The organism is Burkholderia arboris (assembly GCF_902499125.1).
Classification (GTDB): domain Bacteria; phylum Pseudomonadota; class Gammaproteobacteria; order Burkholderiales; family Burkholderiaceae; genus Burkholderia; species Burkholderia arboris.
In genome coordinates, this window is the sequence record NZ_CABVPX010000004.1 from 288,358 (window position 1) to 342,520 (window position 54,163).

51 protein-coding genes (1 of these 51 cut by a window edge) are annotated in these 54,163 nt (G+C 69.4%); 25 read left to right on the plus strand and 26 right to left on the minus strand.

Translation table 11 applies throughout. The features are described 5' to 3' along the window. The 3 genes from BLA15945_RS07340 to BLA15945_RS07350 form a co-directional block, all read right to left on the minus strand. A protein-coding gene (locus BLA15945_RS07340; RefSeq protein WP_174991915.1) for an NAD(P)/FAD-dependent oxidoreductase crosses the window boundary here: on the minus strand, nt 1-811 show its 5' portion. 605 nt of this gene lie to the left of the window's left edge; only the first 811 of its 1,416 coding nucleotides appear in the window; the start codon lies at nt 809-811; its stop codon lies off the left edge, out of view. Nucleotides 812-1,225: 414 nt separating this feature from the next. Beyond that, entirely contained in the window at nt 1,226-2,530 is a 1,305-nt protein-coding gene (locus BLA15945_RS07345) for an MFS transporter (protein WP_174991916.1), read from the minus strand. A gap of 119 nt (nt 2,531-2,649) precedes the next feature. Beyond that, nucleotides 2,650-4,305 carry a GMC family oxidoreductase gene (locus BLA15945_RS07350; RefSeq protein ID WP_174991917.1) on the minus strand — a complete coding sequence of 552 codons (1,656 nt, stop codon included), beginning with the start codon at nt 4,303-4,305 and terminating at the stop codon, nt 2,650-2,652. A 187-nt stretch (nt 4,306-4,492) separates the two neighbouring features. On the opposite strand from BLA15945_RS07350, the gene BLA15945_RS07355 reads away from it, so the two are divergent. Then, the gene (locus BLA15945_RS07355; protein ID WP_174991918.1) at nt 4,493-5,317 is read left to right on the plus strand and encodes an IclR family transcriptional regulator; all 825 of its coding nucleotides are present in this window, start codon (nt 4,493-4,495) and stop codon (nt 5,315-5,317) included. 23 nt (nt 5,318-5,340) lie between these two features. Here the strand turns inward: BLA15945_RS07355 and BLA15945_RS07360 are convergent, their stop codons facing one another. Together BLA15945_RS07360 and BLA15945_RS07365 are read right to left on the minus strand one after the other, a co-directional pair. After that, nucleotides 5,341-5,664, minus strand: coding sequence for a hypothetical protein (locus BLA15945_RS07360; RefSeq protein ID WP_059237129.1), 324 nt, complete (start codon nt 5,662-5,664; stop codon nt 5,341-5,343). Between the two features lie 202 nt (nt 5,665-5,866). Continuing rightward, nucleotides 5,867-6,490: an FMN-dependent NADH-azoreductase gene (locus BLA15945_RS07365; protein ID WP_174991919.1), complete on the minus strand. Its 624-nt coding sequence runs from the start codon at nt 6,488-6,490 to the stop codon at nt 5,867-5,869. An 82-nt stretch (nt 6,491-6,572) separates the two neighbouring features. Here BLA15945_RS07365 and BLA15945_RS07370 point away from each other — a divergent pair, with 82 nt between their 5' ends. Next, a complete protein-coding gene (locus tag BLA15945_RS07370; protein WP_059237131.1) occupies nt 6,573-6,941 on the plus strand; it encodes an ArsR/SmtB family transcription factor in 369 nt (122 codons plus the stop codon). Further along, complete coding sequence (locus tag BLA15945_RS07375) at nt 6,938-7,396, plus strand: SRPBCC family protein (protein ID WP_174991920.1); 459 nt, start codon at nt 6,938-6,940, stop codon at nt 7,394-7,396. Before BLA15945_RS07370 ends, BLA15945_RS07375 begins: the two co-directional genes overlap by 4 nt. Before the next feature lie 30 nt (nt 7,397-7,426). Here BLA15945_RS07375 and BLA15945_RS07380 read toward each other — a convergent pair whose 3' ends face one another. The 3 genes from BLA15945_RS07380 to BLA15945_RS07390 are packed head-to-tail and all read right to left on the minus strand — an operon-like array spanning nt 7,427 to nt 10,098. Further along, nucleotides 7,427-8,449, minus strand: coding sequence for a DUF2891 domain-containing protein (locus tag BLA15945_RS07380; protein ID WP_059237133.1), 1,023 nt, complete (start codon nt 8,447-8,449; stop codon nt 7,427-7,429). A gap of 12 nt (nt 8,450-8,461) precedes the next feature. Further along, complete coding sequence (locus BLA15945_RS07385) at nt 8,462-9,412, minus strand: DUF979 domain-containing protein (protein WP_174991921.1); 951 nt, start codon at nt 9,410-9,412, stop codon at nt 8,462-8,464. Then, complete coding sequence (locus BLA15945_RS07390; RefSeq protein ID WP_174991922.1) at nt 9,409-10,098, minus strand: DUF969 domain-containing protein; 690 nt, start codon at nt 10,096-10,098, stop codon at nt 9,409-9,411. Before BLA15945_RS07390 ends, BLA15945_RS07385 begins: the two co-directional genes overlap by 4 nt. A 336-nt stretch (nt 10,099-10,434) precedes the next feature. On the opposite strand from BLA15945_RS07390, the gene BLA15945_RS07395 reads away from it, so the two are divergent. Continuing rightward, complete coding sequence (locus tag BLA15945_RS07395; protein ID WP_027782734.1) at nt 10,435-10,659, plus strand: hypothetical protein; 225 nt, start codon at nt 10,435-10,437, stop codon at nt 10,657-10,659. A gap of 48 nt (nt 10,660-10,707) precedes the next feature. On the opposite strand, the gene BLA15945_RS07400 is transcribed toward BLA15945_RS07395, so the two are convergent. Together BLA15945_RS07400 and BLA15945_RS07405 are read right to left on the minus strand one after the other, a co-directional pair. Beyond that, nucleotides 10,708-11,136 (minus strand): hypothetical protein, encoded by a 429-nt coding sequence (locus BLA15945_RS07400; protein ID WP_174991923.1) that lies wholly within the window; start codon nt 11,134-11,136, stop codon nt 10,708-10,710. Between the two features lie 8 nt (nt 11,137-11,144). Further along, nucleotides 11,145-11,675: a DUF4946 domain-containing protein gene (locus tag BLA15945_RS07405; protein WP_174991924.1), complete on the minus strand. Its 531-nt coding sequence runs from the start codon at nt 11,673-11,675 to the stop codon at nt 11,145-11,147. A gap of 391 nt (nt 11,676-12,066) precedes the next feature. Between BLA15945_RS07405 and cheB the strand changes: the two genes are divergently transcribed. Both cheB and BLA15945_RS07415 read left to right on the plus strand, forming a co-directional pair. Continuing rightward, the gene (cheB, locus tag BLA15945_RS07410) at nt 12,067-13,071 is read left to right on the plus strand and encodes a chemotaxis response regulator protein-glutamate methylesterase (RefSeq protein ID WP_174991925.1); all 1,005 of its coding nucleotides are present in this window, start codon (nt 12,067-12,069) and stop codon (nt 13,069-13,071) included. A gap of 67 nt (nt 13,072-13,138) precedes the next feature. Beyond that, on the plus strand, nt 13,139-14,203 hold the full coding sequence (locus BLA15945_RS07415) for a diguanylate cyclase (protein ID WP_059237138.1): 1,065 nt from the start codon (nt 13,139-13,141) through the stop codon (nt 14,201-14,203). 15 nt (nt 14,204-14,218) lie between these two features. Here BLA15945_RS07415 and BLA15945_RS07420 read toward each other — a convergent pair whose 3' ends face one another. Together BLA15945_RS07420 and BLA15945_RS07425 are read right to left on the minus strand one after the other, a co-directional pair. Continuing rightward, nucleotides 14,219-16,465, minus strand: coding sequence for a putative bifunctional diguanylate cyclase/phosphodiesterase (locus BLA15945_RS07420; protein ID WP_174991926.1), 2,247 nt, complete (start codon nt 16,463-16,465; stop codon nt 14,219-14,221). 325 nt (nt 16,466-16,790) lie between these two features. Further along, the gene (locus tag BLA15945_RS07425) at nt 16,791-17,807 is read right to left on the minus strand and encodes a LysR substrate-binding domain-containing protein (RefSeq protein ID WP_059240755.1); all 1,017 of its coding nucleotides are present in this window, start codon (nt 17,805-17,807) and stop codon (nt 16,791-16,793) included. A gap of 134 nt (nt 17,808-17,941) precedes the next feature. Between BLA15945_RS07425 and BLA15945_RS07430 the strand changes: the two genes are divergently transcribed. After that, a complete protein-coding gene (locus BLA15945_RS07430; protein ID WP_174991927.1) occupies nt 17,942-19,801 on the plus strand; it encodes a sulfatase-like hydrolase/transferase in 1,860 nt (619 codons plus the stop codon). Between the two features lie 49 nt (nt 19,802-19,850). Here BLA15945_RS07430 and BLA15945_RS07435 read toward each other — a convergent pair whose 3' ends face one another. Beyond that, a complete protein-coding gene (locus BLA15945_RS07435; protein WP_174991928.1) occupies nt 19,851-20,744 on the minus strand; it encodes a LysR substrate-binding domain-containing protein in 894 nt (297 codons plus the stop codon). Nucleotides 20,745-21,045: 301 nt separating this feature from the next. Between BLA15945_RS07435 and BLA15945_RS07440 the strand changes: the two genes are divergently transcribed. Beyond that, nucleotides 21,046-21,684 carry a hydrolase gene (locus tag BLA15945_RS07440; protein ID WP_059237141.1) on the plus strand — a complete coding sequence of 213 codons (639 nt, stop codon included), beginning with the start codon at nt 21,046-21,048 and terminating at the stop codon, nt 21,682-21,684. Between the two features lie 207 nt (nt 21,685-21,891). Next, entirely contained in the window at nt 21,892-22,614 is a 723-nt protein-coding gene (locus BLA15945_RS07445) for a haloacid dehalogenase type II (protein ID WP_059237142.1), read from the plus strand. Here BLA15945_RS07445 and BLA15945_RS07450 read toward each other — a convergent pair. From BLA15945_RS07450 to BLA15945_RS07460, 3 genes are all read right to left on the minus strand, one after another. Beyond that, nucleotides 22,568-23,101, minus strand: coding sequence for an SRPBCC family protein (locus BLA15945_RS07450; protein WP_059237143.1), 534 nt, complete (start codon nt 23,099-23,101; stop codon nt 22,568-22,570). The genes BLA15945_RS07445 and BLA15945_RS07450 overlap by 47 nt on opposite strands. A 59-nt stretch (nt 23,102-23,160) precedes the next feature. After that, nucleotides 23,161-23,952: a uracil permease gene (locus tag BLA15945_RS07455; RefSeq protein WP_174991929.1), complete on the minus strand. Its 792-nt coding sequence runs from the start codon at nt 23,950-23,952 to the stop codon at nt 23,161-23,163. Between the two features lie 94 nt (nt 23,953-24,046). Beyond that, nucleotides 24,047-25,006 (minus strand): LysR family transcriptional regulator, encoded by a 960-nt coding sequence (locus BLA15945_RS07460; RefSeq protein WP_059237145.1) that lies wholly within the window; start codon nt 25,004-25,006, stop codon nt 24,047-24,049. A gap of 157 nt (nt 25,007-25,163) precedes the next feature. Here BLA15945_RS07460 and BLA15945_RS07465 point away from each other — a divergent pair, with 157 nt between their 5' ends. From BLA15945_RS07465 to mmsB, 3 genes are all read left to right on the plus strand, one after another. Then, nucleotides 25,164-26,483, plus strand: a complete 1,320-nt coding sequence (locus tag BLA15945_RS07465; protein ID WP_174991930.1) for an MFS transporter — start codon at nt 25,164-25,166, stop codon at nt 26,481-26,483. A gap of 112 nt (nt 26,484-26,595) precedes the next feature. After that, entirely contained in the window at nt 26,596-28,122 is a 1,527-nt protein-coding gene (locus BLA15945_RS07470; protein WP_174991931.1) for a CoA-acylating methylmalonate-semialdehyde dehydrogenase, read from the plus strand. 14 nt (nt 28,123-28,136) lie between these two features. Further along, the gene (gene mmsB / locus BLA15945_RS07475) at nt 28,137-29,027 is read left to right on the plus strand and encodes a 3-hydroxyisobutyrate dehydrogenase (RefSeq protein WP_174991932.1); all 891 of its coding nucleotides are present in this window, start codon (nt 28,137-28,139) and stop codon (nt 29,025-29,027) included. A 133-nt stretch (nt 29,028-29,160) separates the two neighbouring features. On the opposite strand, the gene BLA15945_RS07480 is transcribed toward mmsB, so the two are convergent. The 4 genes from BLA15945_RS07480 to BLA15945_RS07495 form a co-directional block, all read right to left on the minus strand. Next, nucleotides 29,161-29,493, minus strand: coding sequence for a hypothetical protein (locus BLA15945_RS07480; protein WP_059237149.1), 333 nt, complete (start codon nt 29,491-29,493; stop codon nt 29,161-29,163). Nucleotides 29,494-29,720: 227 nt separating this feature from the next. Continuing rightward, complete coding sequence (locus BLA15945_RS07485) at nt 29,721-32,114, minus strand: c-type cytochrome (RefSeq protein ID WP_174991933.1); 2,394 nt, start codon at nt 32,112-32,114, stop codon at nt 29,721-29,723. Further along, the gene (locus BLA15945_RS07490) at nt 32,104-32,607 is read right to left on the minus strand and encodes a (2Fe-2S)-binding protein (RefSeq protein ID WP_174991934.1); all 504 of its coding nucleotides are present in this window, start codon (nt 32,605-32,607) and stop codon (nt 32,104-32,106) included. Before BLA15945_RS07490 ends, BLA15945_RS07485 begins: the two co-directional genes overlap by 11 nt. A gap of 174 nt (nt 32,608-32,781) precedes the next feature. Next, a complete protein-coding gene (locus tag BLA15945_RS07495; RefSeq protein WP_174991935.1) occupies nt 32,782-33,939 on the minus strand; it encodes an FAD-dependent monooxygenase in 1,158 nt (385 codons plus the stop codon). Nucleotides 33,940-34,237: 298 nt separating this feature from the next. Here BLA15945_RS07495 and BLA15945_RS07500 point away from each other — a divergent pair, with 298 nt between their 5' ends. The 5 genes from BLA15945_RS07500 to BLA15945_RS07520 all read left to right on the plus strand — a co-directional run bounded on the left by BLA15945_RS07500 (nt 34,238) and on the right by BLA15945_RS07520 (nt 40,050). Further along, nucleotides 34,238-34,990, plus strand: a complete 753-nt coding sequence (locus BLA15945_RS07500; protein ID WP_059237153.1) for a maleate cis-trans isomerase family protein — start codon at nt 34,238-34,240, stop codon at nt 34,988-34,990. 27 nt (nt 34,991-35,017) lie between these two features. Beyond that, nucleotides 35,018-35,848: an alpha/beta fold hydrolase gene (locus BLA15945_RS07505; protein WP_059237154.1), complete on the plus strand. Its 831-nt coding sequence runs from the start codon at nt 35,018-35,020 to the stop codon at nt 35,846-35,848. A 49-nt stretch (nt 35,849-35,897) separates the two neighbouring features. After that, nucleotides 35,898-36,938: a M29 family metallopeptidase gene (locus BLA15945_RS07510; RefSeq protein WP_059237155.1), complete on the plus strand. Its 1,041-nt coding sequence runs from the start codon at nt 35,898-35,900 to the stop codon at nt 36,936-36,938. A gap of 19 nt (nt 36,939-36,957) precedes the next feature. Next, nucleotides 36,958-37,611 carry an isochorismatase family protein gene (locus BLA15945_RS07515; protein WP_174991936.1) on the plus strand — a complete coding sequence of 218 codons (654 nt, stop codon included), beginning with the start codon at nt 36,958-36,960 and terminating at the stop codon, nt 37,609-37,611. Between the two features lie 153 nt (nt 37,612-37,764). Next, complete coding sequence (locus BLA15945_RS07520; RefSeq protein WP_174991937.1) at nt 37,765-40,050, plus strand: xanthine dehydrogenase family protein molybdopterin-binding subunit; 2,286 nt, start codon at nt 37,765-37,767, stop codon at nt 40,048-40,050. A gap of 23 nt (nt 40,051-40,073) precedes the next feature. Here the strand turns inward: BLA15945_RS07520 and BLA15945_RS07525 are convergent, their stop codons facing one another. Further along, nucleotides 40,074-40,520: a MarR family winged helix-turn-helix transcriptional regulator gene (locus BLA15945_RS07525; RefSeq protein ID WP_174991938.1), complete on the minus strand. Its 447-nt coding sequence runs from the start codon at nt 40,518-40,520 to the stop codon at nt 40,074-40,076. A gap of 535 nt (nt 40,521-41,055) precedes the next feature. Between BLA15945_RS07525 and BLA15945_RS07530 the strand changes: the two genes are divergently transcribed. Together BLA15945_RS07530 and BLA15945_RS07535 are read left to right on the plus strand one after the other, a co-directional pair. Further along, on the plus strand, nt 41,056-42,363 hold the full coding sequence (locus BLA15945_RS07530; RefSeq protein ID WP_059237159.1) for an MFS transporter: 1,308 nt from the start codon (nt 41,056-41,058) through the stop codon (nt 42,361-42,363). 276 nt (nt 42,364-42,639) lie between these two features. Continuing rightward, nucleotides 42,640-43,404 carry a DUF4397 domain-containing protein gene (locus tag BLA15945_RS07535; protein ID WP_059237160.1) on the plus strand — a complete coding sequence of 255 codons (765 nt, stop codon included), beginning with the start codon at nt 42,640-42,642 and terminating at the stop codon, nt 43,402-43,404. Nucleotides 43,405-43,468: 64 nt separating this feature from the next. On the opposite strand, the gene BLA15945_RS07540 is transcribed toward BLA15945_RS07535, so the two are convergent. Further along, on the minus strand, nt 43,469-43,963 hold the full coding sequence (locus BLA15945_RS07540; protein ID WP_174991939.1) for a DUF3005 domain-containing protein: 495 nt from the start codon (nt 43,961-43,963) through the stop codon (nt 43,469-43,471). Between the two features lie 187 nt (nt 43,964-44,150). Next, on the minus strand, nt 44,151-44,423 hold the full coding sequence (locus tag BLA15945_RS07545; protein WP_155627205.1) for a hypothetical protein: 273 nt from the start codon (nt 44,421-44,423) through the stop codon (nt 44,151-44,153). 232 nt (nt 44,424-44,655) lie between these two features. On the opposite strand from BLA15945_RS07545, the gene BLA15945_RS07550 reads away from it, so the two are divergent. From BLA15945_RS07550 to BLA15945_RS07560, 3 genes are all read left to right on the plus strand, one after another. Continuing rightward, nucleotides 44,656-46,206: an NCS1 family nucleobase:cation symporter-1 gene (locus BLA15945_RS07550; RefSeq protein ID WP_174991940.1), complete on the plus strand. Its 1,551-nt coding sequence runs from the start codon at nt 44,656-44,658 to the stop codon at nt 46,204-46,206. Between the two features lie 24 nt (nt 46,207-46,230). Further along, the gene (locus BLA15945_RS07555; protein ID WP_048025762.1) at nt 46,231-46,959 is read left to right on the plus strand and encodes an aspartate/glutamate racemase family protein; all 729 of its coding nucleotides are present in this window, start codon (nt 46,231-46,233) and stop codon (nt 46,957-46,959) included. Nucleotides 46,960-47,020: 61 nt separating this feature from the next. Continuing rightward, a complete protein-coding gene (locus BLA15945_RS07560) occupies nt 47,021-48,196 on the plus strand; it encodes a LysR family transcriptional regulator (protein ID WP_174991941.1) in 1,176 nt (391 codons plus the stop codon). A 60-nt stretch (nt 48,197-48,256) separates the two neighbouring features. Here the strand turns inward: BLA15945_RS07560 and BLA15945_RS07565 are convergent, their stop codons facing one another. Further along, nucleotides 48,257-49,198, minus strand: coding sequence for an AEC family transporter (locus BLA15945_RS07565; protein ID WP_059237163.1), 942 nt, complete (start codon nt 49,196-49,198; stop codon nt 48,257-48,259). 107 nt (nt 49,199-49,305) lie between these two features. After that, nucleotides 49,306-50,877 (minus strand): MFS transporter, encoded by a 1,572-nt coding sequence (locus tag BLA15945_RS07570; protein ID WP_174991942.1) that lies wholly within the window; start codon nt 50,875-50,877, stop codon nt 49,306-49,308. A gap of 100 nt (nt 50,878-50,977) precedes the next feature. Here BLA15945_RS07570 and BLA15945_RS07575 point away from each other — a divergent pair, with 100 nt between their 5' ends. Further along, nucleotides 50,978-51,856, plus strand: a complete 879-nt coding sequence (locus BLA15945_RS07575) for a LysR family transcriptional regulator (RefSeq protein ID WP_059237165.1) — start codon at nt 50,978-50,980, stop codon at nt 51,854-51,856. Nucleotides 51,857-52,032: 176 nt separating this feature from the next. Next, nucleotides 52,033-53,019, plus strand: coding sequence for an ABC transporter substrate-binding protein (locus BLA15945_RS07580; protein WP_174991943.1), 987 nt, complete (start codon nt 52,033-52,035; stop codon nt 53,017-53,019). 22 nt (nt 53,020-53,041) lie between these two features. On the opposite strand, the gene BLA15945_RS07585 is transcribed toward BLA15945_RS07580, so the two are convergent. Further along, entirely contained in the window at nt 53,042-53,416 is a 375-nt protein-coding gene (locus BLA15945_RS07585) for a phage protein NinX family protein (protein WP_059237166.1), read from the minus strand. 317 nt (nt 53,417-53,733) lie between these two features. Between BLA15945_RS07585 and BLA15945_RS07590 the strand changes: the two genes are divergently transcribed. Continuing rightward, on the plus strand, nt 53,734-54,163 hold a 430-nt coding region (locus tag BLA15945_RS07590), incomplete at its 3' end, for a glycosyltransferase family 2 protein (protein ID WP_174991949.1).

A 54,163-nucleotide genomic window follows, 5' to 3' on the forward strand; every position in this document is an offset into this window, starting at 1 on the left:
CCGCACGGGCCCGCACGACGCCGCCCGGCGTACGCAGATGATGGACGCCGTCGATCGTCTCGAAACCGAGCACCGGGCTGCTCGTATGCACCTTCGCGCCGGCTTCGCGGGCGAGCCGCAGGTAGCCGAATGCGAGCTTCAGCGCATGGATGCCGATGCCTTCCGGCTCGTGCAGCGCGCCGGCCGCCTCGTGGTCGTCGATGAATTCGCGGCGGAACGTCTCCGCGCTCAGCAGTTCGGACGGATAGCCGAACACGTCCTTCCACACCTTCGCCTCGGCCGCGAGCTTCGCCATGATGCGCGGGCGATGCGCGATCAGGAAATGGCCGCCCGGCTGCGGTTCGCAGTCGATTTCCGACACGAGCGACTTGAAGTGCTCGAAGCCCTCGAGGATCTCGTCGTGCATCTTCAGCGCAACGTCCTTGCCCCAGCGTTCGATCCACTGCGAGCGCGACAGCCGGCCCGACGCGTTCTGCCCCTGCCCGCCGTTGCGGCTGCTGCAGCCCCAGCTCGTGCGGTTGGCCTCGAGCACGACGGCCTTGATGCCGTGATCCCGCGCGAGGCACAGCGCGGTTGCGAGGCCCGTGTAGCCGGCGCCGATGATCGCGACGTCGACATCGAGATCGCGCGTGACGGGGCCGTCGTCGGGCGGCGGGGTGCCGGCCGTCGCGACCCAGTAGGTCGGCGCGTACTGCTTGCCGCACCCGGGGCCCGGCGACACGAGCGGATCGTAGGTCGGGTCGTAACGCGTATCGTTCGGCCGGGCGCCGGCAAAGCCGCTCGCGGTGCCTTCGATGGAACGGGTCGACATGATCAGCCCTCCGACACGGGCGTGCCTGTTGCGCCGCAACGGGCGCGCGAGGCGATTGGACTGACTGATGCGGGGCGCGTGCCCGCCGCGCGGGCGAATGCTGCCGACTGCCTGTAGGTCATGCCTGTCTCCTGATCGTGCTCTTCGGGTCGATCGTGTGCAGATGCTTCAATGCGGCGATCTGTCGAGGCAAGTGTAGGCAGGCCGATTTTTCGCAGGTAGGTCCAGTGGACCGCATTCGCTTGGACCAGCGTGCGGGGCCCGCGGGCGGACCAGCGCGGCGGGCAATACGAACCAACGCGGGGCGACCGGCTGCGGGCGACCGGCGGCGAACGGCAGCGCGGCGCGCGGAGCCGCTGGCGACCGGTTCGCCGATACGACCCCGCGCGCCGCCCCGCCCCGCCCAGCGCAACGTCACGTCGCGCGCACCGCGACGCCGGTCAGGTTGCCGCGTTTCTCGATCGCCCGCGCGGACACGATCGACAGGAGTGCAGACAACATCACGTAAACCCCGACGAGCCAGGGCGCGCCGCCGTTCACGCGCAGCAGCGCGGTTGCAACGATCGGCGTGAGGCCGCTCGCGAAGATGCCCGACACCTGGTAGACGAACGAAATGCCCGTGTAACGCACGTTCGCGTCGAACAGCTCCGCGAACAGCGCGGCTTCCGGCCCATACGCCATCGCATAGAAGATCCCGAACGGGATCACCAGCGCGAGCCACACGGCGGGCAGGTTCGTCGACTGCGTCTGCAGCAGCCAGAACGCGGGCAGCACCGACAACCCGCACAGCGTCGCGCCCCACCGGTACACGCGCGCACGGCCCAGCCGGTCCGACAGGCCGCCGAACACCGGGATGAACACGCACATCACGACGGCCGCGCTCATCACGCCGAGCAGCGCGTCGCCGCGCGAGATCGACAGGTTGCGCGTCATGTAGCCGATCGAGAACACCGCGAACACGTTGAAGAACACGCCGTCGATGTAACGCGCCCCCATCCCGAGCAGGATCGCCTGCCGGTAGTTGGCGAGCAGCTCGACGACCGGCAGCTTCGTGTCGCGCCGCTGACGCTTGAGCGCGACGAACTCGGGCGTATCGGCCACCCGCGTGCGGATGTAGAAGCCGACCGCCACGAGCAGCAGCGACGCCGCGAACGCGACGCGCCAGCCCCACGCGAGGAACGCGGCGTCCGGCAGCACGCGCGACAGCAGCGCGACGACGCCGGCCGCAAGGCACAGCCCGATCGCAAGGCCGATCTGCGGCAGGCTCGCATACAGCCCGCGCCGGTGCGGCGGCGCATATTCGTACGCCATCAGCACCGCGCCGCCCCACTCGCCGCCCAGGCCGATGCCCTGCAGCACGCGCAGCGTCAGCAGCAGCACCGGCGCCCACATGCCGATCTGCGCGTAGGTCGGCAGGAACGCGACGCCGGCCGTCGACACGCCCATGATCAGCATCGTCAGGATCAGCGCGGACTTGCGCCCGACGCGATCGCCGAGATGGCCGAACAGCAGGCCGCCGAGCGGCCGCGTGACGAAGCCGACCGCGAACGTCGCATACGCGAGCATCGTCGACACGAACGCGTCGTCCGCCGGAAAGTACTGTTTGTCGAACACGATGCCGGCGACCACGCCGTACAGGAAAAAGTCGTACCACTCGACGGTCGCGCCGATCACGCTGGCCGCGGCCACGCGTCGGACGACCCGGGAATCGATTGCCATGCGAGCTTCTCCAGGTAAGGATGCGCCGCAACCTGCCCCGGCGCCGTGCCGGCGGGGGCATCGATGAGCGCGCGGCGGCCGTCCGGGCGCAGGAGCACGGGCCGCGCGGGCGCCCTGTCCTACGCGACTGCCTCGGCGGCCGGCGCGACGCTGCGGCCGCGATCGGCCTCGCGCGCGTCCTCGAGAATCATGTCGGACGCCTTCTCGGCGACCATCACGATCGGCACGTTGGTATTGCCCGATACGAGCGTCGGCATGATCGAGCAGTCGACCACGCGCAGCCCGCGCGTGCCGTACACGCGCAACCGCTCGTCGACGACCGCGAGCGGATCGCTCGCGACACCCATTTTCGCCGTGCCGGACGGATGGAAGATCGTCTGGCCGTATTCGCGGCAGAACTCGAGCAGTTCGTCGTCGGTCCGCGCGTCGGCGCCGGGCCGCACCTCGCGCTTCATCAGCGGCGCCATCGGCTCGGTGGCCGCGACGCGGCGCGCGAAGCGCACGCCGGCCACCGTCGTGCGGCGGTCGCGCTCGGTATCGAGATAATTCGGCTGGATCGACGGCGCGTCGCGCGCATCGTCGCTGATGATCCGTACGGTGCCGCGCGATTCGGGCCGCAACTGGCAGATCGAATACGTGCAGCCCGGAAACGGATGCACGCTGCCGCCGGCCGAATCGGCCGACAGCGTCGAGAAATGGAACTGGATGTCGGGCGTCGCCGATTCGTCCGGCAATGCGCGGCAGAACATGCCGCCCTGGTTGATGCCGATCGCGAGCGGGCCGCCGCGGAACAGCGCCCATTGCAGCCCCATCTTCGCGCGGCCGACCCACGAATGCAGCGCGTCGTTGGTCGTGATCGGCTTCGTCACCTCGTAGATCAATCGCACCTGCAGATGATCCTGCAGGTTCTCGCCGACGCCCTTGCGATCGGCAACGACCGGAATCCCGTGCCGGTCCAGCAGCGCGGCCGGCCCGACGCCCGACACCTGCAGCAGCTGCGGCGACTGCAGCGCCCCGGCCGCGAGGATCACCTCGCGCAGCGCCCGCACCTCGTGCACCTTGCCGTGCTGCACGTAGCGCACGCCGGACGCCTGCGCGCCGTCGAACAGCACCTTCAGCGCCTGCGCATCGGTTTCGATGTGCAGGTTCGGCCGCCCGCGCGCGGGCTTCAGGTACGCGACGGCCGTCGAGCAGCGCAGCCCGTTGCGCGTCGTGAGCTGGTAGTAGCCGACGCCCTCCTGGTCGCCCGTGTTGAAATCGTCGACCGTGCGCACGCCGAGCCGGTTCGACGCGGCGACGAACGCATCGACGAGTTCATGGCGCTGCCGGATCGCCGACGCCCACAGCGGGCCGCCGGTGCCGCGCGTCGGCCCGTCGCCGAGCGTGTTGTGTTCGAGCCGCCGGAAGTACGGCAGGCACTCGCGCCAGCTCCAGCCGCGGTTGCCGAGCGCGGCCCAGTGATCGTAGTCCTGCTGCTGCCCGCGCACGTAGATCAGCCCGTTGATCGAGCTGCTGCCGCCGAGCGTGCGGCCGCGCGGCCAGTACAGGCGGCGGTTGTGCATGTTCGGGTCGGGATCGGTATGGAAGCCCCAGTTGTAGATCGGGTGGAACATCGTCTTGCCATAGCCGATCGGCACATGGATCCACATGTAGTTGTCGGCGGGGCCGGCCTCCAGCAGGCACACCGTGTGGCGGCCGCCGTCGGACAGCCGGTTGGCGAGGACGCAACCGGCCGATCCCGCGCCGACCACGACATAGTCGAAGCTGCGTGTCATTCCGTGTCTCCGTTCCGGGTATGAGAAAAATCCGGTATGTTTCGTCCAAATTTATGGAGCACACGAAGCGCGTACAAGCCGATTTATTGTCCGCGCCGTGAATGTGGTACAAAAACCGCTCAATTCGTTTCATTTCTGCCGGACACGACCATCCCGGGACGCACGCCGATCCCGACGGAGGAGACACATGCGCGACACCGCCCCCGCGCCGCCCGATGGCGCGCCCGCCGACGACGCACGCGTGCTGCGTGCGCTCGCCGTGCTCGAAGCACTGGCCTCGGCCGGGCAGCCCTACACGCTGTCGCAGCTCGCCGCGCGGCTGCACATCCCGAAGGCGACGCTGCTGCGGCTGGTCGAATCGCTCGAAACGCGCGGCTACGTGATCCACATGCCCGACTCGCGCGGCCACGACCGCGGCATCGCGCTCGGGCCGCGCGCCGCGCAGTTCGCGCTCGCGGCACTGTCGAACAACACGTTCACGCGTGGCTGCCGGTCGGTGCTGCGCGCGCTCGTCGACGTGCTCGGCGAGACCTGCAACCTCACCGCGCTCGACGGCGACACGGTGCTGTACGTCGAACGCGTCGAGACGACCGAGCCGCTGCGGCTCGAGATGCGGCCCGGCATGCGCGTGCCGCTGCATTGCACGGCGAGCGGCAAGCTGTTCCTGTCGCAGATGAATGCGCTGGAGCGCAACGCGATGCTGGCGCGGCTCACGCTGAAGAAGATGACCTACCGGACGCTGACCGATGCGCAGTTGCTCGCGGCCGAGCTCGACCGGCTCGCCGCGCGTGGCGTCGGAATCGACAACGAGGAATTCGTGCGCGGAATGGTGGCCGTCGCGGTGCCGGTGAAGGATGCCGCGAGCGGCCGCGTGCTCGCGGCGCTCGCCGTGCATGCGCCGACCGCGCGTGCGACGCTCAACGACCTGCTGGAGAACGTGCCGAAGATGCGCGACGCGGCCACGCGGCTCGCGCCGCTGCTGCATGGGGCCGACGGCGTGCCGCCGGGCTGAGGCGGCCGCACGCGCTCACCGCTTCATGCGAGGTGGTAGCGCAGCCAGAAGGTTTCGCGGCACGCGTTGTCGAATGTCAGCCGCGACGGGCTGATCGGCTGCGCATCGGGATGATGGAGCACGTCGTAGTCGATCCAGCATTCGGCGCACAGCAGGTCGGACGGCGCGCGGTCCTGCTCGACCGAGCGGCGCACGATCGCGCCGTTGTCGAAACGGTATTCGGTTTCGTCGCGCGTGACCTCGACCTCGTCGTCGGTCCAGCGGTCGTGCGACGTCGCGTGCGACACGATCTGCACCGGCCCGGCGAGCCCGTGGATCGCGGCGACGTAGGAAATGAGCTTGTCCATGGCGAGGCGGCGAACTGGCGGATGGCCGTATCGCGCAACGCATGCGGCGCGAAACGGCCCGAGCGGCGAGTATAGCCGCGCGCCGAAGACCTTGCCGCCGACGGGGTTTCGCGCGCTGCGCGCCCGGCGCGAACGTCGCGCGCCAGCGCTCGCCCGTGCCGTCGCCGGCCACGTGCGCGAGTGCGCGCGAGATGCCGGTCGACTACGCGAACAACGCGTGCACCGCGTCGAGGTGCGGCGCGAGAAACGCCGCGCTATCGGTCTTGCCGGTGAACACGTCCGCTGCCCCGTCCGCCATCACGAAACGCATGTCCGTGACGCCCAGATAACCGAACAGCGTTCGCAGCCACGGCTCGAGGAAATTGCGCTGCGCCCGCTCCGCGGCCGGCCCGTAGAGCCCTCCCGCCGCGATCACGAAGGTCGCACGTCGCCCGCCGAGCAACCCGCGCGGCCCGGACGACGTCGTTTCGATCGTCTCCCCTTGCCTGACGATGTGATCGAGCCAGAGCTTGAAGTGCGCGGACGGCCCCCAGTTGTGCATCGGCACGCCGATCACGTATTCGTCGGCGTCGCGCAGCTCGGTCGTGAACGTCGTCGACAATGCCAGCATCTCGTTTTGCTGCCCGGTACGCAGGTCCGGCGGCGTGAAGTTCGCCGCGATCCACGCCGCGTCGATCGGCGGCATCGCAATGCGACACAGATCCCGTTCCACGACGCGCCCGCCGGGATGCGCGCGCAGCCAGTTACGCGCATACGCCTGCGTCAGTTGGCGCGAAACGGACGCATCGCCCATTGGGCTCGAATCGATTTGCAATAACTTGAACATCGGAATTCTCCGGTTGAAAGCGATCCGATGTTATTCAACCCAAAGGTTGACTGTCAACCTTTGGGTTGAATATAATGCCGCCATGAGTCTCTCCACGAATCCACACGATCGTTCGCCCGACAGGCTGGACGCCATCTTCAGCGCGCTTGCCGATCCGACCCGGCGGTCGATACTCGGACGGCTGCGCGACGGCAGCCTGACCGTGGGCGAGTTGGCGGCGCCGTACGGCGTGAGCCTCAATGCGATCTCCAAGCACGTCAAGACGCTCGAGAAGGCGGGGCTGATCCGCCGCGAAATCCGGGGGCGCGAGCACGCGTGCCAGCTCGACGCGGCAAATCTCAAGGAAGTCCAGCAGTGGCTCGACCATTACGCCGAGTTCTGGGGCGAGCGGCTCGACGCGCTCGACCGGCATCTCGCCGCCAAGCGAAAACAGAAGCCGCCCCAGTCATGAGCGGTCATGCGATCACGGTCCGCAAGCTGCTTCATGCGTCGCGCGACGACGTGTTCGACGCATGGCTGGACGCGGACGGCCTGTGCGCGTGGATGCTGCCCGGCACGATGAAGCATTGCGACGCGATGCTGGAGCCGCGCGTCGGCGGACGCTTTCACATCGTCATGCGCTCGTCGCGCATCGAGTACACACACTCCGGCGAATACCGGGTGCTGGAGCGCCCGTCGAAGCTGGTATTCACGTGGCAGTCCTCCTACATGAACCAGCAGGAAACGCTCGTCACGATCGATCTGTTCGACCGCGACGGCCTGTGCGAACTCGTGCTGACGCATGAGCGCGTACCGTCCGAGCTTGCGCCCAAAGGCGTCTCGATCGGCTGGCGGCAAATGCTGGACAAACTCGACGTGTCGCTACAGTCGCCGGGCGACGACACGATTGCGCGGCCGCGGACCTGAACCGCCGGGCCGCGGCCCTTCCCGCCCGCGCTACGCGTCGAGCGCGAGCAGCGCGAACGTCGCGAGCCAGTGCTCGCCCATGTAGTCGCCGGCCACGTGCGCGAGCGCGCTCGCGAGGTGCCGGTCGGCCGCGTCGAGCAGCTTCGCGCGTCGTGCATCGCCTTCCGGCAGCGCGCCGGCCAGTGCGCGCTGGCACCACGCGCGGCTCAGGTTCAGCCCGTCGAGGTGCGCGATCTTGCCGTCGCTGCGATCGCTGACCGTCGCCGGTTCGAACAGCGTTGCCGGCTCGCCGCGCGCGAGGTCGGGCAGGAAGCGCGCGAACCAGCCGTCGAATTCGGCTGCCGGCAGCACGCGTCGCATCAGCTCGGCTTCCATCAGCGCGGGCGACAGGAATTCGTCGCCCGACGGCTCCCACGCCTGGCACGCGACGTCGTTCAGGTGCCAGCGCTTCGCGGTATCGACGATCAGCGCCGCGAGCCCGTCGCGCTGCGTATCGCGTGCGAAATCGAGCGTGAGCGCCAGCGCGAACGCGGTGTTGAAGTGCGTCCCTACGCGCAGCGGATACGTCGCTTTCGGCAGGAAGGTCTCGAAGCGCGACACGAACAGGTCGGTGAGCGGCGCCATCGTCTTCGCCCAGCGCGCGGCCTGCGGCAGCGCGCCCTTCAGCGCGAGCCGCTCGAGCTGCGCGGATAGCGCGAGCAGCCACGCCCAGCCGTATGGCCGCTCGAAGCCGCTGTTGTGCGGCAGCGCGAGATACGCGCGTTCGCCGGCGACGTTCGCGTCGGTGAAATGCGCATCGACGGTCGCGACGATGCGCTCGGCCTCCGGCAATGCCGGGTAGCGCTCGAGCACGCTCAGCACGAGCCAGTAGCCGTGCACGCACGAGTGCCAGTCGTAGCTGCCGTAGAAGATCGGGTGCAGCGCGCGCGGCCCCTGCACGTCGTGCGGCCCTTCGAGTGAATGCGTGAGCTTGTTCGGATATTCGCGGGTCAGGTGCGCGAGCGCGAGCGACGCGAATGTCGAGGCGAGTTCGGGGGTAAGTCGGTCGGTCATGTGGGCATCTCGTCAGAAGCGGAATACGAACGCAAACATCAGCAGCGTGTTCACCGCGAGCAGCAGCACGGCTGTCGGCCACTGCGCCTTGATCACGCCGTTCTTGTCCTTCAGTTCGAGCAGCGCCGCCGGCACGATGTTGAAGTTCGCGGCCATCGGCGTCATCAGCGTACCGCAGAAGCCGCTCAGCATCCCGATCGCGCCGACGATCGCCGGGTTGCCGTGGAACTGGTGGACGATCAGCGGCAGGCCGATGCCAGCCGTCATCACGGGAAATGCGGCGAAGCCGTTGCCCATGATCATCGTGAACAGCGCCATGCCGATGGTGTACGCCGCCACCACCGCGAACGGCGAATCGATCGGCACCCATTCCCTCACGAGCCCCGACACCACGCCGCCGACGCCCGCGACCGCGAACAGCGCACCGAGCGCCGCGAGCATCTGCGGCAGGATCGCGGCCCAGCCGACCGCGTCCATCGTGTGGCGCGCTTCCTTCACCGCATGCACGGGCGAATCGCGCAGCATCGCGAGCGCGACCACGAACGCGACGATCGTGCCGAGCACGAGCGAGATCAGCGTCACGCTCTTCGCTTCGACGAACGGGACGTGCTTGAGTGCGAACGTGCCGATCAGCGTGACGACCGGAATCAGCAGCGCGGGCAGGAACAGCCGGTTGCCGAAACGCTGCGCGAACGTCTCGCGCCGTGCGGCCGCCGCTTCACCGGCCTCGTCGGACTTGCCGCGCCCGAGCTTGCCGGAGCCGGCGATCACCGCCAGCGCGATCGCGAGGCAGCCCGTCACGAAATGCGGCAGCAGCGCGCCGAACAGGAACGTGACCGCATAGATCGCCCAGAACGCGAAATTGACGACCCGGCGCGGGTTCGTGCGGTCCGTCAGGTTGAAGCACGCGAACGCGGCGAACATCAGCCCCGCGAGCGTGTACAGCGATTCGAGGCCGATCATCGCGCGCCCCCCTGCTTCACCAGGCCGAAGCCGCGCGTCAGCCGGCGGTCGAGCAGCGCGAGGCGCGTGCAGTGGATCAGCAGCGCGGCGATCGCGGTCGGGATCGCCCACACCGACAGCTGCAGCGGCTCGATCGAGATCCCGTTCTGTTCGAGAAAACCCTTGATCAGCAGGATCGACTGGATCGCGATGAAGATGTCCTCGCCGAAGAACACGGCGACGTTGTCGACGCCCGACGCATGCGCGCGGATCTGCTGGCGGACCGACTCCGGCAGCTCGCCGTGCCGGCTGACGGCCGCGGCTTCGGCCATCGGCGCGATCAGCGGCCGCACCATCTGCGCGTGGCCGCCGAGCGACGTCAGGCCGAGCGCGGCCGTGGCCTGGCGCAGCACGAAGTACAGCATCAGCACGCGGCCCGTGGTCGCCGCCTGCACGCGCGAGATCATCCGCTTCGCCTGCTCCTTGAGCCCGTTGCGCTCGAGCAGCGCGATCACCGGCAGCGTCAGCCAGATCAGCCCCATGTAGCGGTTTTCGGTGAATGCCTTGCCGAACGCACTGACGATGTCGACAAGATTCAGCCCGCCCGCGAGCCCCGTCGCGAGCCCCGCGATCGTGACCACCAGCAGCGCATTGAAGCGCAGCGCGAAACCGATCACGACGATCGGCACCCCAATCAGCACCAGCATTTCCCCTCCTTGTGTCGGATGCGCGCCACCCAGGCAACGCGCTGCCGGCCCGGTTTCGACCGGGCTCGGACGGCGAAATCTAACACGAGACTTTATCGATAAAAAGTCGACAATTTGCCGGATCGGGTAAACGTTGAAGCGTGCAAGCACCGTGCCGGGGCCATGTGTCGGCCGTGTTTCATTGGACGAATCGATGGCGGGCCAGCCATCGCGGGCACGTTGGCCGCCGGTCGTGACACCGCGCAGCGGGGAAGCCTGCAACGGGCCGCCGCGCATGGCGGAGCCGGGGTGCGCCGACTACACTGGAAAGCATCGGCAACGGACGGGAGAGCCGCCATGATTGACGTATTCCAGACCATCGGCAGCCGCGCGTTCTCCGCTCATCTGGCGAAGGACGGGATGGTGACGCTGATGGAACAACGCCATGAAGTCGACCGCGTGACGCTCGCGACCGCCTATGCCGCGCTCGTCGAGGAGGCCGAGCAGGAAGGCGACCTGCGCGACGCGACGGTCGAAGGGATGATGCGCGCGCTGATCCAGGGCTACGCGCGCAGCCATTGACGACGCGGCCGCGCAGCCGCTGCGCGGCCCGATGCCCGGTACGGCCCGCTACGCGGCCGGCGTGCCGGCGCCCATGCCGAACCACCGGCCCTCGCGCAGTTGCCGGTAATCGGCCTGCGTGAAGATCCTCAGCAGGTTCGCCACTGCGCCGTTGCTGGCGCGGTCGCATTCCGTCATGAAAGCTTCGACCTCGTCGCGGCCGGCAAACAGGATCGTGCTGAAGTAGCGTTCGCGCTGCGCGTCGGACAGGTTCGTCGCGCTCAGCTGGTACGGATGATGAAGCGCCGCGAACAGGAAGTAGTAGCGTTCGGCATCGTCGCTCAGCACGCGCAGCGCATCGGAATCGACCGGGAAATCGCGGTGGAACGATGCATGCCCGCTCTCGATGTCGATCCTGTACAGCAACCGGCCGTCCCGCTCGATCACGATCGGCGCGTACGGGTCGCGGCTGAGCCGCAGGGTGTCGGGTGGCGTCATGGCGTCCGTCATTGCACGGTCAAATCCGCGCGCATCGCGTCGAATTCCGGCTTGTGCGCGTCGAAACCCGCGGCGGGCGCCGTATAGGACAGCCCGTACACGGTCGTCTCGCTCATCGTCGCGACGAGGATCTGCCGGATCGCCGTGCCGTCCGCACGATGCATGTCGCAGGTCGTCGCGAGCCCCGGGCGGCCGCCCAGCGGCGCCTGCCCGGCCGCCGTGCATTGCGTCGTCCAGCCGCGACTCCGGTAGCCGTCGACGATCACGTGCTGCATCGTGTCGAATTCGCGGTCGAGGCCGGCCGCACCGTGATCGGTCCGCACGATCTGCATCAACGAAATCATGGCCTCGGCCGCGCCCGTCGCGTCGCGCTTCAGCGCGACCGCATTCGAGCCGGGCAGCGTCTTGCCCGCGCGGGTCGTCAGCGCGGGGCCGGCCGCCACCTCCCAGCCCGACGGCCAGGGGACGGCGGCGGGCGTTTCCGCAACCGCCGCGGCGGACGCGATGCACAGCCACGCGGCCATTGCCCGCAAGGGCATTTGAAAACGTGATGTCTCGTTCATGTCGTTCAGTGTGGTTCGCTCGACGGGGATTCCAGGCGCACGGCGCGCCATGATCGCACGGCATGCCGGCGACGGGCCAGCGGCGACCGGCTGTCGCGAGGCGCCCGCGGCGCACCTGGCCCGCCCGAGATCCGTCGGCCGCCCGCGATATGCCGCACAGTCATAGAGGAAACGCACTGAAACCGCACAATGCGCGAATTTTTCGATTGCCGCCGCCCGCGCCGCATGACAGCATGCGGGGCGTCGCCAACCCAAAAGAATGCCGTGCCGTCCGGCCGCCGAAGCCGCCCGGCGGCGCCGAACAGGCAAGCCCTCCCATGAACCCGGCCACCCTCCAACATTACGAACCGACCGGAGAATTCCGCTTGTGAACATCGGCATCGTCAACGACCTCCCGCTTGCCGTCGAGGCGATGCGCCGCGCGATCGCGCGACGGCCCGAGCACCGTGTGCTGTGGGTCGCGACCGACGGCGCGCAGGCCGTCGAACTGTGCGCCACGCAGCCACCCGACATCGTGCTGATGGACCTGATCATGCCGAAATTCGACGGGATCGAAGCGACGCGGCGGATCATGCGCTCCGAACGACCGTGCGCAATCCTGATCGTGACGAGCTGCATCGGCGCGAACGCGTGGCGCGTGTTCGAAGCGATGGGCGCCGGTGCGCTCGACGCAGTCGATACGCCGCGGCTCGGCGACGGCGCGGCCGGCGACACGACGAAGCTGCTGCTCGCGAAGATCGACCAGATCGGCCGCCTGCTCGACGCGCCGGGCGGCGCGCGCATCGCCGGCACGGCCGCCCGCGCCGGCGGCGGCCCGCTGATCGCGATCGGCGCCTCGGCCGGCGGCCCCGGCGCGCTCGCGTCGATCCTCGGCGGCCTGCCGGCCGATTTCAATGCGCCGATCGTGATCGTGCAGCACGTCGACCGCGCCTTCGCCGAAGGCATGGCGCAATGGCTCGACGGTCAGACCCGGCTCGCCGTGCGCGTCGCACGCGAAGGCGACCGCCCGCAACCGGGCGTCGCGCTGCTCGCCGCGACCGACGATCACCTGCGCATCACGCGCGCCGGCACGCTCGAGTACACGCGCGAGCCGACCGCCACGCCGTATCGCCCGTCGGTCGACGTGTTCTTCAACAGCCTGACCGAGCACTGGCCCGGCCGCGTGATCGGCGTGCTGCTCACGGGGATGGGGCGCGACGGCGCAATCGGCCTGAAGGCGCTGCGGATGAAGGGCTACCATACGATCGCGCAGGACGAGGCGACGAGCGCCGTGTACGGGATGCCGAAGGCGGCCGCGACGCTCGGCGCGGCACGCGCGATCCTGCCGCTCGGACGCATCGCGGGCGAGCTGGCGGCGCTCACGCGGATCTGAGCCCGACGATGAACACGCGCAACACCCATGCCGGCCCCTGCTACAACCGCAACAACCCGCATCGACCATGACCATTGACCTGACTCGCCCGCCGGGCGGTCCGACCGCGCCGCACGCCGACGTGCCGGCGATGGTGCTGCTGGTCGACGACCAGACGATCGTCGCGGAAGCGATACGCCGCGCGCTCGTCGACGAGGAAGGCATCGACTTCCACTACTGCCCGCGCTCGGACGACGCGATGGCCACCGCGATCGAGACGCGGCCGACCGTGATCCTGCAGGACCTCGTGATGCCCGGCACCGACGGGCTGAGCCTCGTGAAGGCGTACCGCGCGAACCCGGCGACGCGCGACGTGCCGATCATCGTGCTGTCGACGCAGGAAGAGCCGGTAATCAAGAGCGCCGCGTTCGCGTCCGGCGCGAACGACTATCTGGTCAAGCTGCCCGACCGCATCGAGCTCGTCGCGCGCATCCGCTACCACTCGCGCTCGTACATGAACCTGCTGCAGCGCGACGAAGCCTATCGCGCGCTGCGGCAGTCTCAGCAGCAACTGCTCGAGGCCAACCTCGAACTGCGGCGCCTCACGCACTCGGACGGCCTGACCGGGCTGTCGAACCGGCGCTATCTCGACGAATACCTGGCTGCCGAATGGCGGCGCGGCACGCGCGAGCGCAGCGAGCTGTCGCTGCTGATGATCGATGTCGACAACTTCAAGCTCTACAACGACACGTACGGGCACGTGTCGGGCGACAGCGTGCTCAAGCAGATCGCCTCGACGATCGAGCGCTGCCTCGGGCAGTCGGGCGATCTCGCCGCGCGCTTCGGCGGCGAGGAATTCGCGGTCGTGATGCCGGCCACGTCGCCCGGCGCCGCGCGGCTGCTCGGCGAAAAGATCCGGCTCGCGGTCGAGGCGCTGCGGCTGCGGCACGCGCATTCGTCGACCGGCAACACGGTGACGATCAGCATCGGCGGCGCGAGCATCGTGCCCGCGCCCGGCCTGCCGACGACCGTGCTGATCGAGGCGGCCGACCGCGCGCTCTATCGCGCGAAGCACGAAGGCAAAAACCGCGTCGAGATCGATGCGACACCGACGCCGCCCGGCGGCGGGTTCGGCGCGCCGCGCGGCGAATGACCGTGCGCGCCGCGCTTACGCGGCGCCGAGCCGGCGCGCGTAGTCGTTCGGGTCCAGCGGGCGGCTGAACAGGTAGCCCTGCTGCATGTCGCAGCCGATCTGCTGCAGGAACCACGACTGCGCCTGCGTCTCGACGCCCTCTGCCGTGACCTTCATCCCGAGCGAATGCGCCATCGCGACAACCGCCTGCGTGATCGCGACCGAGTCGTGATGATCGGGCACGCCCGACACGAACGAGCGGTCGACTTTCAGGTTGTGCAGCGGAAAGCGCTTCAGGTACGCGAGCGACGAATAGCCGGTGCCGAAATCGTCGACCGAGATCCGCACGTTCATGTCCGTGAGCGCTTCGAGCATCGGCAGCACGGTGTCCGTGTCGTTCATCAGCAGTCCTTCGGTGATCTCGAGTTCGAGCGCGGAAGGATCGAGCCGCGTTTGCGCGAGACAGCGATCGACCGATTCGACGAGCCCTTCGTGGAACTGCCGAGGCGACAGGTTGACGGCCAGCATCAGGTCGGGCGCAATCGTGCGGCGCCATTCGGCCGCCTGCCTGCAGGCCGTTTCGAGCACCCACTGGCCGATCGCGACGATCAGCCCGGTATCTTCCGCCACCGGGATGAATTCCGCCGGCGACATCGGCCCGAGCTCGGGGCTGTTCCAGCGCAGCAACGCTTCGGCGCCGACCGTGCGCCCGCTGCGCGCATCGACGACGGGCTGGTAGGCGAGCCGCAGCATGTCCGACGCGAGCGCGCGCCGCAGCGACTGCTCGACCGCGAAGCGGCGCTGCAGCCGCAGGTTGAGCTGCGCGGTGAAGAACGTGAAATGGTTGCGGCCGCGCTGCTTCGCGTCGTACATCGCCGAATCGGCGTTGCGCATCAGCGTGACCGCATCGTCGCCGTCGCGCGGCGCGACGCTGATCCCGATCGATACGCCGAGCCAGTACTCGTTGTTCGCGATCGCGAACGGTTTCGCGATCGCGTCGATCACCTCGCGCGCGAGCACCGCGAGGCGGTCGGGATCGTCGCAGTCGTCGACGAGAATCACGAACTCGTCGCCGCCGACGCGCGTGAGCGCATACCGGCTGCCCGCGCAGGCCGCGAGCCGCGCCGCGACACTGCGCAGCAGCGCGTCGCCCGCGTCGTGGCCGGCCGTGTCGTTGACCTTCTTGAAGCCGACGAGATCGATGAACAGGATCGCGACGCGTGCCGGCCGGCCCGCATCGTGCCCGCCGAACAGCTCGCGCATGCGATCGGCGAGCCAGCGGCGGTTGTAGAGGCCCGTCAGCGCATCGCGCGTCGCCAGGTAGCGCAGCTGCTGCTGCGCTTCGCGCACGGGGCCGATATCGTTGAACGACACGAGCACGGAGTCGGCCTGCGTCTCGCCCGGCCTCACGATCGGCACCGCGTTGCCGCGCACCCAGATGATGTCGCCGTCCGCCAGGCCGAAACCGACCGTGTAGTCGAGCATCGGCCTGGCCGTCTCGAGCGCGAGCCGGCTCGGCCACGCATCGGGCGCGATCGGCGTGCCGTCCTCGCGCAGCTTGCGCAGGATCACCGTCGACAGCCGGCGGCCGACGAGGTCGCCCTTCACGCGCATCATCCGGTTCGCGCTCGGGTTGCTGGCGACCACGACGCCGTCGCGCGATACGACGAGAATCCCTTCGTTCAGGCTGTTGACGACAAGCCGGTGATGTTCCTCGCTGCGCGCCAGCTGCCGCGCGATCCGGTCCTGGTGCACCGCGAGCCCGACGCTGTTGCCGATGTCGCGCAACAGTTCGGTTTCCTCGTCGCTCGGCCGGCGCGGCCGGCGGTGATAGACGGCGAACGCGCCGAGCACGGCGCCCGAGTCGTCGAGAAACGGCACCGACCAGCATGCGCGCAGGCCCAGCGGCGATGCGATGGCACGGTAGTCGGCCCACAGCGGATCGGTTTCGATATCTTCGACGGCGACCATCCGGCGCTCGTACATCGCCGTGCCGCATGAGCCGGCCGCAGGCCCGATCGGCGCACCGTCGATCGCGGCGCTGTATTGCGCAGGCAACGACGGCGCCGCACCGACGCGCACGTGCACGCCGTCCGTATCGAGCAGCAGGATCGTGCACGATGCGCCGTCGCCGAGCAAAGCCTCGGCACGCCGGCAAACTTCGATCAGCAGTTCCGGCAGCGGGGTGTTGCGCGTGATCAGTCGCAGCACGCTTTGTTCGGACGCGAGCACTTCCGCCGCGAGCCCGAGGCTGTAACGAGAACTTTGCGGTTCGGTATTCAAGATGAATCCTGCCGTCTGTCCGACCGGGTCTGATGCGCCCGATTCGTTATCGATCTTCCGTGCCCTGTTTCGCCCCGGGTTTACGCCGATGCCCGGTGCGCCCCGTTTGCGCGCCGAGCCAAGGCGCGCCGAAATATATTTAACACCAATCCGTGACAACCGGCGTGTCCGCGCACATCAGGGCTTACGCTCGGTTGCCGCTCCCCCGCCCGCGGCGGTCAGCTCGCCGAAAGGCTTGCGCGCCGCGCGACGGCCTCGGGCGCCCCGGCGCGCCGGCTCCGAAACCGGTTCGTCAGATTGTGACGGCGCGCGGCTCCGTTCCCGGTCAATCGCCGGCGCCGGGAGGCGTGCGCGTCACGGCCTTCAGCGCATCGATCGCGGCGGCGACCGACACGCTCGCGGGCGCCGCATACAGCGCGCCGACCGTATCGGGCATCGTCGACAGTTTCAGCGGCAGCCGGCCGACGCGCTCGCCGGCTCGCGTCGCCAGATCGAATGCGCGGGCCGACTGCACGAACAGGCACGGCGACTGTTCGGCGACCGCGCGGTTGGTCTGCCACGACACCGATTCCATCAGCACGGACGGCGGCGCCAGGCCCGCCTTCGCGAACTCGGCGTCGAGCGCCGTGCGCGCGGGCGACCCCAGCGGCGGCGCGATCCACGGAAACGCGGCCGCGTCGCGCCAGCCGATCCGCGCGCGCCCGAGCAGCGGATGGCGCGGGCCGCAGACGACGATCATGTCGTCGCGGTACAGCGGCGCGACGTCGAGCCCCGCGCGTAGCGCCGACGCGTCGAGCCGGCACACGAGCAGGTCGAGCTCGCGGCGCTGCGCCTGCGCGAGCATCCGGTCGAGCGTGTCTTCCCGCACGTTGAGCTGCACCGGGCGGCCGGCTTCCCGCAACCAGGCGAGCGCGCCCGGAATCAGCTGCGGCGCCATGTTCGGCAGCAGGCCGATCGACACCGGGCGGCCGGCGCCCGTGCGCAGCGCGTCGAACGCCGGCGCGACGCCTCGCATGTCGGTCAGCACGCGGCCGATGCATTCGAGCAGCGCATCGCCGTACGCCGTCGGCGCGACACGCCGCGACGTGCGCTCGAACAGCGGCAGGCCGAGCGATTCCTCGAGCTCGCGCAGCCATTTCGACAGCGCCGGCTGCGTGATCGACGCCGCCTCGGCCGTGCGCGCGAAGCTGCGCGTGCGCCCGAGCGTGTCGAGCGTTTCCATGTCACGCACGCGCAGCCGGCGCAGCGCCTGCGCGATGCGCTGCTCGTGGGCCGGTGCGCCGGGCGGCGCGAGCGGTTCCGGGCGCGTACGGCCGGCCGGGGCGCGGGGGTCGAAGGTCACGGGCGTCTCCGTCATTCATGTTCGGCAGGTTATCGATCGATCCCGATCTTTCATCGATCGATACGCGATCCTGCCGCATAGTCGTCGGCATGAAAACCCCCGGCACGAGCCGGCACGACCAGGAGACAACCGACGTGAAAGACGATCAGGACACCCCCGCCCCCGAGCCCACCGCGCGGCGTCAGTTCCTCAAGCTGGCCGGCGCGGCGGTCGCGTCGGCCGGTTTCGGCGCCGACGCGCTGGCCGCGACGCCGCCGCCCGGCGCACCGGCCGCCGGCGTCGCGAACGTCGCCGGCGTCGATCCGGCGCCCGCGTTCCAGGGCGCGGCAACCGCACCCGCCACACCGCCCGCCGGCTACAACATCCTGTTCATCCTCACCGACCAGGAACGCCACTTCGACCGCTGGCCGTTTCCGGTACCGGGCCGCGAAGCGCTGCGCCGCGACGGCATCACGTTCATGCATCACCAGATCGCCGCCTGCGTGTGCTCGCCGTCGCGCTCGACGGTCTATACCGGGCAGCACATCCAGCACACCGGCGTGCTCGACAACGCGGGCGTGCCCTGGCAGAAGGACATGTCGCCGGACGTGCGCACCGTCGGCCACATGCTGCGCGATGCGGGCTACTACGCCGCGTATCTCGGCAAGTGGCACCTGAGCGCTTCGATGCACGAAACCGCGAGCCCGTACACGGCGCCGGTGGCCGACTACAACCGTACGATCCGCGCGTATGGCTTCGACGACTATTTCGGCGTGGGCGACCTGATCGGCATGGTGCGCGGCGGCTACCAGTACGACGGGATCACGGCCGAAGCCGCGGTGAGCTGGATGCGCAACCATGCGCCGCGCCTCGCGAAGGAAGGCAAGCCGTGGTTCCTCGCGGTGAATCTCGTGAATCCGCACGACGCGATGTTCGTGAACACCGACACGAACGGCTCGACGGTGCAGGATGCGAACCATCCGATGCTCGGCAACGCGCCGCCGCCGAACGACGCGCTGTACCGCACGTCATGGCGCGACGTGCCGCTCGCGCCATCGCGACGGCAGCCGTATGACGAGCCGGGGCGGCCACCCGCGCACGGGATGTTCAACGCCGCGCATGCGAACCTCGTCGGGCGTTACCCGTTTACCGACGAACGCTTGCGCATCTATCAGGACAACTACTTCAACTGCGTCCGCGATTGCGACACGCACGTCGTGCGCCTGCTGCAGTCGCTGCAGTCGCTGGGGCTCGACGAACGCACGATCGTCGTGATGACGGCCGATCACGGCGATCACATCGGTGCGCACCAGCTCGTCGGCAAGGGCGCGACCGCGTACCAGCCGCAGAACCACGTACCGCTCGTGATCCGCCATCCCGCGTATCCGGGCGGCATGCAGTGCGATGCGCTGACGTCGCACATCGACATCGCGCCGACGCTGCTCGGGCTCACCGGCCTCGACGACGCACGGCTCGCGACGATCCGCGGCAGCGCGCTGAAGGGGCACGACCTCACGCGCTGGCTCGCGAAGCCGGCCGACGCGAAACGGCATGCGGCGCGCGACGCCACGCTGTTCAACTACGCGATGCTGCTGTACTACGACAGCGAATGGATGCTGAAGGAACTGAGTACGCTGCGGCAGAAAGGCGTGCCGGAGGACGAGCTGCTGCGCCGCGCGCTGGCGCAACAGCCGGATTTCCGGTTGCGCGGCACGATCCGCAGCGTGTTCGACGGCCGCTACCGCTTCACGCGCTATTTCTCGCCGCTCGAATTCAACCGGCCGACGACGCTCGAAGCGCTGTTCGCGCGCAACGATGTCGAGCTGTTCGACGTCGCGAGCGACCCGGGCGAGATGCGCAATCTCGCAACCGACCGCCAGCGGCACGGCGAGCTGCTGCTCGCGATGAACGGCCGCCTGAACGACCTGATCGCGAGCGAAGTCGGCGACGACAGCCCCGACGTGATGCCGATCCGCGACGGCAAGGTGCAGGTGCAGATCCGCAAGCGGCACTGACGGCCTGAACGCAGCCGGCCAGGGCGCGCGGAACACCGCGCGCCGCCCGTCAATCCTTCCGGATGTGTTCGGCCAGGAAGTCGATCAGCAGGCGCACGCGCGGCAGCAACCCGCGCCGCGACGGAAACACCGCGTGCACCACGCCGCCCTTCGGCGCCCAGCCCGGCAGCACGTCGACCAGCGTGCCGTTGCGCAGGTCGTCCTCGACGACCATGCACGGCAGCTGCACGATGCCGACGCCGTGAATCGCCGCGTCGCGCAGCGCGTGCATGTCGTCGGTCACGAAACGCGGGTGATGGCGCAGTTGCGCGTGCGCGCCGTTCGGCCCGACCAGGTGCCACACGTGATGCCGCGTCGGCCCCCAGTCGAGGCTCGGCGCGCCGATCAGCTCGGCCGGGTCGGACGGCACCGCGCGCCCGGCCAGCCAGTGCGGCGCGGCGACCAGCCGCTGCGGGCTGTCGGCGAGCACGCGCATCACGAGATCGCTGTCCTCGAGCGGCGGGAAACGCACGCGCAACGCGAGATCGAATCCTTCGCTCAGCAGGTCGACGCGGCGGTTCGTCGCCTCGAGATGCACGTGTACCTGCGGATGAATCGCCATGAAGCGCGCGACCAGCTCGCTCACGCGGTATTCGAGCAACGCGGTCGGGCAGCTGACGCGGACGATGCCGCGCGGCTCCGCGTGCCGCCGCTCGATCACCTCGCGTGCGGCGTCGGCCTCGACCAGCACGGCGAGACAGCGCTCATAGAATTCGCGCCCGGTTTCCGTGACCGTGAAATGACGCGTCGTGCGCTGCAGCAGCCGCACGTCGTACTGCGCTTCCAGCGCCGCGATGCGCCGGCTCAGCGTCGATTTCGGCACGTCCAGCGCGCGCCCGGCCTGCGTGAACCCGCCGTGCTCGACCACCTTCACGAAATAGTAGAGGTCGTTCAGGTCATCCATGATTGTTCCACCCATAGAACACTGACGGCATTTTAAGGGACTGGAACGCCGGTTGTTGCACGAATAGCATCCTGATTCGACGTGGATCGATGTCGTCGCGGCGGCCGGGATTTTTTCAGCGGGCGCCCTCGCCGGCCCGATCGATTCACTACGCTTGAAGCACTCGCCCGCCGCGTAACCGGCGCCGGACGTTTGCGACGGCGCGATCGCGCAGCCGCGGCGAGTGTCCCGACACCGCGGCCGCGCCACTCTGGCCCCACGGGATTCCACTTCACTTCCTGCACTGTCTCTGGAGGCAACCATGGCAAGCGAACCGGTTCGCGACCCCGCGAACGACCACCTGCTCACCCCGCAGAACGCGGCGTTCATCGTCATCGATTACCAGCCGGTCCAGGTGAACTCCATCGCGTCGATGGATCGCCAACTGCTGATCAACAACATCGTCGGCGCGTCGAAGGCGGCCGTCGCGTACGGCCTGCCGATCGTCCATTCGACCGTCAACGTGAAGACGGGCCTGAACAAGCCGCCGATCCCGCAGCTGCGCGCGGCGCTCGAAGGCTATCCGACCTACGACCGCACGAGCATCAACTCGTGGGAAGACGTCGAATTCCGCCGGGCCGTCGAGGCGACCGGCCGCAAGAAACTGATCATGACCGCGCTGTGGACCGAGGCATGCCTGACGTTCCCGGCGCTCGACGCGCTGAAGGCCGGCTACGAGGTCTACGTGGTGGTCGATGCGGTCGGCGGCACGTCGGTCGCCGCGCACGAAGCCGCGCTGCGCCGCATCGAGCAGGCCGGCGGCCAGATGATCAGCGTCGCGCAGCTGTTCTGCGAGCTGCAGCGCGACTGGGCACGCAGCGCCACCGTGCCGGCGTTCATCAACCTGTTCATCGAAACCGGCGGAACGGCCGGCATCCAGTTCTCGTACGACAAGAGCTGACCAGCCGGGCGCGCGCGACCGCCGGTGTTTGCCGGCCGGCGGCGCGCGCCCGTGCCCGTGCCCGCGCCCGCGCCCTGCTCGTCAGCGCCGCCGCGGCCGCCCGGGCCGCGTTTTCGTATCCGTGATTCAATGTCGATGAAACCGGCGCCGCGCAGTCCGGCGGCACGGCGATATGCCCCCTCATCGAACGACCTTCACTGGATCACCATGACGAACCCTGCCGAAATCAAGGCGCTCGTTTTCGATGTCTTCGGAACGATCGTCGACTGGAGAAGCGGTGTCGCACGCGGCGCCGCCGCGTTCCTGGACCGCCACGCGCCGGCGCTCGACCCGTTCGCGTTCGCCGACGCGTGGCGCGCCGAATATTCGCCGTCGATGGAGGAAATCCGCAGCGGGCGCCGCCGCTACGTGCGGCTCGACGTGCTGCATCGCGAGAACCTCGTGCGCACGCTCGACCGCTTCGGGATCGCGGAGGTACCCGACGCCGAGATCGACGCGCTCACGGCCGCATGGCACCGGCTCGACCCGTGGCCCGATTCCGTCGCCGGGCTGCACCGGCTGAAGCAGCGCTACATCATCGCGCCGCTGTCGAACGGCAATATCCGGCTGATGGTCGACGTCGCGAAACACGGCGGGCTGCCGTGGGACGCGATTCTCGGCGCCGAGGTCGCCCGCGCATACAAGCCGTCGCCGAAGGTCTATACCGAAGCGGTCGAGATTCTCGGCATCGCGCCCGCCGAGCTGTGCCTGGTCGCCGCGCACAACGGGGACCTCGCCGCCGCGCGGCAACTCGGGCTGTCGACCGCGTTCGTGCTGCGGCCGACCGAGCACGGGCCCGCCCAGACCACCGATCTGAAAGCCGACGACGCGTGGGATTTCGACGTCAGGAACCTGAACGAACTCGCGGACCGGCTCGGCTGCCCGGGTTGAATGCCGGCTGCGCGGCCTGCCCCTTCGCCGCGAGCGCGAGGCGCCGCCAGTTGCGCGCCGCATACCGGTGGGCCTGCCGCAACGCGATCCACAGGCCGATCTGCCGCACCGGCCTGAAGAAGCCGCGCGCGCTGAACACGGTGCGCCGCTCGACCCGCGTGGTGCCGTCGCCAACGGGCGTCAGCGTGAATTCGTCCTCGAGCAGCCCGACCCAGTCGCGGCACCAGACCGTCGACGCCACCATCCGGTAACGCAGCCGGCGATTCTCGTCGAGCACGAGAATCCGCTGGTCGATCGTGCCGCGATCGGTCGTGCACTGGCGTGTGTTGCCGACGGCCGGCGTGCCTTCGAGCACGCGGCAGCTGACCGGCTTCGGCACGCCGAGGCGGAACAGCAGCGGCCGCGTGTCGTCCATTCGCGCCTGCAGGAAATGCGGCCACACATGTTCGGGCCGGCAATCGAACGTCCATTGCGAATGAATTTCCACGACACACTCCTCACGGCTGCCGGTGCGCACATGATGGCACAACCGTCCCGACGCCACCGTTACTTCACGACCGCTCGCCATGCGCCGCGCGCATAGACGAGCAGCAACGGCAGCAGCGCCAGCGCGAACAGCAGGCTCAGCGCGAGGACCCACACCGGCCACGCCTCGGGATTCCCCCGCGCCCAGTAGCGGTAAGGCACGCTCAGGAATCCGATTTCCATCAGCAGTACAGCGAGCGGCACGAACCCGTTCAGCACGGCCGCCATGCCGAAGCGGGCCGCGCCGTCGATCTTCCACCCGGCCCCGTAAGCCGCGATCAGGTAAATGAAATAGCCGAGCATCGCGACCATCACCGCGCCGCCGGCCAGCAGGCCGACACTGCGCACGCTGCGTTCGTGCAGTTGACTGGCGCCGGGCGGCAACACCACGTCGATCTTCTCGCCGATTTCCGGCACGCCGCCCGAGCGAATGTTGCCCGGCAGCACGATCCGCTCGCCATCCGGCATCACGGCTTCCAGGATCGACGTGTACTTGATGCACCGGTAGCGCTCGGTCCGCCCGCTGCTGTCGCGACGCTCGCAGGTGTCCCACTCGGACTGGTAGGAGACGACGGTCGCCTCGTATTTCGGCGACACCGCCAATGCGTAGAGTTCGTCGCCAATCCAGTACGCGAACGGGAAACACAGCGACACCAGGCAAAAGCACACGAGCCACCAGAACGCGACCGCGCCGCCTGCCCCGCCCTTGCCGCCGGTTTGCCGGCGCACCATGCGCGACGCGAGCCAGTAAGCGGCCACCCCGAATACGACCGCACCGACCACGAACACCTTGCCCGCATGCGTCAAAGCCATCTGCCTTTCCCCCGATAGCCGGTCGAATCGCCGCCGGCCGTTTTCTCATCCAAGGTGAAACGTGTCGCCGCCGTCGCGACCGGCACGCCGCCTGCTATGCCGGCTCGCCGACAAACTTCATCGCGCCCGATTCGCCCGACAGCAGCGCACGGTTCGCGTCCGCCGCCGCGCGCAGGTAATCCCACAGCGCGGTCACGCGCCGCAGCTTGCGCAGATCCTCGCGGCACGTCAGCCAGAAGCACCGCGTGACGACCACGTCGTCCGGCAGCACCGGCACCAGCGCCGGCTGCGTGGCCGCCATGAAACACGGCAGGATCGCGAGCCCGCCGCCCTGCAGTGCCGCGAAATACTGCGCGATCACGCTCGTCGTGCGCAACCCGGCCGTCGCGCCCGGCACCGCGCGGTCCAGGTACAGCAGTTCGTTGCTGAACGCGAGATCGTCGACATAGCTGATGAACGCATGCTGCGCGAGATCGTCCGTGCACGTGATCGGTGCGTGGTTCGCGAGATAGTCGCGCGTCGCGTAGAGCCGCAACTGGTAATCGCACAACTTCGTGACCACGTAGGGCCCGCGCTCGGGCCGCTCGAGCGTGATCGCAAGATCGGCCTCGCGCTTCGGCAGGTTGACGAAATGCGGGACCGGCAGCAGGTCGACCGTCACGTGCGGATGCTCGGCGCGAAACTGCGCGAGCTGCGGCGCGAGGAAAAAGCAGCCGAACCCTTCCGTCGACCCGATCCGCACGTGGCCCGACAGCGCCTCGCCCGTATTCGCGACCTGGTCGCAGGCGGACTGCACGGTCGTCTCCATCGCGTCCGCGTAGGCCACGAGCCGCTGCCCTTCGGCCGTCAGCGTGAAACCGCCGGAGCGCGACTTGTCGAACAGCAGCGTGCCCATCGCGGCCTCGAGCGCGCGGATGCGCCGCGCGACGGTCGTGTAGTCGACGCCGAGCCGCTTCGCGGCGCCGCTCGCGCGCTGCGTGCGCGCGACTTCGAGGAAGAAACGCAGGTCGTCCCAGTTCAGGTTGCCGGAAACCGGCTCGGTGGCATGTCGCATCGGCGAGGAAAAAAGGGCGGGAGTCTCCGGGCCGGCCGTCGATATGCATAAATGCACATCCAACCGGTTTCTTTATCGGTACATGATGAATCTGCGCATAACTATACTCGACCGTGACCTGCGGACCACGAGCCGCGGCACCCACCACGGAGACACCATGCAGACCCGATCCACCCTCGATGAGCATGCGACAGTCGCGGCGCCGGCACCTGCCCGCACCGCGAAGCACTACCTGCTGGCCGGCTGGGCCAGCATGGCCGGCACGACGATCGAGTGGTACGACTTCTTCCTCTACGGCACGGCCGCCGCGCTCGTGTTCAACCGCATCTTCTTTCCGTCGCTGGACCCTGTCGTCGGCACGCTCGCCGCGTTCGGCACGTTCGCGGTCGGCTTCATCGGACGGCCGATGGGCGGCATCGTGTTCGGCCACTTCGGCGACCGGATCGGCCGCAAGTCGATGCTGATGATCACGCTGCTGCTGATGGGCGTGCCGAGCATGATCATCGGGCTGATCCCGTCGTACGACAGCATCGGCTACTGGGCCGCCGCGCTGCTGATCGCGATGCGCTTCCTGCAGGGGATGGCCGTCGGCGGCGAATGGGGCGGCGCGGTGCTGATGGCCGTCGAGCACGCGCCGAAGGGCCGCAAGGGGCTGTTCGGCAGCCTGCCGCAAACGGGCGTCGGGCTCGGCCTGATCCTGTCGTCGGTCGCGATGGCCGCGGTCGCCGCGCTGCCGGAAGCCGACATGCTGTCGTGGGGCTGGCGCGTGCCGTTCCTCGCGAGCATCGCGCTCGTCGGCCTCGGCTGGTTCATCCGCGCGAAGGTGCCCGAATCGCCCGACTTCGAGAAGATGCAGCGTCAGGGCAAGGCCGAGAAGTCGCCGGTGACGGCCGCGCTGCGCCGCCATCCGCGCGAAGTGCTGACGATCGTCGGCGCGCGCGCCGCCGAGAACACCTGGTTCTACATGGTCGTCACGTTCGCGCTCGCTTACGCGACGCAGCAACTGCACCTGCCGAAAGCCGAGATGCTGCATGCGATCACGGCCGGCGCCGCGCTGTCGCTCGTGACGATGCCGCTGTGCGGCCACCTGAGCGACCGCATCGGCCAGCGCCGGATGTTCGCGATCGGCCTCGTGCTGATGTGCGCGTTCGCCGCGCCGTTCTTCATGATGCTCGGCACGCAGCAGACGTCGTACGCATGGTGGGCGATCGTGCTCGGCCTCGGCGTCGTGTTCCCGATTCTCTATGCGCCGGAATCGCTGCTGTTCGCGCAGCAGTTCCCGGCGGAAATCCGCTACAGCGGCATCTCGCTGTCGGTGCAGCTGGCCGGCGTGATCGGCGGCGGCTTCGCGCCGATGATCGCGACGTCGCTGCTCAAGGCCGGCGGCGGCCAGCCGCACTACGTGATCGCGTACCTCGTCGGCTTCGGCGTGTTCGCGCTCGTGTGCACCGCATTGATGCGTCCGGCGCGCGCGTGAGTTCGCCGGCCGCATCCGATCGATTTCAGTTCAGCCTGCTGCCCGCCGTGCGTGACTGCGCGGCGCAAGCAGACGCCCTTTTTCATCGCCACACCGTTTTCCGGAGAGTTCCATGAACGCCGCAGTTCCCCAGACCACCCTCGCCCTGCCCACCGCCAAGCTGCTGATCGACGGCGCGTTCGTCGAATCGCAAAGCGCCGAATGGGGCGACATCGTCAATCCCGCGACGCAGGAAGTGATCGGCCGCGTGCCGTATGCGACGCTCGACGAGGTCGACGCCGCGATCGCGTCCGCGCAGCGCGCGTTCCAGACGTGGAAGACGACGCCGATCGGTGCGCGGCTGCGCATCATGCTGAAGTTCCAGGATCTCGTGCGCCGCAATCTCGAGCGGATCGCGCACACGCTGACGGCCGAGCAAGGCAAGACGCTGCCCGATGCACAGGGCGACATCTTCCGCGGCCTCGAAGTGGTCGAGCACGCATGCTCGATCGGCACGCTGCAGCAAGGCGAATTCGCGGAGAACGTCGCGGGCGGCGTCGATACCTACACGCTGCGCCAGCCGATCGGCGTGTGTGCGGGCATCACGCCGTTCAACTTCCCCGGGATGATTCCGCTGTGGATGTTCCCGATGGCGATCGTCTGCGGCAACACGTTCGTGCTGAAGCCGTCGGAGCAGGACCCGCTGTCGACGATGCAGCTCGTCGAGCTCGCGATCGAGGCCGGCGTGCCGCAAGGCGTACTGAACGTCGTGCATGGCGGCAAGACGGTGGTCGACCGCCTGTGCACGCACCCGGACATCAAGGCGATCTCGTTCGTCGGCTCGACGCGCGTCGGCACGCACGTGTACAACCTCGGCAGCCAGCACGGCAAGCGCGTGCAGTCGATGATGGGCGCGAAGAACCATGCGGTGGTGCTGCCCGATGCGCACCGCGAGCAGTCGATCAACGCGCTCGTCGGCGCGGGCTTCGGCGCGGCCGGCCAGCGCTGCATGGCGACGTCGGTCGTCGTGCTGGTCGGCAAGGCGCGCGACTGGTTGCCCGAGCTGGTCGAAAAGGCGAAGGCGCTGAAGATCAATGCAGGCCATGAGCCCGGCACCGATGTCGGCCCGGTCGTGTCGAAGGCCGCGCATGCGCGCATCACCGCGCTGATCGACGAAGGCGTGAAGGCCGGCGCGAAACTCGAACTCGACGGCCGCGACGTGAAGGTGCCCGGCTACGAGCAGGGCAACTTCGTCGGCCCGACGATCTTCTCGGGCGTGACGACCGACATGTCGATCTATACGGAAGAAATCTTCGGGCCGGTGGTGGTCGTGCTCGAAGCCGACACGCTCGACGAAGCGATCGCGCTCGTCAACCGCAACCCGATGGGCAACGGCGTGGGCCTGTTCACGCAAAGCGGCGCGGCCGCACGCAAGTTCCAGAGCGAGATCGACATCGGCCAGGTCGGCATCAACATCCCGATTCCGGTGCCGGTGCCCTACTTCAGCTTCACCGGTTCGCGCGGCTCGAAGCTCGGCGATCTCGGCCCGTACGGCAAGCAGGTCGTGCAGTTCTACACGCAGACCAAGACGGTCACCGCCCGCTGGTTCGACGACGACGCGACGGCCGGCGGCGTGAACACGACGATCGCGCTGCGCTGACCGGGAGCCCGCACATGGAAATCGCATTCATCGGACTCGGCAACATGGGCGGCCCCATGGCCGCCAACCTGCTCAAGGCCGGCCACGCGCTGACGGTGTTCGACCTCGACGCGCACGCGGTCGACGCCGCGGTGCGCGCGGGCGCGACGGCGGCCGGCTCGCCGCGCGAAGCGGCGGCACGCGGCGCAGTCGTCATCACGATGCTGCCGGCCGCGCAGCATGTGCGCGCGGTCTACCTCGGCGACGACGGCGTGCTGGCCGGCGCGCGCGCCGGCGCCACGCTGATCGACTGCAGCACGATCGATCCCGGCACCGTGCGCGCGGTGGCCGAAGCCGCGGCACAACGCGGCTTCCCGCTCGCCGACGCGCCCGTGTCGGGCGGCACCGGCGGCGCGCAGGCCGGCACGCTGACCTTCATGGTCGGCGCGGACGCCGCGCTGTTCGAGCGCATCCGCCCCGTGCTGCTCGACATGGGCAAAAACGTCGTGCATTGCGGCGGCACCGGCACCGGGCAAATCGCGAAGATCTGCAACAACCTGCTGCTCGGGATCTCGATGATGGGCGTGTCTGAATCGATGGCGCTCGGCGCGGCGCTCGGCATCGATCCGGCCGTGCTGGCCGGCATCATCAACACGTCGACCGGCCGCTGCTGGAGCTCGGACACGTACAACCCGTATCCGGGCGTCAGCGACACGGCGCCGGCCGCGCGCGGCTATGCGGGCGGCTTCGCGGCGAACCTGATGCTGAAGGATCTCGGGCTCGCGACCGAAGCCGCACGAAGCGCGCATCAGCCGGTGTGGATGGGCGCGCTCGCGCAGCAGCTCTATCAGTCGATGAGCCAGCAGGGGCTCGGCACGCTCGACTTCTCCGCGTGCGTGAAGCTGTACGAGGCGCAGCCGGCCTGATCCGAACGGCCGACGCCGGACGTACGCCGGCCCGCGATGTGCGTCAACGCCATCGCGGGCCGGTTTGCATGCGGGGGAAGGAAAACGCGGGGGCCGAATCGGGCACGGGCGGCACCGTCACGCCGCCGGTCGTTCAACCGCGCGGGTTCGATGCCGTCTCGAAGGTCGGATGGCACTCGAACGCGAGTTCGGAGCGCGCGTCGACGCTGGCGCGGCCGGACAGCGACTCCTGCTTCATGCTCGCGCGCATCCCGCGCTGCGTGCAGTAGTTGGCGGCTTCGCTGAGGGCCTTTTCATGGGCGTCGGCCCACGACGTCGACATGCCGACCGTGCGGGTCTTCACGGTGAAAACGTTCGGGTTCGACGTCGCGGCCACGTCGGAAGCGGTCGAACACGCGGCGAGCAAGCATGCAGCAGCCGCAATGGTCAACCATCGCAGGGTTCGAAAAGAGACTGGAATGGACATGGTGGGGGGCAGGCGCACGCCGTTGGACGTGCATTGAGCAACATAGGCGTCAGTATGCCTGCTCGATCGCCGGAGATCATGCCCCTTTCAGTGAACACATTGTTTCGAATGGTTAAACGATGGCCGGCTCAGGCAAGATTTACAGCCCTCGTCGGCCGCCGTTCTCGTCCTGCAGGTCATTTCGCCCTGCCCGCACGCCGCGCCGGGCGTTCAGGCCGGCGCGACGCTCAATGCGCGCCCGCCTGCCGGATCCGCGCCGATGCTTCCGCCAGGTTCCGCCACGCCGGCTGCCCCGGCGCGTAGCGCGCCCGGATGTACGCGGCAAGCTCGGCCATCTGGCGGTCGTCGAACGCGTCGCCGAAGCCCGGCATGTAGCCGAGCCCGTCGGTGGCCGGCTGGTCGATCCCGTGGTGCAGCACGCGCAGCAGGTTGTCCGGCGTCGCCTGGCTGACGCTCGTGTTGAGCCCCATCAGCGGGCGCACGCCGAAATGCCCGACACCGCCCGATTCCGCATGACAGACCGCGCACGCCGCGTCGAACGCGCGGCGGCCGTTCTCGAGGCCGAGCGTCGCGACGGATTCCGCGCCGCGCGCCTGGCGGGTTGCCGCGTCCGCAGCGACGGCCGCATCGACCGGCGGCGACAGCGACGCCAGATAGTGCGCAATCGCCTGGACATCGGACTCGGGCAGCGCCGCGAGCCCCGCGACGACGGGCGCCATCGGCCCGGCCGCGACGCCGTGCTGCGCCGAGAAGCCCGTGCGCAGATAGTCGAACAGCGCGCCTTCGGTCCACGGCACGGGCGAGGCCGGCGACGCGACGAGCGGCGGCGCGGCCCATCCTTCCGCTTCGCCGCCCGACAGGTAGGCCAGGCCGCCCTTCTCCGCGCCCAGCGCGTTGCGCGGCGTGTGGCATGCGCCGCAGTGCCCGGCGCCGTCGACCAGGTACTTGCCGCGATTCCACATCGCGGAGCGCGCCGGATCCGGCGCGAACGGCCGCGTGTCGTGATACAGCCAGTTCCAGCCGGCGACGAGACGCCGCTGGTCGAGCGGGAACGGCAGTTTCGTCTTCGGCGGCACGTGCTTCACCGCCGGCTGCGACATCAGGTACGCATAGAGCGCGAGCAGGTCGGGCTCGCTCAGCTTCGCGAATGCCGTGTACGGAAATGCCGGGTACAGGTGCGTGCCGTCGCGCGAGATGCCTTCGCGCATCGCGCGTGCGAACGCCGGATACGACCAGGCGCCGATGCCGGTTTCCGGATCGGGCGTGAGGTTCGTCGTGTAGATCGTGCCGAACGGCGTATCGAGCGCGAGCCCGCCCGCGTTAGTCGCGCCGCCGGGCGCCGTGTGGCACACCGCGCAATCGCCGGCGAGGGCGACCTGGCGGCCGCGTTCGAGCATCGCCGCGCTCCACATCGCGCCATCCGCGCCGCCGGGTGCAACGGGCGTGATCGGCGCGGGGCCCGGCAGGATCGCGCACGCCAGCCCGATCAGCCCGCCGACCACGCCGCCCGCGCCACCGCCTGCCAGCCAGCGGCGCCAGCGCGACGTGCGGCGCGGGGCCACGTGCAGCCCGTCGCCGGCATCAATCGGCACCGGTTGCGCAAGCGCCGCGCGAATGTGCGCGGCATCGAACGGCGGCGCACGAAAACGCACGCCCGTCGCGTCGTACAGCGCGTTGGCAATCGCGGCCGCGGCCGGCGCCGCCGCCTGTTCGATCCGGCGCGCATCGTGCACGGACAATTCGCCGTGCGCACGGTGCGCCGCCGCGTCGAACGCCACCAGTTCGTGTGCGATCGCGTCCGGCCGCGCGCCGGCCCCGGTCTCGTCGTGCGCGGGCCGCGCGGACAACCGGGCGCCCAGCACCCGCGAAACCGCCGCCTCGATCTGCCACGCGGGCAAGCCGGCCATCGACGCGCCGCCCGGCTCGCCGGCGCCCTGCCCGGCCACGACGCGTCGCACCGCGACGTCGCCCGTCGCGCGATCGACGTCGAGATCGACGACCCAGGCGGTCCAGTGCGGGTCGCCGTCATCGCGGATATCGCCGGATCGGGCAGCGGGCTCGCCCGCGGGCTCGCCATCGAACGCAAAGCCGCGGCCGCTGACCCGCGACGGCGCATTCGCGCGGGCCGCGACCGGTGCGCCCCATGCGGCGCGTTCGCTGACCATCCGGATCGTCTCGCGCGGCCCCGCATCCCGCGCGGCATCGAGGTGCTGCAGCCGCAACGCGACCGGGTCGCGTCGCAACGCGCCCGCGAGTTCGTCGACGAACGATTCGCGGGCAAACACGTGCGCGTGACCGGGAATCGCGCCGTCGGCATCGGCCAGTTCGACCGACGTCTGCGCATGCCGGTAGACGAACGGCGACGCAGAGCCGGCATCCGCCGGTGCCGCCGCCTCGCGAGACTCGTGCGTGCCCGCGCCGGCCGCCTGCGCGCGATAGCGCCAGGTCGTCATCCGCCCGTCGGGCGCGGTCCGCGTTTCGATCTCGAACGATGCGTGCGCGGGCGCATCGCCGATCGGCCATTCGTAGCGTGCGCGGTGCGCGCGCAATGCGTCGGCGGCAGCGTCATCGCGCGTATCGAGCGCCGCAGCGTGCGCCGGCAGGCCCGCGTCATGCTTCATCGCCGTCTCGCAAATAGCGTGCGGCGCGATGCACCGCGCGAATGATCTCCAGATGCGTGCCGCAGCGGCACAGGTTGAAACGCAATGCATCGCGGATCGTCGCATCGTCCGGCGCGGGATTGCGGTCGAGCAGCGCCTTCGTGCTCATGATCATCCCGTTCAGGCAGTAACCGCATTGCGCGGCCTGCTCGTCGATGAACGCGCGCTGGATCGGATGCGGCGCGTCGCGCGATCCGAGCCCTTCGAGCGTCGTGACGTCGCGCCCGTTCGCGGCGGCGGCCGGCACGACGCACGAACGCGTGGCCTGCCCGTCGACCAGCACCGTGCACGCACCGCACTGCCCGAGCCCGCAGCCGTATTTCGGGCCGTTGAGCGCGCAGTCGTTGCGCAGGACCAGCAGCAGCGGCGCGTCGGGCGCGGCCTCGTCGAAGCGGCGCGGCGTGCCGTTCACGCGAAACGCCAGCGGCCGCGACGGAGAAGCGGGATGGGACATGAATGGGATCCGGAATGCGGCGTGCGGGCCGGGGGGCGGCCGGCGGCGGGCACTGCCGCCGGCTGGCACCTGCCGGCGCACGCCCGACATTAACACGCCGAAATGCGCGCGTACCCGCGCGCCTCGATCCCCGCGCCGGCACAACGCCAGCCCGGCGCGGGCGCCGCGGGTGCGTCAGGCCGCGGCCGCCACGTTGCTGCGCGACGGCGCCACGAGCGGCACATCGAACACGTCGTAGCCGAACACCCACGACGGATCCTCGTTCGTGCGCAGCCACGTGTTGTTGTGCGACACGAGCTGCACCTTCGACGCGCGTGCCGCGCGGTTCGCCTCGTACAGCGCGAACGCGCCCGCATAGTCGCCGATGCCGACTTCGTCGAGGCAGCGCGCGAGCATCGCGGCATCCTCGATCGCCATCGCCGCGCCCTGCGCCATGTGCGGCTTCATCGGATGACATGCGTCACCGAGCAGCACGAGACGGCCGCGGCTCCACAACGGCAGCGGATCGCGCTCGAGCAGCGGCCACTTGGTGATCGACGGCGAAACGTCGATCAGGTGCTGGATGTCGGCATGGAAACCCGCGAACGCCTCGCGCATCTCGTCGCGGCTGCTGTCGACCATCGACACGCCCTCGGGCCACTCGGCCTGCGGCACGCCCGTCACGTAGTAGTACTCGTCGCGCTTCTCGGTCACGTAGTAGACCATCATGTGGCGATCCTCCGACCACCACTTCACGCACATGTCGTACGGCTTGTTGCCGAGCAGCGACGCCGGGAACACCGCGCGGTGCGCGACATAACCCGTGTAGCGCGGCGGTTCCGCACCGAGCAGGTGCTCGCGGATCCGCGAGTTCACGCCGTCCGCGCCGATCGCGATGTCGGCCGTCTCGACGCTGCCGTCGGTGAACGTCAGGCGCACCGCGTCGCCGGTGTCCTCCACTGCCGCGAGCCGCTTGCCGAAGCGGATCGTGCCGGGCGTGACCGCCTGCGTCATCAACGCATGGAAATCGCCGCGATGCACGGTCAGGTAGCTCGCGCCGTAGGCGTTGCGCGCGTAATCGCCGAGCGGAATCTGCGACAGCACGTCGGCCGTCTGCCAGTCGCGGCTGTACCAGAAATCCGGATGCGAACCCATCGTCTCCAGCGCGTCCTCGCAGCCGATGCGCCGCATGATCTTCATCACGTTCGGGCCGAGATGGATGCCCGCGCCGAGGCGCGAGAACGCGGGCGCCTGCTCGTACAGCGCGACGTCGTAACCGCCGCGCTGCAACAGTGCAGCCGCGGCCGTGCCGCCGAGACCGGCGCCGATGATTGCGATACGGGGTTTGCTCATGCGGATCTCCTGATCGTGGGCCCGTTGCCGAACGCCGCACGGATACGGGCGGATTGAATGGCGTTGATATAGCGTACACACTCAATTTATTCAGGACAAGCGGATTGTTTGTCGCCGTCCCGGCATTCGGGAAAACACCAATAAATCCTCAATTCACCCCGTAAACAAACAGCAAATCCCTGTTTAACCTCATTTTGATCCATTGCCATTTTCAAATGTACACACTAGACTTTGCTCGACATCTGGCGGTTCCGCACCCGCGTGCCGCCCCACCCTTACCGACACGGAGCCTCCCGTCATGAGCAAGACCTACCGCATCGGCCAGATCGTGCCGAGTTCCAACACGACGATGGAAACCGAGATCCCGGCGATGCTGCGGCTGCGCGAAACGATCCGCCCCGAGCGCTTCACGTTTCATTCGAGCCGGATGCGGATGAAGAAGGTCGTCAAGGAAGAGCTCGCGGCGATGGATGCCGAATCCGACCGCTGCGCGATGGAGCTGAGCGATGCGCGCGTCGACGTGCTCGGCTACGCGTGCCTCGTCGCGATCATGGCGATGGGCCACGGCTACCACCGCGTGTCGCAGGCGCGCCTGACGAAGCACACGGCCGACAACGGCGCGCAGGCGCCCGTGCTGACGAGCGCGGGCGCGCTCGTCGACGCACTGAAGGTGATCGGCGCGAAGCGCATCGTCGTCGTCGCGCCGTACATGCTGCCGCTCACCGAACTCGTGGTCGACTACATCCGCAACGAAGGCTTCGACGTGCTCGCCTATCGCGCGCTGGAGATCCCCGACAACCTCGACGTCGGCCGCCACGATCCGGCGCGCCTGCCCGGCATCGTGAAGACGCTGCCGTACCAGGATGCCGATGCGATCGTGCTGTCCGCGTGCGTGCAGATGCCGTCGCTGCCGGCCGTCGCGCAGGTCGAGGCGATGACGGGCAAGCCGGTCATCACGGCCGCGATCGCGACCACCTACGCGATGCTGCGCGAGCTCGATCTCGAGCCCGTCGTGCCGGGCGCCGGCGCACTGTTGTCCGGCGCGTACTGAGCGCGGCCCTACCGACGGAGTCCATTCATGTCCTCGACATTCCTGTACGGCGCGAACATCCGCGCGAACGGCATCCGCCAGCATTACCTGCGCTACGGCGGCGCTTCAGGCGCACGCGCGTCGCGCCCGGCGATCGTGCTGATTCCCGGCATCACGAGCCCCGCGATCACGTGGGGCTTCGTCGGCGAAACGTTCGGCGCGGCATTCGACACCTACGTGCTCGACGTGCGCGGCCGCGGGCTGTCGGACGCGTCGCCAGCGCTCGACTACGGCCTCGATGCGCAGGCGGACGACATCGCGGCGCTCGTCGCGGCGCTCGGCCTGCCGCGCACGAGCCTCGTCGGCCACTCGATGGGCGCGCGGATCGCCGCGCGCGCGGCCCGGCGCGACATCCGCGGGCTCGCATCGGTCGTGCTCGTCGATCCGCCCGTATCGGGCCCGAACCGCCGCGACTATCCGGGCAAGCTGCCGTGGTACATCGACTCGATGGCGCTCGCACGCGCCGGCACGGACGCCGAAGGGATGCGCGCGTTCTGCCCGACCTGGACCGACGCCGAACTGCAGTTGCGCGCCGAATGGCTGCACACGTGCGACGAGCGCGCGGTGCGCGCAACCTATGAAGGGTTCCATGCCGACGATTTCCATGCGGACGCCGCGCAACTGGCCGTGCCGTCGCTGCTGATCACGGCCGAACGCGGCGACGTGGTGCGCGACGACGACGTCGCCGAACTGCAGCGCGCGACGCCGTCGATGCGGCACGTGCGCGTGCCCGATGCCGGCCACATGATTCCGTGGGACAACGCGGCGGGCTTCTACGCGGCGTTCGGCGACTTCCTCGGCGCGCCGCTCGCGGCCTGACCGCGCGGCGCCCGCCCCCTTTTCCTTCACGCCTTTACCGGAGCCGACGATGCCAGTCAGCGATACCCAACTGATCGACGCGTGGAAGCAGGTCCTCACGCTGTCGCGCCTCGAACCGGGCCAGACCGTCACGATCCTGACGAGCGCGGCCACCCACCCGCAGACGCTGTCGTGCGCGCTGATCGCCACGCAATCGATGGGCGCGATCGTCAACCGGCTCGACCTGCCGCCGGTGAACGGCGACAAGGCGTTCAGCCGCGACCCGCTCGCGTATCTCGGCACGACGCCGCTGACCGGCAACAAGGCCGCGATCGCCGCGCTGCGCGAAAGCGATCTCGTGCTCGACCTGATGACGCTGCTGTTCTCGCCCGAACAGCACGAGATCCTGAAATCGGGCACGAAGATCCTGCTCGCGGTCGAGCCGCCCGAAGTGCTGGTCCGGATGGTGCCGACGCTGGCCGATCGCACGCGCGTGCTCGCCGCCGCAAAGCACATCGCCGCCGCCCGCGAGATGCGCGTGACCTCGGCGGCCGGCACCGCGCTCGTGTGCCCGCTCGGCGAATTCCCGCCGACCGCCGAATACGGTTTCGTCGACGCGCCGGGCCGCTGGGACCACTGGCCGAGCGGCTTCGCGCTGACCTACCCGAACGACCGCACCGCGCGCGGCACGATCGTGATCGATCGCGGCGACATCCTGCTGCCGCAGAAACACTACGTGAGCGAACCGATCGCGCTGACCGTCGAAGGCGGGTATGCGACGCGCATCGAAGGCGGCGTCGACGCCGACCTGCTGCGCGACTACATGGAAACCTTCGCCGACCCCGAGGGCTATGCGATCTCGCATATCGGCTGGGGGCTGCAGCCGCGCGCGCGCTGGTCGACACTCGGGCTGTACGACCGCGAGGCGACGATCGGGATGGATGCGCGTGCGTTCGAAGGCAACTTCCTGTTCTCGCTCGGACCGAACAACGAAGGCGGCGGCAACCGCACGACTACCTGCCACATCGACATCCCGCTGCGCCGCTGCACGGTCGAACTCGACGGCGCAACCGTCGTGCGCGACGGCCGCGTGACCGACCAACCCGCCTGACCGACGAGCCCCCGACACCATGAACGAACTTTCCCGTCACGCCGAAGCGAACGTGTACCGCCAGCAGGGTTTCGGCACGCCGCTGCCGCCGCACGGCAACATCGGCCTGCTGATCGTCGATTTCGTGGTCGGCTTCGCCGATCCGGCGACGTTCGGCGGCGGCAACATCGCGCCGGCGATCGCGCGCACGACGCATGCGCTCGCGCTGGCCCGCGAACGCGGCTGGCCCGTCGCGCACAGCCGCATCGTGTATGCGGACGACGGCAGCGACGACAACGTGTTCTCGCTGAAGGTGCCCGGCATGGCGACGCTGACCGAGCACCATCCGAACAGCGCGATCGTGCCCGAGCTCACGCCCGCGCAAGGCGAACTCGTCGTGCGCAAGACCGTGCCGTCGGCGTTCTTCGGCACGCAGCTGGCGCCGTGGCTCGCGCAGCGCGCGGTGCAGACGCTGCTCGTCGCGGGCGCCGTGACGAGCGGCTGCGTGCGCGCGAGCGTCGTCGACGCGATGTCCCACGGGTTCCGCCCGCTCGTGCTCGCCGATTGCGTCGGCGATCGCGCGATCGCGCCGCACGACGCGAACCTGTTCGACATGCAGCAGAAATACGCGGCCGTGATGCCGCTCGACGACGCGATCGCGGCGATCGACGCGGTACAGGCCCGCGCGCGCTGAGTCGCGACGGATCGCGGGCGGCGCATGTGTCGTGCCGCCCGCGATTGACGCTGCGCTTTTGGCGGCCTAGATTGGCTTCACGCGCGCCGCCGCCCGAACGCTCCCCGACGCCACCGCCCGCCGGCCGCGCCGCCCCCGACAGGACATCTCCCCGTGAACCGCTCCGAACTGCTCGCGCGCGACGGCTGCCTGACCGTGATCCGGCCGCCCGCGCCGCCCGTCAAACCGGCCCCCGGCCAGCCGGGCAGCCTGTCGTCCTACGTACCGGCCCTACCGGAAGTCTTCGTCGCGATTCTCGACGACGGCCGCATCCTCGCATTCAACGGCCACGTCGATCTCGGCACCGGCATCCGCACGTCGCTCGCGCAGATCGTCGCCGAGGAACTCGACGTGCCTGCCGCGCGCGTGACGATGGTGCTCGGCGACACGGCCGCGACACCGAACCAGGGTCCGACCATCGCGAGCGCGACGATCCAGATTTCCGCGACGCCGCTGCGCTGCGCGGCCGCGCAGGCGCGTCACGCGCTGCTGGCGCTCGCCGCCGAACGGTTCGGCGTCGATGCGGCGCGGCTGGCCATCGACGATGGCGCGATTTCGGCCGATGGGCAGGCGATCACGTTCGCCGCACTCGTCGCCGCGCAGCGGATCGCGCTGATGCTCGACCTGGACACCCGCACGAAGGACCCCGCGCACTACCGGATCGTCGGCCGCTCGTCGCCGCGCGTCGATTTGCCCGCGAAGGCGACCGGCCAGCTCACGTTCGTGCACGACATGCGCGTGCCGGGGATGCTGCACGGCCGCGTCGTGCGGCCGCCGTATGCGGGCCACGACAGCGGCGCATTCGTCGGCACCTCGCTCGTCGACGTCGATCGCGCGTCGGTGGCCGACGTGCCGGGGCTCGTGGCCGTCGTCGTGCTCGGCGATTTCGTCGGCGTCGTGGCCGAACGCGAGGAGCACGCGATCCGCGCGGCGCGCCAGTTGCGCGTGACGTGGCGGCCGCTTCCCGCGCTGCCGCCGCTCGACGAGCCGGCTGCCGCCATCGCCGCCGCGCCGGCCAGGCGCCGCGTGCTGCTCGACGAAGGCGACGTCGATGCCGCGCGAACCCGGCCCGATACGATCACGCTGTCGCGCACCTATGCGTGGCCGTTCCAGATGCACGGCTCGATCGGCCCGTCCTGCGCGCTCGCCGACTATCGCGAAGCGGGCGACGGACGGATCACCGTGTGGTCCGGCACGCAGAACCCCGTGTCGTTGCGCTGCGACCTCGCAACGCTCGTCGCGCGCGACGAAGCCGACCTCGACGTCGTACGGATGGAGGCGGCCGGCTGCTACGGCCGCAACGGCGCCGACGACGTATGCGGCGACGCGCTGCTGCTGTCGCGCGCAGTCGGCCGCCCGGTGCGTGTGCAGTTGTCACGCGCGGACGAGCATCTGTGGGAACCGAAAGGCGCGGGCCAGTCGATGCAGGTAACGGGCACCGTCACGCGCGACGGCCACCTGCTCGGCTATGACTTCACGACACGCTATCCGTCGAACGACGCGCCGCTGCTCGCGGCGCTGCTGACCGGCGCGATCGCGCCCGAGCCGCGCGTGTTCGAGATGGGCGACCGCACGGCCGTGTCGCCGTATGCGAGCCCGCATCGCCGCTTCGTCTGCGAGGATCTCGCGCCGCTCGTGCGCGCGTCGTGGCTGCGCGGCGTGTCGGCGTTGCCGAACTCGTTCGCGCACGACGCATTCGCCGACGAATGTGCGGCATTGACCGGCATCGATCCGCTCGCGTTCCGGCTACGCCACCTGCAGGACCCGCGCGCGATCGAGCTGCTGCAGGCCGTGGCCGAGCGCGCGGGCTGGACGCCGCGTGCGCCGCGCCCGCCGCGCGAACGCGACGGGCCGCGGCTCGCACGCGGCCGCGGGATCGCCTATGCCCGCTACGTGCACAGCCGCTTCCCCGGGTTCGGCGCGGCGTGGTCGGCGTGGATCGTCGACCTGAGCGTCGACCGCGTATCGGGCGAAATACGCATCGAACGCGTGACGGTCGGCCAGGACACGGGCACGATGATCAACCCGGATGGCGTGCGTCACCAGATTCACGGCAACGTGATCCAGGTATTGAGCCGCACGCTGAAGGAGCGCGTGCGGTTCGCGGACGGCAAGGTCGCGTCGCGCGAATGGGCAAGCTACCCGATCCTGACGTTCGCGGAAGTACCGGATGTCGATGTCGTGCTGATGCCGAGGCAAGGCGAACCGCCGCTCGGCGCGGGCGAATCGGCGTCGGTGCCGGGCCCGGCCGCGGTCGCGAACGCACTGTTCGATGCCACCGGCGTACGGTTCTACGCGCCGCCTTTTACACCCGAAACGGTGCGTGCCGCATTGCGCGAGGCCGGCCGGTTGATGCGCGCCGACGAGGCAGGCGCATCCGTCGCGGCGGGCGCGGCGTAGGCCGCGCCTGCGCCGCTCGCGCGTCACGCGTCGCCGTCGTCTTCCATCATCTTGCGCAGCAGGAACTGCAGCGCGACCCGTTCGCCCGGATTGAGTGCGCCATACGTGCGCTCCGTGACCTGCCGCGCAAACGGCACCGTGCGATCGATCAGCGCGAGGCCGGTCGCGGTCGCGCGCACGATCAGCTTGCGGCCGTCGTTCGGGTCGGGCAGCACCTCGATCAGTGCGCGCGTCTTCAGGCGCTCGACGACGCCGCGAATTGTCGCCTGGTCGATCGCGGTCGCCTTGACGATGTCGTTCAGCGAGCACGCCTGCTGCTCCTTGACCGCGCAGAGCGTGACGAACTGCGCAGCCGTGAGGTCCGAATCGGGGATCGCTTCCTGGAAGATCGATACGTGCCGCTGATACGCGCGGCGCAGCAAATGCCCGACCTGGTCGTGAAAGTCGTAGGAATCCTTGGAAGACGCCATGAAAGTGCAGGCCCGCGCCGCAGGTAGGTGAAAGACAAGCAGTGTACACCCTCAAATCAGCGCGGCCGGCGGCCGGGCGGCCGCGTCATTGCGGTGCATCGGGTTTCGCTGCGCCGCGCAGGCAACGCACCCGACGATCGCCTGACAGACGGGGATCGTTCGATCGCGACGCCGACGTGACGGCCTGCCGCGCACGTTCGCGGCGGCTGTCGCACACGCATTCGAGCGCCGCCGGATGCTTTCGCGCACACACTTCATTTTTGAGCGCATACGCACGAATTTCGTGCATGCGCCGACGCCAGCTCCGATCTTTTCAGCGTGCACTCCATATCGACAAAATCCCCTTCATAAACGCGGTTTTTATCGCGCAAACGCTTTCCTCAAGCTGACCGGATTCATGCCTGTGCGATTCGGTATTTTCTAGTGTGTACGCTATTTAATTGCCGTGATATACAGACTCCGGTGCGCAGCGGAACCTCCGCACGCGTCGATCGAGCCACCCATTCATCCGTCACACTCGAACAGGGGCAGTCCCATGTCTACCGCACACCCGAGCGCCGCCGTTTCCCCCGACGACGCGCTGCACGGCACTCTCTATCGCAAGGTCACGCTACGCCTCATCACCCTCTTCTGCCTGTGCTACTTCGCGGCCTATCTCGACCGCATCAACATCGGCCTCGCGAAGCTCCAGATGCTCGACGCACTGAAGTTCAGCGATACCGTGTACGGCCTCGGCGCCGGCCTGTTCTTCGGCGGTTACATCCTGTTCGAAGTCCCGAGCAATCTGGTGCTGCAACGTGTGGGCGCGAAGCTGTGGATCGCGCGGATCATGATCACGTGGGGCCTGCTGTCGGGTGCGACGATGTTCGTGCACACGCCGATGCAGTTCTACATCGTGCGCTTCCTGCTCGGCGCCGCCGAAGCCGGCTTCCTGCCGGGCGTGCTGCTGTACCTGACGCAGTGGTATCCCGATGCGCGCCGCGCGCGGATCGTCGCGCTGTTCATGGTCGGCCTGCCGCTGTCGAGCATGATCGGCAGCCCGATCTCCGGCTGGATCATGCGTGCGTTCGACGGCGCGCACGGGCTCGGCGGCTGGCAGTGGCTGTTCCTGCTCGAAGCGCTGCCGTCGGTGCTGCTCGGCTTCGCGGTGCTGCGCTGGCTGCCCAACGGCATCGAATCCGCGCAATGGCTGAACGCCGACGAGAAGCGCACGCTGCGCGCGAACCTCGACGCCGATCCGTCCGGCAACAAGAGCCACGCGCTCGGCAAGGCATTCTCCGATCCGAAGGTGTGGGCGCTCGGCCTGATCGACCTGTGCGTGCTGCTCGGCCTGTACGCGGTGAGTTTCTGGCTGCCGACGATCCTGCGCGACACCGGCGTGAAGGACGCGTATCACATCGGCTGGCTGATGGTGATCCCGAATGCCGCCGCCGTGCTCGCCACGCTGTACTGCGGCGCCAGCTCCGATCGCGCGCGCGAACGCCGCTGGCATATCGTCGTACCGTTCACGGTGTCGGCCGTCGCGCTGGCGGTCGCGGCTTCGTCGTCGCACGGCACGCTCGGCACGATTCTGCTGTTCTCGCTGATCAACGCAGGTGCGGCCGCCGCGATGCCGGTCGTCTGGGCATTGCCTTCGACGTTCCTGAAGGGCTCGGCTGCCGCCGGCGGGATCGCGTTCGCATGCTCGATCGCGAACCTCGGCGGGTTCGGCAGCACCTATTTCATCGGCTGGCTGCGCGACACGTTCCACTCGCAAAGCGCGGGGCTGTATGGGTTCGCTGCGTGCATGCTGGTCGGCTGCGCACTCGCGCTCGCGTATCCGGCCCGGCTCGTGAACCGCTGAGGCCGCGCGGCGCTGTCGTTTTTACAACCGCGCCGCGCGCGCGGTCCGCCCCGCCGCTCGTCCTCTCGCGCACGCCGCCGCACCGGCGCGTGCGCGCGTCCCGCCACCGCCCCGCCGTCGTTCATCGTCTCCCGCTGCGCAGGCACATCGCTTGCGTCATCCACGCGCCCGCCGCCCCGGCGGTCGACAGCCTTCCCCCAACCGGCGCTGCACACTGCGCGAACGCTCGCGCGGCGGTCCTGCATCGCCAGCAGGTTCCCTGAACGAGAGGACGACATGAAATCAATACGAACGATGGTGGCCTTGTGCTCGGTTATTGCCGTGCTCGCGGCATGCGGCGGCGACGGCAACGACGTCGGTACCGAACTCGGCATCTCGAAGCCGCAGGCACGCTTCATCAACGCGGTGCCGGCCGGCCCGAACCTCGACTACTACCTGAACGCGAAGATCGACCAGTCGGGCGTCGCCTACAAGGGCGTGACGCGCTATCACGACGTCGATTCGGGCACGCAGACCGCGAGCTACGACGTCTCGGGCACGACCACGACCATTGCGTCCCAATCGTTCGGCGCAGCGAACGGCCACCACTACACGACGATCGCGCTGCCGAGCACGACGTCGCTGATCTCCATCGTCGACGATCCGTACGACAAGGGCCTGCTGTCCGACAAGGCGCGCGTGCGCAGCTTCAACGCGTCGCCGAATGCGCAGAACGTCGACGTGTACGTCGTCCCGCCGGGCACCGACATCACGACGCAAAGCCCGACGATGGCGGGCGCGGCGTACCAGAACGCGGTGCCGGCCACGACGCAGGATTCGATCTACCTGAACGGCGGCAGCTACCAGGTGATCGTCACGACGGCCGGCAGCAAGTCGCCGATCCTCAAGACCGCGCCGGTCACCATCAACAACAACGCCGACTGGCTGCTCCTGACGATTCCGTCGGGCGGCGTCGGCGACGTGACGCCGAACGACATTCACGTGCTCGTCGCGCAGGGCAACGACGCCGATTCTTCCGCGCAGGAACTCGGCCCGCAGTAAGGATAGCGAACGGTCGCGGTGGCCGGCGCGATCGGGCCGGCCACCGCGACCTCGCACACCGGCATCAGTCGTCCCGCTCGAAGCGGATCACATGCTCGGCGCGCGTGCCGTCGCCGCGTTCGATATCGACCTCGCCGACACGGCGCACGCGCCAGCCCGGCCGCGTCGCGATCTGCGGCAGGTTGCCGGACGGCCGGCTCTCGATCCCGCCGAGGCCTTCGTCCGGCGTCTCGACCGCTTCGTCGAGCGACGCGTTCGAGTAGATCACGTTGTCGTGCCACTTCGACGCGCCCGCAGCCGCTTCCATGCCCTTGCCGTCGACGTCGACGGTGCTGTCGGTCATCGCCATGTTCGCGTTGTCGAGCGTCGGGATCCGGGCAGCCGCGCGCCGCACCGGGTCGCCGCTGCCGACCGCCTGCGTGCCGCGCTCGATCGGCGGCAGGCCGGTCGGCGTCTTCGCGGCGATGGCCTCCGGCGTCAACGGGCGCCGGGCCGTCGCGGGAGGCCCGGAATCGGCTGGCGGTTGCTTCGGGTCAGGGTTCGATTGATCGCTCTGCATCGCACCTCCTTGTCCGGCCGGCATGCGCCGGTCCGTGAATCGCTACATCGCTCCTTGCAAATCTTTCACGCGCCCGGCCGCGCGCACACACGCCGGCCGGCGCACGTGCCCGGCCGGCACGGCACTCGAAAAAGCGGGCAGACCGCCGGTACGCAACCGGCGCGCCGCCCACCCGGCCAACCGCGCATCAGCCGCCGCTTGCACCGCCCGGCGCGGAGGCCGCACCCGGCATGCTCGCGCCGCTGTCGGCGCTGCTGCCGGCCGCGCCGCTGCCCGGCGTGCCCGGTGCTGCGGTGGACGGCGCGGCCGACATGCCGCCCGTCGCGCTCGAATCGGAACTCGCGCCGCCGGCGCTGTCGCTGTCGCTCTTCTTCTGGCAGCCCGCACCTGCCGCCAGCCCTGCAATCAGGATGCCGGCGAAGACGGCTCGCGATACATGACGAAAGGAATATCGCTGCATGACACCTCCGCTGATGTCGATGTGGATGGAGCCCGCTTGCGAGCAATTTGCGTGCCGCGCCCTGCCGCTGCTGGCCGACGCCTTCCATTCATTTTTCAAATGACGCCCAGCCGAATATTTAATTTCCCATGACCGTGGCCGCCACCCATACTCGCGAACAAATCCGAGACATAACGTCCACGGCGGCCGGGCCGGCGCTGCGTACACACGCTGCCGGTTTCGCGCCCCGCACATGGAAGGAGACAACGGCGTGCAACTGGAAGCCACCCACCGCCCGGGCATCGTGCTCGGCGCGGACGACGCATCGTATCGAACCGATTCGGCCACGCGCGACCCTGCGCTGAGCCCGCGGCTGCACAATCCCGACCTCGCGCCGACCAAGACCGAGGGCCGGACCTGGGGCCGCTACAGCATCTTTGCGCTGTGGACCAACGACGTACACAACATCGCGAACTACTCGTTTGCGATCGGGCTGTTCGCGCTCGGCCTGTCGGGCTGGCAGATGCTCGCGTCGCTCGCGATCGGCGCGGTGCTCGTGTACTGCTTCATGAACCTCACCGGCTACATGGGCCAGAAGACCGGCGTGCCGTTCCCGGTGATCAGCCGGATGAGCTTCGGCATCTACGGCGCGCTGCTGCCCGCGATGATCCGCGCGGTGATCGCGATCGCCTGGTTCGGGATCCAGACCTATCTCGCGTCCGTCGTGCTGCGCGTGCTGCTCACGGCGATCTGGCCCGGCCTCGCTGCGTTCGACCAGAATGCGATCTTCGGGCTGTCGACGCTCGGCTGGATCACGTTCGTCGCGATCTGGCTCGTGCAGATCGGCATCCTCACGTTCGGGATGGAGATGGTCCGCAAGTACGAGGGGCTCGCCGGCCCGGTGATCCTCGTGACGACGCTGTCGCTCGCCGCATGGATGATCAGCCGCACGGGCGGCCATCTCGCGATGTCGATCGGCAAGCCGATGACCGGCTTCAGGATGTGGACGGAAATCTTCGCGGGCGGCTCGCTGTGGCTCTCGATCTACGGCACGCTGGTGCTCAACTTCTGCGATTTCGCCCGTTCGTCGCCGAGCGCGAAGACGGTGCGCGTCGGCAACTTCTGGGGCCTGCCGGTCAACATCCTCGTGTTCGCGACGATCAGCTTCGTGCTCGCGGGCGCGCAGTTCAAGCTGAACGGCCACATCATCCACAGCCCGACGGAAATCATCGCGACGGTGCCGAACAAGCTGTTCCTCGTGCTCGGCTGTCTCGCATTCCTGATCGTCACCGTCGCCGTGAACATCATGGCGAACTTCGTGGCACCGGCGTTCGTGCTGACGAGCCTCGCGCCGCACCGCCTGTCGTTCCGCCGCGCGGGCCTGATCAGCGCGACGATCGCCGTGCTGATCCTGCCGTGGAACCTGTACAACAGCCCGATCGTGATCGTCTACTTCCTGTCCGGCCTCGGCGCGCTGCTCGGCCCGCTGTACGGGATCATCACGGTCGACTACTGGCTCGTGCGCAAGCAGCGCGTGAACGTGCCCGACCTCTATACCGAAGCGCCGGGCGGCGCCTATTTCTACACCCGCGGCGTGAACCGCAAGGCGCTCGCGGCGCTCGTGCCGTCCGCGCTGATCTCGATCACGCTCGCCGTCGTGCCGGCCTTCAGCGCGATGACGCCGTTCTCCTGGCTGCTCGGCGCGGCCATCGCGGGCAGCGTGTACTGGCTGCTGGCCGATCGCAAACGGCACTACGAAGAGCGCTCGGGCGAGCACATCGCGGTCGCCTGCGCGCAACACTGACACACACGCATACGGAGAGCCCCGATGAGGATCCTGGTAGTCAACGTCAACACGACCGAGTCGATCACCGACGCAATCGCCGCGCAGGCGCAGGCCGCCGCCTCGCCCGGCACGGAGATCGTCGGGCTGACGCCGCGCTTCGGCGCGGAATCGGTCGAAGGCAACTTCGAGAGCTACCTCGCGGCGATCGCCGTGATGGATCGCGTGTTGAGCTACGACGAGCCGTACGACGCGGTGATCCAGGCCGGCTACGGCGAACACGGCCGCGAAGGCCTGCAGGAACTGCTGACGGTACCCGTCGTCGACATCACCGAAGCCGCCGCGAGTGTCGCGATGCTGCTCGGCCATCGCTACTCGGTCGTCACGACGCTCGATCGCACGGTGCCGCTGATCGAGGATCGCCTGAAACTCGCCGGGCTCGACGCACGCTGCGCATCGGTGCGCGCGAGCGGCCTCGCGGTGCTCGAACTGGAAGAAAATCCGGCCCGCGCGATCGAGTCGATCGTCGGCCAGGCGCAGCGCGCGGTGAAGGACGATCACGCGGAAGTGATCTGCCTCGGCTGCGGCGGGATGGCCGGCCTCGACCGGCAGATCGAGGAATGCACGGGCGTGCCGGTCGTCGACGGCGTGTCGGCCGCGGTCGCACTCGCCGAGTCGCTGGTGCGCCTGAAGCTGAAGACGTCGAAGGTCCGCACGTACGCGCCGCCGCGCCCGAAGCGGATCGTCGGCTGGCCGGGAACCTTCGCAAAATGACGCGCCGCCGGCCGGCAGTCGCGTCGCGCGCGGTCACGGGGGCGCCGGGAGGCGTATCGGCATGCGGGACCCGCTAGACCCGGCCGCCCTGCCCCGCGGCGCGGCCGACGCCACGGGCGCGCTCGACGTGCTCGACGCACGGCTGATGCGCATCCTGCTCGTGCTGCTGACCGAGCGCACCGTATCGCGTGCGGCCGTGCGCCTGAACATGTCGCAACCGGCGACGAGCGCGGCGCTCAAGCGGCTGCGTACGCTGCTCGGCGATCCGCTGCTGGTGCGCAGCCGTTACGGGATGGTACCGACCGAGTTCGGCGCGCGGCTGATCGAGCCGCTGCGCAACGCGCTGCGCGTGATCGACTTCATCCGCATCCAGCAGCCGACGTTCGACGCGCGCACGTCGGTGCGCACCTACCGGATCGGCTGCCCCGACTACCTGAACGTGCTGTTCGTGCCGAAGCTCGTCGCGCTGTTCCGCGAGCGCGCGCCGGACGCGCAGCTCGTGTTCCATCCGCTCGGCGACGGTTTCGACGACGAGCGCGCGCTGGCCGACGGCGAACTCGACGTCGTGATCGACAACCGCCCCGCACGCCAGTCGCGCTTCCGGCAGGACGACCTGTTCGACGACCGCGTCGTGTGCCTGATGCGCGCGACGCATCCGCTCGCCAGGCGCGGCGCGATGACGGCCGCCGATTTCGCAGCCGCGCCGCAGCTGTGCCCGACGCCGTCGTGGCTCGAAGCATCCGGCGCGATCGACCGGCAGCTCGAACGCGTCGGCCTGCAGCGGCGCATCGTCGTCACGCTGCCGCACTTCGAACTTGCCGCGCATGCGCTCGTGCGCACCGACATGATCCTCACCACCACGTACCGGCTCGCGCGGCACTATGCGAAGCTGCTGCCGCTCGCTGCGGTCACGCTGCCGGCCGAACCGCCGGACATCGTGTACCGGATGACGTGGAACGAATCGGGATCGTGTGCCGAGGGCGTGTGCTGGCTGCGCGGGCTGATCGCGCAAGCGACGCACGCATGGCTCGACGCCGAGGCCAGGTTGCCGGCCGTTACCGCAGTAGCCGCTGCCGGTTCCGACGCGGATGCCCGGATGTCCACGCCGCCCGTCGCCGACACGCCGGAGCCCGCACGGCGCACTCGCCGCCGACAGGCGACGCATTGCCGCGCATCGCACCCGGCGCGCGTCGCGCACGCGGCACGCATCCATCGCATCGCGACGAAGCCGCACTGACCGGCGAGCCGGCTGACGGCGATGCGCTGACAGGCTGCAAGATCGCAGCCGCGTGCCGCGTCAGACGTGTCGCGCCAGCACGAGCAGCACCGACAGCGAAACGATCGATCCGAGCGTCGACAGCAGGATCGTGCGCGACGTCACCTGCGCTTCGCGCCCGTAGAATTCCGCGAGCATGTACGGCCCCGTGCCGGTCGGCAACGCGGCGAGCACGACGGCGATCTGCGCGAGCACGGGCGGCATCGCGAACACGCGCACGCCGAGCCACCATGCGAGCGCCGGCTGGACGAACAGCTTCACCGCCGTCAGCGCGACGCTGCCGCGCGCCGCGGTACCGGCCCCCTCGCGCTTCTCCGCGAGAAACAGCCCGAGGCTGACCAGCGCACACGGGCTTGCGGCCGCCCCGAGCAGCTTCAGGAAGGTCTCGACGGGCGCAGCGAGCGGCACCTGCGCAGCCGACACGCATACGCCGACCAGCGGCGCGACGATCAGCGGGTTGCGCAGCAGCGCGCCGGCCACCTTCCACATCAGCTTCAGCGGCGCGCGGTCGCGCTGCAGTCCGATCTCGATCAGCACGATCGCACCGGCGAACAACACGCATGCGACGAGAATGGTCGCGATCGTGGTCGGCGTGAGGCTGCCGGGACCGAACGCCAGCAGGCACAGCGGAAAGCCGAGATAGCCGGTGTTCGGATAGGACGCGGCGATCGCATCGATGCTCGCATCGGCCAGCCCGCGCCCCGCGAACAGGCGCCACGCGAGCACGCCGCCGAACACGAGCGCACAGGTCAGCGCGAATGTCGCCACGAACGCCGGCTGGTAGAGCTGGTGCCACGATGCGTGCGCCATGATCTGGAACAGCAGCGCGGGCAGCGCGAGCCACACGACGAACCGGTTGAGCTCCGACGCTGCGGCCGGCCCGAGTACGCCGCGCCGGCGGCACAGGAACCCTGCCGCGATCAGCCCGAACACGGGCAACAGAATCTCGATCGTCGATGACATCTTGAATACGCTGCGTGAAACCGGAACGCGCCAGCTTAATGGTTCCGTGAAAGCCCGTCCAATACGCAGCGCATGCACGCCGGCCCGTCACTCCCCGTCACTCCCCGTTACGCGCCATCGCGCATCGGTTGCGTAAGCAACTTGTATGCTACGACGGCCGCGCCGAGCGCGAGCACGCCGCTCATCGTCAACGCATCGGCGAACCCGCTCGAGAACGCGACGGGGGCCGCCCGCGCCAGCGTGCCGGCGGCCGACGGCGGCACGCGGCCGAGCGCCTGCGCCAGATCGCCGGCCAGCAGGCTCGACATGAACGGCGCATCGGCGAACGCGCGCAGGCCGGGCGTGGCCGACAGCAGGTCGTCGAGCCGCGCGTGCGTGCTCGCCGCCAGCACCGCGCCGAGCACGCCGACGGCCGTCACGATCGCCGAGAAGCGCGTCGTCGTGCTGATGCCCGACGCCATGCCGGTGCGGTTCGGTGGCACGCAGGCCATGATCGCCTTCTGCGTGTCGCCGTTCATGATGCCGGCGCCGCACCCCGTCACGAACATGCCGATCGCGACGAGCCGGTAGTCGCCGCTGGCCGTCAGCGCCGCGGTCACCAGGTTGCCCGCGCCGATCAGCGCGAGCCCGCCCGCCAGCACACCGCCGGACGACACGCGCGCGGCCAGCGCCGCGCCGAGCGACGGGCCGGCGATCATCGCGAACGCGAACGGCAGCATCCCGAGCCCCGCATCGATCGCCGACATGCCGAATGCGTTCTGCAGGTACAGCGGCAGGAACGTCATCATCACCTGCGCGCACGCCGCATACCCGAACATCGCGAGCACCGCGCCGACGAAGCGCGGCTGGCGAAACAGCGCGAGATCGATCATCGGCCGCGCCTGCCAGCGCTCCGCGCCGATGAACGCCGCCAGCAGCGCGGCGGCGAGCGCGAGCCGGCCCAGCGTCGCGGCCGACAGCCAGCCGTGCGACGGTGCGCCGATCAGCGCCGCGATCCCGCAGGCGAGCGCCGCACCGAACAGCAGGCTGCCGGCGGCGTCCACGCGTTTCGCATGCGGATCGTTCGATTCGTCGATCGCGACGCACGCGCCGGCCGCCAGCAGCAGGCAGACGGGCAGGTTCAGCAGGAACACCCAGCGCCATCCGATCCATTGGGTAATCGCGCCGCCGACGAGCGGCGCGATGGCCGTCGCGATCCCCATGCACATGCCCCAGATCGCCCATGCGCGCGCCCGGTCGCGCCCGTCCGGAAACCGGTTCGCGATCACGGCAAGCGCCGCGGTCAGCAGCAGCGCGGCGCCGCCGCCCTTCACGGCGCGCGCGGCGATCAGCCAGCCGGCCGACGGTGCGATGCCGCAGCCAAGCGACGCGAGAAAGAAGAGCGCGAGCCCCGTGAAGAGCATCCGCTTGCGCCCGAAGCGATCGGCGAGCCCGCCCGCCGGCAGCAGGCACGCGGCAAACGCGGTCATGTACGCGCTCACGACCCATTCGATGTCGGCGAAGCTCGCGTGGAAGCTGCGCGCGATGCTCGGCAGCGATACGGCCACCACGTTCGTGTCGAGCACGATCAGCGAACAGGTTGCGGACGCGACGGCAAGCGTCGCGGCGGCCGGCAGGCGGGCGCCCGCGCGCGGGGCGGCAGCCGCGCCCGTACGCGACGCCGGTGAAGACTGGGACATCGGCAACTCCGGAACAGGATCAACGAGCCGTATGCTAGGCTTGCCCGGTGTTGCCTGTCATTGACACTTCCCAGCTGTTTTATTAACGAAAACTGCAATCATGGACCGGCTCGAATTCCGTCACGTACGTGCGTTCCTGAGCGTCGCGCAGCACCTGCATTTCGCGCGCGCGGCCGAAGCGCTGGACATGGCGCCGCCCGCGCTCACGCGGCAGATCCAGGAAGCCGAGCGCGTGCTCGGCGTGCGGCTCTTTCACCGGTCGCGCCGCGCAGTCACGCTGAGCGCGGCCGGCGAGGCCTATCTCGCCGAAGCGAGCGCCGCATTCGAGCATCTGCAGCGCGGCCGCGAACTTGCCGCGCTCGCCGAACGCGGCGAACTCGGCCGGATCGAGATCGGCTACGTGTCGTCCGCCGTCTATTCGGGCACGCTGCAGCGCACGGTCGGCGCGTTCCGCGCCGCGCACCCGCGCATCGAACTGAACCTGCGCGAGGTGCCGATGGACGACGTCGCAAACCAGCTCGACGCGGGCCGGCTCGATCTCGCCTACGTCCGTCCGCCGCTGCCGCTGCCCGGCGGTCTGCGGATCGTCACGCTGCAGCGCGACGTGTTCGTCGCGGCCGTACCGGCCGATTCGCGCTACGCGGCGATGACGGCCGTCCGCGCGGCCGATCTCGCCGACGCACGCTTCGCGGTGCCCGAACAGGAACGGGGCACGCTCGAAGTCGCGCGCCGCGGCCGCTTCGCACCGGTCATCGCCGCGCGGCCGGGCGGCCTGCTCGCGGTGCTCGCGTGCGTGTCCGTGAACGGCTGGGTCGCGGTGATTCCCGATGCGCTCGCCGGCTGCGTGTCGTTGCCGGGTGTCGTGTACCGGCCGATTGCCGGCAAGCCGATCACGTCGGAGCTCGCGCTCGCGCACCGGCGGTTCGAAAAGGCGCCCGCGGTGCGGGCATTCCTGCGCACGGTTCCGCCGGCCGCCTAACGCATCCGCACGACGCATCCGCGACAGCGCCCGGGCGCCGGGCCGTTACCGGCCCTAGCGGGGCTCGCCGCGCGAATATGCATTTCACGATTCGATGTTTGTCGGCCGGAAACCGATTCCGTAACCTGCCCGGCAGCCGCGCCGCACGGGCGCGGGTTACCGAGGACATGCCGCCGATGAATCGCTCTTCCGCTGCAGCGCGCCGCCGCGCGCTGCAGCGTCTTGCCGCCCTCGCCGCCGCGCCGCTCGCGGGCGGCATCGCACTGCCCGCCCGCGCGGCCGGCACCGACCTGTCGAGCGTCACGCTCGTGCTCGGCGACCAGGCCGGCGGCCTGCGCGCGCTGGCCGAAGCCGCGCGCGTGCTGGACGGCACGCCCTACCGGTTCCGCTGGGCCAATTTCCAGGGCGCCGCGCCGCTGTTCGAGGCCCAGCGCGCGGGCGCGATCGATCTCGCCCCGGCCGGCGACCTGCCGGTACTGACGGCCGCGCTCGGCGATCCGTCGTTGCGGATCGTCGCGACGCGGGTCGGCTCGTCGGCGTCGCTCGGCATCGTCGTCCAGCCCGACTCGCCCATTCGCACGGTGGCCGACCTGAAAGGGCAAACCGTCGTCGTGTCGTCGGCGCGCGGCAGCATCTCGCAATACCAGTTGTACGGCGCGCTGCGCGAACACGGCCTCGCCCCGCGCGACGTCGACGTGCGCTTCGTGCTGCCCGTCGATGCATTCGCCGCGTTCGAGGCGAAACGGATCGGCATCTGGGCCACGTTCGACCCGTATTACGGCCATGCAGTGCGACGCGGCGCACGCATCGTCCGCGACGGCAGCGGCATCAATTCGGGGCTCGCGTTCCTCACGTCGCCGGTCGAGACGCTGAACGACGACGCGAAGCGCGCGGCGCTCGCGGACGTGCTCGCACGGCTCACCCGCGCCGGCCAATGGGCGCTCGCGCACCCGGCCGACTACGCGAACGTCTACGCGTCGCTCACGCGCCTGCCGCCCGACGCGGCGACCGACATCGCCCGCCGGGCCGCGCTCGCGCAGCGCAGCCTCAGCGGCGCCGACATCGACGTGCTGCAGCGCGTCGCCGATCGCGCGGCGGCGGACGCGATCCTGCCACGGCGCGTCGACGTCGCGTCGATTGCGGTCCGGAACGTGTCGTCCTGAGCGCTGCCGCGCGTGGCGGCGTTCAGCGCGGCAGCGCCATATCGAGGTCCGGCAGGTCGTCGCCGAACGTCGACGCGACGAGCGTGCGCATCGCGGCGACCAGCAGCGTCGGCCCCGACTGGTTGAACGTGCAGCGGTCGCCCGCGGCCGGCACGGCCCGGTGCAGCACGGCACGCCATGGCCCCCGCCCGCCGTCGCGCTCGAACGCGTCGAACGGCAGCCGCTCGACGATCGGGCCGCCGTCCGCCCAGGACGACGATGGCGCGAACGGCGTCGGCACGCCGCCCGCCACGCGAATCGACGTGCATCCGGACGCGTCGGCACGCGGGGCGTCGTGGCCTTCCGCGATCGCGACCCAGTAATCCAGCGGCCCGCCGGCCAGTTCCTGAACTTGCATAACCCTCTCCGTCACCGTCATTCCAGTCGACATGCTAACCGTTGCGCCCGCACGCGTAACCGCCCCGGGGACGGCGCTGCAGCGCCCCGCCGGCGGCCGGCCGCATCGCTGAAACCCCTCCCCCCGCACAAACCCGCGCACCCTGTCACCTGCGCGTCATTCGTGCGTAGAATGATCTGACGGCTGCCCGCCCGGCCCGCGGCCAGCCAGCCAGACCATCACAAACACAAACGCGCGCCGATCCGGACCCGTTTCCACAAGTTCGGCGACAACAGGACCAGACAATGCGGCGCAGACCGGATCTCACAGGGGGACGTATGTCCAGGCACACCCTGAAGCCGTTGGTATCGCTCGTCGTGCCTTTTCACGACGAGGCGGAAGCGATCGATGCATTCTTCGCGACCACCCTTCCCATCCTCGAATCGGTCGGCACCGCGCGCTTCGAAATCGTTTGCGTGAACGACGGCAGCCGCGACGGCACGCTGGACAAGCTAATCGACATCGCCGCCGGCGATCCGCGCGTGCGCATCGTCGATCTCACCCGGCGCTTCGGCAAGGAGGCCGCGCTCACGGCCGGCATCGACGAAGCCGCCGGCGCGGCCGTGATCCTGATCGACGCCGACCTGCAGGATCCGCCGGCACTGATCCCCGCGATGCTCCAACGCTGGCACGCCGGCGCCGAGGTCGTCGCCGCGAAGCGCACCGACCGCATGTGCGATCCGCTGATGCAGCGCGTGGCCGCCGCAC

What these genes read in the sequence shown, in the direction of transcription:
- BLA15945_RS07345 (WP_174991916.1), bottom strand. Translation starts at nt 2,530, where the DNA reads ATGGCAATCGATTCCCGGGTCGTCCGACGCGTGGCCGCGGCCAGCGTG.
- BLA15945_RS07350 (WP_174991917.1), bottom strand. Translation starts at nt 4,305, where the DNA reads ATGACACGCAGCTTCGACTATGTCGTGGTCGGCGCGGGATCGGCCGGT.
- BLA15945_RS07355 (WP_174991918.1), top strand. Translation starts at nt 4,493, where the DNA reads ATGCGCGACACCGCCCCCGCGCCGCCCGATGGCGCGCCCGCCGACGAC.
- BLA15945_RS07360 (WP_059237129.1), bottom strand. Translation starts at nt 5,664, where the DNA reads ATGGACAAGCTCATTTCCTACGTCGCCGCGATCCACGGGCTCGCCGGG.
- BLA15945_RS07365 (WP_174991919.1), bottom strand. Translation starts at nt 6,490, where the DNA reads ATGTTCAAGTTATTGCAAATCGATTCGAGCCCAATGGGCGATGCGTCC.
- BLA15945_RS07370 (WP_059237131.1), top strand. Translation starts at nt 6,573, where the DNA reads ATGAGTCTCTCCACGAATCCACACGATCGTTCGCCCGACAGGCTGGAC.
- BLA15945_RS07375 (WP_174991920.1), top strand. Translation starts at nt 6,938, where the DNA reads ATGAGCGGTCATGCGATCACGGTCCGCAAGCTGCTTCATGCGTCGCGC.
- BLA15945_RS07380 (WP_059237133.1), bottom strand. Translation starts at nt 8,449, where the DNA reads ATGACCGACCGACTTACCCCCGAACTCGCCTCGACATTCGCGTCGCTC.
- BLA15945_RS07385 (WP_174991921.1), bottom strand. Translation starts at nt 9,412, where the DNA reads ATGATCGGCCTCGAATCGCTGTACACGCTCGCGGGGCTGATGTTCGCC.
- BLA15945_RS07390 (WP_174991922.1), bottom strand. Translation starts at nt 10,098, where the DNA reads ATGCTGGTGCTGATTGGGGTGCCGATCGTCGTGATCGGTTTCGCGCTG.
- BLA15945_RS07395 (WP_027782734.1), top strand. Translation starts at nt 10,435, where the DNA reads ATGATTGACGTATTCCAGACCATCGGCAGCCGCGCGTTCTCCGCTCAT.
- BLA15945_RS07400 (WP_174991923.1), bottom strand. Translation starts at nt 11,136, where the DNA reads ATGACGCCACCCGACACCCTGCGGCTCAGCCGCGACCCGTACGCGCCG.
- BLA15945_RS07405 (WP_174991924.1), bottom strand. Translation starts at nt 11,675, where the DNA reads ATGCCCTTGCGGGCAATGGCCGCGTGGCTGTGCATCGCGTCCGCCGCG.
- BLA15945_RS07415 (WP_059237138.1), top strand. Translation starts at nt 13,139, where the DNA reads ATGACCATTGACCTGACTCGCCCGCCGGGCGGTCCGACCGCGCCGCAC.
- BLA15945_RS07435 (WP_174991928.1), bottom strand. Translation starts at nt 20,744, where the DNA reads ATGGATGACCTGAACGACCTCTACTATTTCGTGAAGGTGGTCGAGCAC.
- BLA15945_RS07440 (WP_059237141.1), top strand. Translation starts at nt 21,046, where the DNA reads ATGGCAAGCGAACCGGTTCGCGACCCCGCGAACGACCACCTGCTCACC.
- BLA15945_RS07445 (WP_059237142.1), top strand. Translation starts at nt 21,892, where the DNA reads ATGACGAACCCTGCCGAAATCAAGGCGCTCGTTTTCGATGTCTTCGGA.
- BLA15945_RS07455 (WP_174991929.1), bottom strand. Translation starts at nt 23,952, where the DNA reads ATGGCTTTGACGCATGCGGGCAAGGTGTTCGTGGTCGGTGCGGTCGTA.
- BLA15945_RS07460 (WP_059237145.1), bottom strand. Translation starts at nt 25,006, where the DNA reads ATGCGACATGCCACCGAGCCGGTTTCCGGCAACCTGAACTGGGACGAC.
- BLA15945_RS07465 (WP_174991930.1), top strand. Translation starts at nt 25,164, where the DNA reads ATGCAGACCCGATCCACCCTCGATGAGCATGCGACAGTCGCGGCGCCG.
- BLA15945_RS07470 (WP_174991931.1), top strand. Translation starts at nt 26,596, where the DNA reads ATGAACGCCGCAGTTCCCCAGACCACCCTCGCCCTGCCCACCGCCAAG.
- mmsB (WP_174991932.1), top strand. Translation starts at nt 28,137, where the DNA reads ATGGAAATCGCATTCATCGGACTCGGCAACATGGGCGGCCCCATGGCC.
- BLA15945_RS07480 (WP_059237149.1), bottom strand. Translation starts at nt 29,493, where the DNA reads ATGTCCATTCCAGTCTCTTTTCGAACCCTGCGATGGTTGACCATTGCG.
- BLA15945_RS07485 (WP_174991933.1), bottom strand. Translation starts at nt 32,114, where the DNA reads ATGAAGCATGACGCGGGCCTGCCGGCGCACGCTGCGGCGCTCGATACG.
- BLA15945_RS07490 (WP_174991934.1), bottom strand. Translation starts at nt 32,607, where the DNA reads ATGTCCCATCCCGCTTCTCCGTCGCGGCCGCTGGCGTTTCGCGTGAAC.
- BLA15945_RS07495 (WP_174991935.1), bottom strand. Translation starts at nt 33,939, where the DNA reads ATGAGCAAACCCCGTATCGCAATCATCGGCGCCGGTCTCGGCGGCACG.
- BLA15945_RS07500 (WP_059237153.1), top strand. Translation starts at nt 34,238, where the DNA reads ATGAGCAAGACCTACCGCATCGGCCAGATCGTGCCGAGTTCCAACACG.
- BLA15945_RS07505 (WP_059237154.1), top strand. Translation starts at nt 35,018, where the DNA reads ATGTCCTCGACATTCCTGTACGGCGCGAACATCCGCGCGAACGGCATC.
- BLA15945_RS07510 (WP_059237155.1), top strand. Translation starts at nt 35,898, where the DNA reads ATGCCAGTCAGCGATACCCAACTGATCGACGCGTGGAAGCAGGTCCTC.
- BLA15945_RS07515 (WP_174991936.1), top strand. Translation starts at nt 36,958, where the DNA reads ATGAACGAACTTTCCCGTCACGCCGAAGCGAACGTGTACCGCCAGCAG.
- BLA15945_RS07525 (WP_174991938.1), bottom strand. Translation starts at nt 40,520, where the DNA reads ATGGCGTCTTCCAAGGATTCCTACGACTTTCACGACCAGGTCGGGCAT.
- BLA15945_RS07530 (WP_059237159.1), top strand. Translation starts at nt 41,056, where the DNA reads ATGTCTACCGCACACCCGAGCGCCGCCGTTTCCCCCGACGACGCGCTG.
- BLA15945_RS07535 (WP_059237160.1), top strand. Translation starts at nt 42,640, where the DNA reads ATGAAATCAATACGAACGATGGTGGCCTTGTGCTCGGTTATTGCCGTG.
- BLA15945_RS07540 (WP_174991939.1), bottom strand. Translation starts at nt 43,963, where the DNA reads ATGCAGAGCGATCAATCGAACCCTGACCCGAAGCAACCGCCAGCCGAT.
- BLA15945_RS07545 (WP_155627205.1), bottom strand. Translation starts at nt 44,423, where the DNA reads ATGCAGCGATATTCCTTTCGTCATGTATCGCGAGCCGTCTTCGCCGGC.
- BLA15945_RS07550 (WP_174991940.1), top strand. Translation starts at nt 44,656, where the DNA reads ATGGAAGGAGACAACGGCGTGCAACTGGAAGCCACCCACCGCCCGGGC.
- BLA15945_RS07555 (WP_048025762.1), top strand. Translation starts at nt 46,231, where the DNA reads ATGAGGATCCTGGTAGTCAACGTCAACACGACCGAGTCGATCACCGAC.
- BLA15945_RS07560 (WP_174991941.1), top strand. Translation starts at nt 47,021, where the DNA reads ATGCGGGACCCGCTAGACCCGGCCGCCCTGCCCCGCGGCGCGGCCGAC.
- BLA15945_RS07565 (WP_059237163.1), bottom strand. Translation starts at nt 49,198, where the DNA reads ATGTCATCGACGATCGAGATTCTGTTGCCCGTGTTCGGGCTGATCGCG.
- BLA15945_RS07570 (WP_174991942.1), bottom strand. Translation starts at nt 50,877, where the DNA reads ATGTCCCAGTCTTCACCGGCGTCGCGTACGGGCGCGGCTGCCGCCCCG.
- BLA15945_RS07575 (WP_059237165.1), top strand. Translation starts at nt 50,978, where the DNA reads ATGGACCGGCTCGAATTCCGTCACGTACGTGCGTTCCTGAGCGTCGCG.
- BLA15945_RS07580 (WP_174991943.1), top strand. Translation starts at nt 52,033, where the DNA reads ATGAATCGCTCTTCCGCTGCAGCGCGCCGCCGCGCGCTGCAGCGTCTT.
- BLA15945_RS07585 (WP_059237166.1), bottom strand. Translation starts at nt 53,416, where the DNA reads ATGCAAGTTCAGGAACTGGCCGGCGGGCCGCTGGATTACTGGGTCGCG.